54 protein-coding genes (2 of these 54 cut by a window edge) are annotated in these 57,129 nt (G+C 68.3%); 27 read left to right on the forward strand and 27 right to left on the reverse strand.

Going from position 1 to position 57,129, the window contains the following annotated elements; translation table 11 throughout:
• Positions 1-283, reverse strand: the 5' portion of a protein-coding gene (locus FND50_RS12295; protein WP_144285952.1) for an O-methyltransferase. It extends 356 nt beyond the left edge of the window; 283 of the gene's 639 nt are visible here — the first part of the coding sequence; its start codon is at positions 281-283; its stop codon lies beyond the left edge, outside the window.
• A gap of 283 nt (positions 284-566) precedes the next feature.
• Between FND50_RS12295 and sigE the strand changes: the two genes are divergently transcribed.
• From sigE to tatB, 4 genes are all read left to right on the forward strand, one after another.
• Positions 567-1,199, forward strand: a complete 633-nt coding sequence (sigE, locus tag FND50_RS12300) for an RNA polymerase sigma factor SigE (RefSeq protein ID WP_005239257.1) — start codon at positions 567-569, stop codon at positions 1,197-1,199.
• A gap of 16 nt (positions 1,200-1,215) precedes the next feature.
• A complete protein-coding gene (locus tag FND50_RS12305) occupies positions 1,216-1,578 on the forward strand; it encodes a DNA-directed RNA polymerase sigma-70 factor (protein WP_005264635.1) in 363 nt (120 codons plus the stop codon).
• Between the two features lie 94 nt (positions 1,579-1,672).
• Positions 1,673-3,196: a trypsin-like peptidase domain-containing protein gene (locus tag FND50_RS12310; protein ID WP_144285953.1), complete on the forward strand. Its 1,524-nt coding sequence runs from the start codon at positions 1,673-1,675 to the stop codon at positions 3,194-3,196.
• Positions 3,197-3,265: 69 nt separating this feature from the next.
• Positions 3,266-3,691, forward strand: coding sequence for a Sec-independent protein translocase protein TatB (gene tatB / locus FND50_RS12315; RefSeq protein WP_005264637.1), 426 nt, complete (start codon positions 3,266-3,268; stop codon positions 3,689-3,691).
• 66 nt (positions 3,692-3,757) lie between these two features.
• Here tatB and FND50_RS12320 read toward each other — a convergent pair whose 3' ends face one another.
• The 5 genes from FND50_RS12320 to FND50_RS12340 form a co-directional block, all read right to left on the reverse strand.
• Positions 3,758-4,894, reverse strand: coding sequence for an Mrp/NBP35 family ATP-binding protein (locus FND50_RS12320; RefSeq protein ID WP_005239264.1), 1,137 nt, complete (start codon positions 4,892-4,894; stop codon positions 3,758-3,760).
• Positions 4,895-4,917: 23 nt separating this feature from the next.
• Positions 4,918-5,796, reverse strand: a complete 879-nt coding sequence (locus tag FND50_RS12325) for a lytic transglycosylase domain-containing protein (RefSeq protein WP_144285954.1) — start codon at positions 5,794-5,796, stop codon at positions 4,918-4,920.
• Positions 5,797-6,091: 295 nt separating this feature from the next.
• Entirely contained in the window at positions 6,092-7,261 is a 1,170-nt protein-coding gene (locus tag FND50_RS12330; protein WP_144285955.1) for a lytic transglycosylase domain-containing protein, read from the reverse strand.
• A 116-nt stretch (positions 7,262-7,377) separates the two neighbouring features.
• Positions 7,378-7,899 carry a DUF1003 domain-containing protein gene (locus tag FND50_RS12335; protein ID WP_005264640.1) on the reverse strand — a complete coding sequence of 174 codons (522 nt, stop codon included), beginning with the start codon at positions 7,897-7,899 and terminating at the stop codon, positions 7,378-7,380.
• Complete coding sequence (locus FND50_RS12340) at positions 7,896-9,167, reverse strand: magnesium transporter MgtE N-terminal domain-containing protein (protein WP_005264648.1); 1,272 nt, start codon at positions 9,165-9,167, stop codon at positions 7,896-7,898. Before FND50_RS12340 ends, FND50_RS12335 begins: the two co-directional genes overlap by 4 nt.
• 71 nt (positions 9,168-9,238) lie before the next feature.
• On the opposite strand from FND50_RS12340, the gene FND50_RS12345 reads away from it, so the two are divergent.
• The 6 genes from FND50_RS12345 (at position 9,239) to FND50_RS12370 (ending at position 15,365) form a co-directional block, all read left to right on the forward strand.
• Positions 9,239-10,201: a CoA ester lyase gene (locus FND50_RS12345; RefSeq protein ID WP_144285956.1), complete on the forward strand. Its 963-nt coding sequence runs from the start codon at positions 9,239-9,241 to the stop codon at positions 10,199-10,201.
• Between the two features lie 67 nt (positions 10,202-10,268).
• Complete coding sequence (locus FND50_RS12350) at positions 10,269-10,760, forward strand: general stress protein (RefSeq protein WP_005239275.1); 492 nt, start codon at positions 10,269-10,271, stop codon at positions 10,758-10,760.
• 250 nt (positions 10,761-11,010) lie between these two features.
• Positions 11,011-12,375 (forward strand): ABC transporter substrate-binding protein, encoded by a 1,365-nt coding sequence (locus FND50_RS12355; protein WP_186301275.1) that lies wholly within the window; start codon positions 11,011-11,013, stop codon positions 12,373-12,375.
• Positions 12,372-13,319 carry a carbohydrate ABC transporter permease gene (locus FND50_RS12360; RefSeq protein ID WP_144285957.1) on the forward strand — a complete coding sequence of 316 codons (948 nt, stop codon included), beginning with the start codon at positions 12,372-12,374 and terminating at the stop codon, positions 13,317-13,319. Before FND50_RS12355 ends, FND50_RS12360 begins: the two co-directional genes overlap by 4 nt.
• A gap of 2 nt (positions 13,320-13,321) precedes the next feature.
• A complete protein-coding gene (locus FND50_RS12365) occupies positions 13,322-14,158 on the forward strand; it encodes a carbohydrate ABC transporter permease (RefSeq protein ID WP_005239292.1) in 837 nt (278 codons plus the stop codon).
• A 37-nt stretch (positions 14,159-14,195) separates the two neighbouring features.
• A complete protein-coding gene (locus FND50_RS12370) occupies positions 14,196-15,365 on the forward strand; it encodes an ABC transporter ATP-binding protein (RefSeq protein WP_005573474.1) in 1,170 nt (389 codons plus the stop codon).
• Here the strand turns inward: FND50_RS12370 and FND50_RS12375 are convergent.
• A complete protein-coding gene (locus FND50_RS12375; RefSeq protein ID WP_144285958.1) occupies positions 15,335-16,870 on the reverse strand; it encodes an MFS transporter in 1,536 nt (511 codons plus the stop codon). The two genes, FND50_RS12370 and FND50_RS12375, sit on opposite strands and share 31 nt — an antisense overlap.
• Before the next feature lie 90 nt (positions 16,871-16,960).
• Here FND50_RS12375 and FND50_RS12380 point away from each other — a divergent pair, with 90 nt between their 5' ends.
• On the forward strand, positions 16,961-18,052 hold the full coding sequence (locus FND50_RS12380; RefSeq protein WP_186301276.1) for a winged helix DNA-binding domain-containing protein: 1,092 nt from the start codon (positions 16,961-16,963) through the stop codon (positions 18,050-18,052).
• Here the strand turns inward: FND50_RS12380 and FND50_RS12385 are convergent.
• On the reverse strand, positions 18,042-18,908 hold the full coding sequence (locus tag FND50_RS12385; RefSeq protein ID WP_005264657.1) for a hypothetical protein: 867 nt from the start codon (positions 18,906-18,908) through the stop codon (positions 18,042-18,044). The genes FND50_RS12380 and FND50_RS12385 overlap by 11 nt on opposite strands.
• Positions 18,898-19,593 carry a metallophosphoesterase gene (locus FND50_RS12390; RefSeq protein WP_144285960.1) on the reverse strand — a complete coding sequence of 232 codons (696 nt, stop codon included), beginning with the start codon at positions 19,591-19,593 and terminating at the stop codon, positions 18,898-18,900. The genes FND50_RS12385 and FND50_RS12390 overlap by 11 nt, the downstream gene beginning before the upstream one ends.
• A 65-nt stretch (positions 19,594-19,658) precedes the next feature.
• Here FND50_RS12390 and FND50_RS12395 point away from each other — a divergent pair, with 65 nt between their 5' ends.
• Positions 19,659-20,246 carry a suppressor of fused domain protein gene (locus FND50_RS12395; protein WP_186301277.1) on the forward strand — a complete coding sequence of 196 codons (588 nt, stop codon included), beginning with the start codon at positions 19,659-19,661 and terminating at the stop codon, positions 20,244-20,246.
• Here FND50_RS12395 and corA read toward each other — a convergent pair.
• Positions 20,243-21,334, reverse strand: a complete 1,092-nt coding sequence (gene corA / locus FND50_RS12400; RefSeq protein ID WP_144285961.1) for a magnesium/cobalt transporter CorA — start codon at positions 21,332-21,334, stop codon at positions 20,243-20,245. The two genes, FND50_RS12395 and corA, sit on opposite strands and share 4 nt — an antisense overlap.
• A 146-nt stretch (positions 21,335-21,480) precedes the next feature.
• On the opposite strand from corA, the gene FND50_RS12405 reads away from it, so the two are divergent.
• From FND50_RS12405 to FND50_RS12415, 3 genes are all read left to right on the forward strand, one after another.
• Positions 21,481-22,335 carry a PHP domain-containing protein gene (locus tag FND50_RS12405; RefSeq protein WP_144285962.1) on the forward strand — a complete coding sequence of 285 codons (855 nt, stop codon included), beginning with the start codon at positions 21,481-21,483 and terminating at the stop codon, positions 22,333-22,335.
• Positions 22,332-22,691, forward strand: a complete 360-nt coding sequence (locus tag FND50_RS12410) for a hypothetical protein (protein WP_144285963.1) — start codon at positions 22,332-22,334, stop codon at positions 22,689-22,691. Before FND50_RS12405 ends, FND50_RS12410 begins: the two co-directional genes overlap by 4 nt.
• A 376-nt stretch (positions 22,692-23,067) precedes the next feature.
• On the forward strand, positions 23,068-24,261 hold the full coding sequence (locus tag FND50_RS12415) for an NADP-dependent malic enzyme (protein WP_144285964.1): 1,194 nt from the start codon (positions 23,068-23,070) through the stop codon (positions 24,259-24,261).
• An 82-nt stretch (positions 24,262-24,343) separates the two neighbouring features.
• Here the strand turns inward: FND50_RS12415 and FND50_RS12420 are convergent, their stop codons facing one another.
• From FND50_RS12420 to FND50_RS12435, 4 genes are read right to left on the reverse strand one after another with little or no spacing between them, the layout of a single operon-like run.
• Entirely contained in the window at positions 24,344-25,048 is a 705-nt protein-coding gene (locus FND50_RS12420) for an ABC transporter permease (protein ID WP_144285965.1), read from the reverse strand.
• Complete coding sequence (locus tag FND50_RS12425; protein ID WP_005560756.1) at positions 25,045-25,743, reverse strand: ABC transporter permease; 699 nt, start codon at positions 25,741-25,743, stop codon at positions 25,045-25,047. The genes FND50_RS12420 and FND50_RS12425 overlap by 4 nt, the downstream gene beginning before the upstream one ends.
• Before the next feature lie 4 nt (positions 25,744-25,747).
• Positions 25,748-26,905, reverse strand: coding sequence for an ABC transporter ATP-binding protein (locus FND50_RS12430; protein WP_144285966.1), 1,158 nt, complete (start codon positions 26,903-26,905; stop codon positions 25,748-25,750).
• Positions 26,906-26,915: 10 nt separating this feature from the next.
• The gene (locus FND50_RS12435) at positions 26,916-27,887 is read right to left on the reverse strand and encodes an ABC transporter substrate-binding protein (protein WP_005253730.1); all 972 of its coding nucleotides are present in this window, start codon (positions 27,885-27,887) and stop codon (positions 26,916-26,918) included.
• Between the two features lie 143 nt (positions 27,888-28,030).
• Here FND50_RS12435 and FND50_RS12440 point away from each other — a divergent pair, with 143 nt between their 5' ends.
• The gene (locus tag FND50_RS12440) at positions 28,031-28,972 is read left to right on the forward strand and encodes an ABC transporter substrate-binding protein (RefSeq protein WP_144285967.1); all 942 of its coding nucleotides are present in this window, start codon (positions 28,031-28,033) and stop codon (positions 28,970-28,972) included.
• Here the strand turns inward: FND50_RS12440 and FND50_RS12445 are convergent.
• The 3 genes from FND50_RS12445 to FND50_RS12455 are packed head-to-tail and all read right to left on the reverse strand — an operon-like array spanning position 28,931 to position 32,287.
• Positions 28,931-29,851 carry an alpha/beta hydrolase gene (locus FND50_RS12445; RefSeq protein WP_144285968.1) on the reverse strand — a complete coding sequence of 307 codons (921 nt, stop codon included), beginning with the start codon at positions 29,849-29,851 and terminating at the stop codon, positions 28,931-28,933. The genes FND50_RS12440 and FND50_RS12445 overlap by 42 nt on opposite strands.
• Positions 29,852-29,858: 7 nt before the next feature.
• On the reverse strand, positions 29,859-30,689 hold the full coding sequence (locus FND50_RS12450) for an SDR family oxidoreductase (RefSeq protein ID WP_007295720.1): 831 nt from the start codon (positions 30,687-30,689) through the stop codon (positions 29,859-29,861).
• Positions 30,686-32,287: an NAD(P)/FAD-dependent oxidoreductase gene (locus tag FND50_RS12455; protein ID WP_144285969.1), complete on the reverse strand. Its 1,602-nt coding sequence runs from the start codon at positions 32,285-32,287 to the stop codon at positions 30,686-30,688. Before FND50_RS12455 ends, FND50_RS12450 begins: the two co-directional genes overlap by 4 nt.
• A gap of 70 nt (positions 32,288-32,357) precedes the next feature.
• Between FND50_RS12455 and FND50_RS12460 the strand changes: the two genes are divergently transcribed.
• The 3 genes from FND50_RS12460 (at position 32,358) to FND50_RS36740 (ending at position 33,793) form a co-directional block, all read left to right on the forward strand.
• Positions 32,358-33,005, forward strand: a complete 648-nt coding sequence (locus FND50_RS12460) for a TetR/AcrR family transcriptional regulator (protein WP_144285970.1) — start codon at positions 32,358-32,360, stop codon at positions 33,003-33,005.
• A gap of 195 nt (positions 33,006-33,200) precedes the next feature.
• Positions 33,201-33,521 carry a hypothetical protein gene (locus tag FND50_RS36735; RefSeq protein WP_260850972.1) on the forward strand — a complete coding sequence of 107 codons (321 nt, stop codon included), beginning with the start codon at positions 33,201-33,203 and terminating at the stop codon, positions 33,519-33,521.
• Complete coding sequence (locus tag FND50_RS36740) at positions 33,521-33,793, forward strand: hypothetical protein (RefSeq protein ID WP_260850973.1); 273 nt, start codon at positions 33,521-33,523, stop codon at positions 33,791-33,793. Before FND50_RS36735 ends, FND50_RS36740 begins: the two co-directional genes overlap by 1 nt.
• Here the strand turns inward: FND50_RS36740 and FND50_RS12470 are convergent.
• From FND50_RS12470 to FND50_RS12490, 5 genes are all read right to left on the reverse strand, one after another.
• Entirely contained in the window at positions 33,790-34,506 is a 717-nt protein-coding gene (locus tag FND50_RS12470) for an AAA family ATPase (protein WP_039950361.1), read from the reverse strand. The genes FND50_RS36740 and FND50_RS12470 overlap by 4 nt on opposite strands.
• Before the next feature lie 8 nt (positions 34,507-34,514).
• Positions 34,515-38,291, reverse strand: coding sequence for a multifunctional oxoglutarate decarboxylase/oxoglutarate dehydrogenase thiamine pyrophosphate-binding subunit/dihydrolipoyllysine-residue succinyltransferase subunit (locus FND50_RS12475; RefSeq protein ID WP_043786942.1), 3,777 nt, complete (start codon positions 38,289-38,291; stop codon positions 34,515-34,517).
• Positions 38,292-38,402: 111 nt separating this feature from the next.
• Positions 38,403-42,275 carry an ABC transporter ATP-binding protein gene (locus tag FND50_RS12480; RefSeq protein ID WP_144285971.1) on the reverse strand — a complete coding sequence of 1,291 codons (3,873 nt, stop codon included), beginning with the start codon at positions 42,273-42,275 and terminating at the stop codon, positions 38,403-38,405.
• A gap of 50 nt (positions 42,276-42,325) precedes the next feature.
• Complete coding sequence (locus tag FND50_RS12485; protein WP_144285972.1) at positions 42,326-43,105, reverse strand: ABC transporter permease; 780 nt, start codon at positions 43,103-43,105, stop codon at positions 42,326-42,328.
• Positions 43,102-44,214 carry an ABC transporter ATP-binding protein gene (locus FND50_RS12490; RefSeq protein WP_144285973.1) on the reverse strand — a complete coding sequence of 371 codons (1,113 nt, stop codon included), beginning with the start codon at positions 44,212-44,214 and terminating at the stop codon, positions 43,102-43,104. Before FND50_RS12490 ends, FND50_RS12485 begins: the two co-directional genes overlap by 4 nt.
• Before the next feature lie 128 nt (positions 44,215-44,342).
• Here FND50_RS12490 and FND50_RS12495 point away from each other — a divergent pair, with 128 nt between their 5' ends.
• Positions 44,343-45,725: a glutamate decarboxylase gene (locus FND50_RS12495; protein ID WP_144285974.1), complete on the forward strand. Its 1,383-nt coding sequence runs from the start codon at positions 44,343-44,345 to the stop codon at positions 45,723-45,725.
• Between the two features lies 1 nt (position 45,726).
• On the opposite strand, the gene FND50_RS12500 is transcribed toward FND50_RS12495, so the two are convergent.
• A complete protein-coding gene (locus tag FND50_RS12500; protein ID WP_144285975.1) occupies positions 45,727-46,413 on the reverse strand; it encodes a hypothetical protein in 687 nt (228 codons plus the stop codon).
• Positions 46,414-46,512: 99 nt separating this feature from the next.
• Here FND50_RS12500 and FND50_RS12505 point away from each other — a divergent pair, with 99 nt between their 5' ends.
• Complete coding sequence (locus FND50_RS12505; RefSeq protein ID WP_144285976.1) at positions 46,513-47,367, forward strand: helix-turn-helix domain-containing protein; 855 nt, start codon at positions 46,513-46,515, stop codon at positions 47,365-47,367.
• 4 nt (positions 47,368-47,371) lie between these two features.
• A complete protein-coding gene (locus FND50_RS12510; protein WP_144285977.1) occupies positions 47,372-47,767 on the forward strand; it encodes a VOC family protein in 396 nt (131 codons plus the stop codon).
• A 10-nt stretch (positions 47,768-47,777) separates the two neighbouring features.
• Here FND50_RS12510 and FND50_RS12515 read toward each other — a convergent pair whose 3' ends face one another.
• Together FND50_RS12515 and FND50_RS12520 are read right to left on the reverse strand one after the other, a co-directional pair.
• Positions 47,778-48,815, reverse strand: a complete 1,038-nt coding sequence (locus FND50_RS12515; RefSeq protein WP_144285978.1) for a glutathione S-transferase family protein — start codon at positions 48,813-48,815, stop codon at positions 47,778-47,780.
• 30 nt (positions 48,816-48,845) lie between these two features.
• Positions 48,846-49,568: a GNAT family N-acetyltransferase gene (locus FND50_RS12520; RefSeq protein ID WP_144289040.1), complete on the reverse strand. Its 723-nt coding sequence runs from the start codon at positions 49,566-49,568 to the stop codon at positions 48,846-48,848.
• A 71-nt stretch (positions 49,569-49,639) separates the two neighbouring features.
• Between FND50_RS12520 and FND50_RS12525 the strand changes: the two genes are divergently transcribed.
• Both FND50_RS12525 and FND50_RS12530 read left to right on the forward strand, forming a co-directional pair.
• On the forward strand, positions 49,640-50,263 hold the full coding sequence (locus FND50_RS12525; RefSeq protein ID WP_260850974.1) for a PadR family transcriptional regulator: 624 nt from the start codon (positions 49,640-49,642) through the stop codon (positions 50,261-50,263).
• Between the two features lie 2 nt (positions 50,264-50,265).
• Positions 50,266-51,777, forward strand: coding sequence for an MFS transporter (locus tag FND50_RS12530; protein WP_005574839.1), 1,512 nt, complete (start codon positions 50,266-50,268; stop codon positions 51,775-51,777).
• Here the strand turns inward: FND50_RS12530 and FND50_RS12535 are convergent.
• Positions 51,731-53,095 (reverse strand): FAD-binding oxidoreductase, encoded by a 1,365-nt coding sequence (locus tag FND50_RS12535; RefSeq protein ID WP_144285979.1) that lies wholly within the window; start codon positions 53,093-53,095, stop codon positions 51,731-51,733. The two genes, FND50_RS12530 and FND50_RS12535, sit on opposite strands and share 47 nt — an antisense overlap.
• Before the next feature lie 40 nt (positions 53,096-53,135).
• Between FND50_RS12535 and FND50_RS12540 the strand changes: the two genes are divergently transcribed.
• The 3 genes from FND50_RS12540 to FND50_RS12550 all read left to right on the forward strand — a co-directional run bounded on the left by FND50_RS12540 (position 53,136) and on the right by FND50_RS12550 (position 56,220).
• On the forward strand, positions 53,136-53,939 hold the full coding sequence (locus tag FND50_RS12540; RefSeq protein WP_005253751.1) for an enoyl-CoA hydratase/isomerase family protein: 804 nt from the start codon (positions 53,136-53,138) through the stop codon (positions 53,937-53,939).
• A 92-nt stretch (positions 53,940-54,031) separates the two neighbouring features.
• Positions 54,032-55,228, forward strand: a complete 1,197-nt coding sequence (locus FND50_RS12545) for a class I adenylate-forming enzyme family protein (protein ID WP_144285980.1) — start codon at positions 54,032-54,034, stop codon at positions 55,226-55,228.
• A gap of 26 nt (positions 55,229-55,254) precedes the next feature.
• Positions 55,255-56,220 (forward strand): adenosine deaminase, encoded by a 966-nt coding sequence (locus tag FND50_RS12550; protein ID WP_005253753.1) that lies wholly within the window; start codon positions 55,255-55,257, stop codon positions 56,218-56,220.
• A 12-nt stretch (positions 56,221-56,232) separates the two neighbouring features.
• On the opposite strand, the gene FND50_RS12555 is transcribed toward FND50_RS12550, so the two are convergent.
• Positions 56,233-57,129, reverse strand: partial view of an amidase family protein gene (locus tag FND50_RS12555; RefSeq protein WP_144285981.1) — the 3' portion only. Its footprint extends 468 nt past the window's final position; 897 of the gene's 1,365 nt are visible here — the last part of the coding sequence; its start codon lies off the right edge, out of view — the gene reads right to left on this strand; the stop codon is at positions 56,233-56,235.

Here is a 57,129-nt window from a genome sequence, read left to right on the forward strand (position 1 = left end):
CCCGCTGGTGCTCGGGTTCACTGTCGATGGTGGTGAGGACGCCGTCCTCGCGCATGCCCCGGAGCAGCCACAAACTGCTCACACCCGCGCCGGTTCCGACCTCGACGACCGTCTTGGCGTCCAGCATGCGGGCAAACAGGGCTAGAGCAGCACCGACCGCGGGAGGAACCGGTCCGGCACCGAGGTCGTCCGCCCGCTCCCTGGCCGCACCGAGGGCCTCGTCTTCACGGACAGCCCCTTCTGCGTGGGTGAGTATCCGTTCGGCGTTTGTCTGCACGCACATGAGGCTATCGGGGTCTCGTCATCGCCGCCGCGAGGCGCGCTCGACAACGATGCCGCGACCTGCCCGGCTGCGATTCTCAGGAATACCTCAGCTTGCTCACACCGCGCACATATCGCGGTGGGAAAGAGTATGTCCAACGCCAGATCCGAAGACCGCCCGGCGGGGAGATCACGACGACGGAGGAAAGTCCGAGAATCCGGGAACAAATCCCGGCCCTCGGGAGTTGACGCCTATACCACGTTCAGTGATCTGCGGTCCTGAGTAGGAGGATCCACTTAACTCGATGAGCAACCACACGATGGCTCCAGACGAGAGAAACACCGACGAGCAGCTGTCGGACGCCGAGCTGACGGGCACGGCTGTGTTCGATGCCACAGGCGAGAAGTCCGCCATGCCGTCCTGGGACGAACTCGTCCGCGAGCACGGCGACCGAGTCTACCGACTGGCCTACCGGCTGTCGGGCGACGCGCAGGACGCCGAGGACCTCACTCAGGACACGTTCATCCGCGTGTTCCGGTCCCTGTCCGACTACCAGCCCGGCACGTTCGAGGGCTGGCTGCACCGCATCACCACCAACCTCTTCCTCGACATGGTCCGCCGTCGTAACCGCATCCGCATGGAAGCGCTCCCGGAGGACTACGATCGTGTCCCGGCCGACGGGCCGAACCCCGAGGAGATCTACCACGACGCCCGCCTGGACGCGGATCTGCAGGCAGCGCTCGATTCGTTGGCCCCAGAGTTTCGCGCCGCGGTCGTGCTGTGTGACATCGAAGGACTGTCCTACGAGGAGATCGGTGCCACACTGGGTGTCAAGCTCGGAACCGTGCGTAGCCGCATCCACCGCGGCAGGCAGGCTCTGCGTGAGCATCTGGCTGTGAACGGAAAGGTTGACTCCGATCAGATCGGCGTCGGGTAGTTACCAGGAGGGACGAATGACGCAGGGGCGTGTACCTCGCCAGTTTGGCTCCACCGAACACCTGGCGAGTGAGGCGATCGCCGCCTACGTCGACGGTGAACTCCGCATGTCCGCTTATCTGCGCGCCGCCCACCACCTGTCGATCTGCCCCGAGTGCGCGTTCGAGGTGGACTCCCAGCAGCAGGCACGGCGTGCCCTGCGCCGCAGCGGCGACGTCGCCATGCCCTCCGGTCTCCTGGGTCTGCTGAGCCAGATCCCCAGTTGCAACCAGGGCGATCCCGCCGACAAGTCCCCGTTCGACTCCCACTCCCCGGATTCGCCGGTCACGAGCGCGTACTCGATCACGAGCCGGATCTGGTCCCGGCGCCGGCGCCGTTGAGCGCATCCGGACCGACGACGGCGGTGTCCGCGCTCAGCGAGGCATCGGTGATACTGGGGCGCGTGACTGACGCACACGAGGGGGACACGACAGCGTGACGGCGGATTACAAGACTCCGGGTTCCGATACGACGGCACCCGACGGTCCCGTGGCGGACGAGGCGGGCACGCTCCGCCCGGCGGACGCCCCACGTCTCGATCCGAGGCCCGTCTACCGCCCGCAGATCGACGCAGCGTCCAGCCGCGCGTTCGGCCGACCGGGTGGCGTCACCGGTTCCTTCGCCCCGTCGGATGCCCGGCGTGAGAGCGAACCCTCGGTGAAGGTCGGTGCCCCCGACCCCGTGCTGGCGGAGGCGTTCGGCCGGCCGGACGGCGAGGTCGACACCATTCAGCGTGATCCCCACCGGAAGCCCGCGACCCCGGCGGGCGAGGCACCGCCCGCCGACCCCTGGCGAGATCCCGATGCGGGCGTCGAGCTCGGCTCCCCGGCGCTGCACGCCGAAGAACATTCGCGCCCGCCCGCTCCCGCGCTCAGCGCCCGCGAGGTCCTGTTCGGCGGCAAGGTGGCGCCGAAGGCCCTCGTCGCGCTCGGCGGAATCGCGCTCGCGATCGGTCTGGTCGGTGGCCTCCTCGCCGCCGTGATCACCGCCGATCGCAGCTCGCTCACCAGCCAGAGCGTCACCCTCGTCCAGGGTGGCGGCGAGGAAGACCTCGGCCAGTCGCCCGTCGCGCAAGTCGCGGACGCCGTGCTGCCTGCCGTCGTCTCCATCCAGGTGGCGGTCGGCGACCAGGGCAGCACCGGTTCCGGCGTCGTCATCGACGGCGCCGGCTACATCGTCACCAACAATCACGTCATCTCCGCCGCGGCCACCGCCCCCGACGGCGGCAAGATCCAGGTGATCTTCTCGGACGGGACCAAGGCCGAGGCCCAGATCGTCGGTCGCGACATCAAGACCGACCTGGCCGTACTCAAGGTTTCCGCCGACAATCTGACGGTCGCGGAACTCGGCAAGTCCGGCGACGTGCAGGTCGGTGAGGACGTCGTCGCCGTCGGATCGCCCCTCGGGCTCAGCAAGACCGTCACCCGCGGAATCGTCAGCGCCCTGCACCGTCCGATGCGACTGTCCGGCGAGGGCTCCGACACGAACGCCGTCATCGACGCCGTCCAGACCGACGCCGCCATCAACCACGGCAACTCGGGCGGCGCGCTCGTCGACGACACCGGCCGGGTGATCGGCATCAACACCGCCATGCTCAGTGAGTCCGGCGGCTCGGTGGGTCTCGGTTTCGCGATTCCCATCGACGACGTCACGACGGTCGCTCAGACCCTCATCCGGGACGGTCGGATGCACCACCCGGACATCGGCGTCAACGCCCGCACCGTCGTCAACGACAACACCAGCGGCGCCCAGGTGGCCAATGTCCGCTCGGACAGCCCGGCCGCGCGGGCCGGGATCGTCGAGAACGATGTGATCGTCAAGGTCGGCGACCGCACGGTCACGAGCGCCGACGAACTGGTCGTCGCCGTCAACCTGCAGAAGATCGGCGAACCGGTCCGGGTTCAGCTGATCCGCGAGGGCCGACTCGTCGATGTCGACGTGACCCCGGCCTCCGACTGACTCGAGAGGTTGCTGTGAGATCGCTCCGTCACCTGGGCACACACCCTCACCGCACAGTAGGCTGACCACGTGTTCGGCAACATTGGTTGGGGCGAGTTCATGGTCCTCCTCGTCGCGGCTCTGGTCATCTTGGGACCCGAGCGGCTTCCGGGTGCGGTCAGCTGGGTAACGAAATCACTGAGGCAGGTCCGTGAGTATGCGAGCGGCGCCAGCCAGCAGCTCAAGGACGAGCTCGGTCCGGAGTTCGAGGATCTGCGCAAGCCGCTGTCGGACCTCAATCAGCTGCGCGGCATGACACCGCGCGCGGTCATCACCAAACACCTGCTCGACGGTGACGATTCGATTCTCACCGGCAACTTCGACAAGCCGAGTTCGGTGTCGTTCGACAAGCCGGGAACGAAGGCTGTCAGCGCCGATCCGTCGGCGCCCACTCCACCGCAGAGCAAGCCGCTCGCGGCAGGCGAGCGCCCCCCGATCGACCTCGACGCAACATAGGCCCTCCGGGCTCGTGCGCCTTTCCGGTTGTTCCAGCAACCAGAACGGCGCACGGGCGCGCAGCGCCTAGAGGTGGCGGGTGGTGTCGATCCCCAGCGACATTCCGGCGAGTCCACGCTTGCGGACGGCCAGCTTGTCGGCGATGTCGCGGAGTGCCGTCGCGGCCGGCGAATCCGGGTGGCCGAGGACGATGGGAACACCGCCGTCGCCGCCTTCACGGACCGCCTGCTCGAGCGGGATCTGCCCCAGCAGCGGCACCTTCGCGCCCACGGCCTTCGTCAGTCGGTCGGCGACGGCCTGCCCGCCGCCGGACCCGAAGATGTCCATCCGGCTGCCGTCGGGCATGTCCATCCAGGACATGTTCTCGACGACTCCGACGATCCGCTGACGGGTCTGCAGTGCGATGGCGCCAGCGCGCTCGGCCACCTCGGCGGCGGCCTGCTGCGGGGTCGTGACGACGAGGATTTCCGCACCGGGGATCAGCTGTGCGACGGAGATGGCGACGTCGCCGGTGCCGGGCGGCAGATCGAGCAGCAGAACGTCCAGGTCGCCCCAGAAGACGTCGGCGAGGAACTGCTGCAGCGCGCGGTGCAGCATCGGCCCACGCCACACGACCGGGGTGTTGCCCTGGGTGAACTGGGCGATCGAGATCATCTTCACGTCGTGCGCGACGGGCGGCATGATCATGCGTTCCACCTGCGTGGGCTTGGCGTCGGTGCCGAGCATGCGGGGAACGGAGTGTCCGTAGATGTCGGCGTCGAGCACGCCCACCGACAGTCCGCGGGCCGCGAGTGCGGCGGCCAGGTTGACGGTGACGCTGGACTTGCCGACACCGCCCTTGCCGGACGCGACCGCGTAGACGCGGGTCAGCGAGCCGGGCTGGGCGAACGGGATGACGGGCTCGGCGGAGTCTCCGCGCAGCGACTTGCGGAGTTCGGTGCGCTGCTCGTCGCTCATCACGTCGAGTTCGACGCGGATCGCACCGACACCGGGGACGTCCGCCACGGCCTTGGTGACCCGGTCGCTGATCTCGGTCCGCATCGGACAGCCCGCGGTGGTCAGGTAGATCGCGATGTCGACGCTGTCGTCGGCCGCGATGTCGACGCTCTTGACCATCCCGAGTTCGGTGATCGGTTTCCGGATCTCGGGATCCTGGACGCGCGCCAGGGCGCTACGTACAGCGGACTCGCTCAGGACTGGCATGACTCAATGGTAAGGATGTGCGCTCAGTGGATGCGCGGCAGGTCCGCGGCCGCCGGGATGATTCCGCTGGAGTAGCCGGCGGACCATGCGAGCACGTTGGCCACATAGGCGGCGGAGTTGTTGTATCGGTGCACGGCCTTGGCGGCCTGAATCGGATCCTTGACGTTCAATCCGCCGTCGCACAGGTACTTTCCGGTGGTCAGCGCGGAGTCGAAGAGGTTCTGCGGATCGGCGACGCCGTCGCCGTTGCCGTCGCCCGCATAACGATTCCACGTCTCGGGGAGGAACTGGGTGGGTCCGACGGCGCGGTCGTAGTTGGCGTCGCCGTCCAACTTGCCCCCGTCGGTGTCGCGGATCACGGCGTTGCCGCCGAGGGTGCCGTCGAGGACGGGGCCGAGGACGGGCTTGAGCATGTTGCCCTTGTCGTCCGCCTTGCCGTCGTAGGCGTGGGTGGACTCGACGCGGCCGATTCCGGCGATGAGCGTCCAGTACATGCCGCAACCCGGCTGTTCGACCGCGAGGATGCGTTCGGCGTTCTGGTACGCCGAGACGCTGATGGCCGGGATGCCGAGCGCGCCCTGGGCGATGCTCGCCGGAAGGGGAGGGGTGGCCTGGACGGGTGCGAGCGCCGGCGCAGCGGGCTCTGCTTCGGCTGCCGGTGCGGCCTCGGTGGCCGTCTCGGCCACGGGGGTGACGGCTTCCGCGGCCTCGGGTGCGGTGTCGGTCGCCTCCTGGGCGACGTCGGCGACCTCCGACGAGGAGCTCGTGGAAAGGAAAGGGACCTTGGGTGCGGCGCCGGCCGTGTTGGCTGCGGTGATCAGTCCGATGGGGACGAGTCCGGTAAGCGCGATGACCGAATTGCGGCGGATATGGGAGTCCGTCTTCTTGTTGTGCCGACCCACTCGATTGCCTCCTGCAACCCCCGTCTCGGGGTGTTCCGTTCAACTGACCGGATCGAGGCTACCTGATTCGATACGCTTCCGTTATCCAACCGTGATCAAACGGGCTTGTATCGCACGGTTCCGGTACTCCGAATGCACGTGAGCAAGCGTAACGAACACGGCAAGGTCACGCCAGGACGTCGAGGGGCCTCAAATGTTGTCGGACGGAGCGGGCGGTCGTGCCGTCAGGAACCCGGACACCCGAACACTCCGCCGCGCGCCCTGCAAGCAGAGCGCGCGGCGGAGGCGGGGGTGACTATCGGGGAACGGCGTCGGCCGGAGGGGCGCCCGGGGCGGGCTCGACCGGGCCGGGCGTGACGGATGCCGGGGCGCCGGGGTCGGCGGGCGGGCAGAAGATCAGGCAGGGCAGTTGCGGCAGCGGCGGGAGTCCAGGAATCGGCGGGGCCGGAGCGGGCGCCGCGGGAGTGGCCGCGCCGTCCGTGGACGGCTGCGGGGTGGTCGCGAGATCGCGTGGAAGGTCCGATTCGGCCGCGGCGGCGTCGGCGAGACGCCCGGGCGACGGCGAGGCCGATTCCGACAGCTGGCTCGGCGTCGGAGTTCCACCGTTCCTGTAGGCGTTCGACCAGGTGATGACGTTGGCGGCGTACGCGGCAGAGTTGTTGTACCGCAGGACCGCGCGAGTTTCCTGGAGCGGATCGCGGAGGTCGAGACCACCCGAGCAGAGGTAGCGGGCGGCCGCCAGTGTCGCGTCGAACACGTTGTTGGGATCGGCCACACCGTCCGCGTTGCCGTCGGACGCGTACTTGGCCCACGTGGACGGAATGAACTGCATCGGTCCGACGGCGCGATCGTGCCCGGGGTCGCCGTCCGTGGCGCCGCGGTCGGTGTCTCGGATGACCTCGTTGCCGGCCAGTCGGCCGTCGAGAACGGGGCCCAGGATCGGGGTGAGCGTGGTGCCGACCGAGTCGGTCCGGCCGCCGCCGGCATGCCCTGATTCGATGCGGCCGATACCGGCCAGCAGATGCCACGGCAGACCGCACTTCGGGGCCTCCGCCATCATCTCGAGTTCCGCGGACCGGTACGCGTTGAGCACGATCTCCGGGATGCCCAGTGCGCTCAGGATCACCGGTGCGGCGATGAGCCCGGTGCCGGACGGCGACGTCGGAGATGTGGGATTTGTCACCGCGGGCAGCGGCGCGGGCGCGGGCGGCGGGGGAGCTGCCCTCTGGGACCGCGCGATCCGGGGTGTCGGCGCCACGATTCCCGACGGCGGGAAGTACGCGGCCTGGGGCGTGGTTCCCGCCGTGACCGAAGCTGCTCCGAGCGTCGTCACCCCGCCAGTGGAAGAGACGGCACTGGTGCCGACGGATGCGCCGCTGACAGCAGAACCGCCGGTCGAGGACCCGAGGGTGGCAACTGCGCCCACTGTCAGGGCAGTCACCGTCAGCAGTCCACGTATCCGCACTCGATCACCCCCTGCGGTGCTCTTCCTTTTCGCACACCGCATACATCCGAGAAGATGTGACCGACGTTACATATACGTGACCGACCCTGCCGGAGTTTGCGGGGATTCGCCGAGCCTCATTTGCGCCGGGTACGCGTGTCTTCCTCGTCGCCCAGCAGCGACTTGATCTCGTCGAGTTCGCGCCGCAGGTAGTCGCGGGTGGCGACCTCACCGATCGCGATGCGCAGAGCCGCCAGTTCCCGTGCGAGGAACTCGGTGTCCGCCTTCGTCTGCTCGGCGCGCGAGCGGTCCTCCTCGAGGGAGACGCGGTCGCGGTTCTCCTGGCGGTTCTGCGCCAAGAGGATCAGCGGCGCCGCGTAGGCGGCCTGAGTGGAGAACGCCAGATTGAGCAGGATGAACGGGTACGGGTCCCACTGCAATCGGACGGCGAAGACGTTGATGATGATCCAGACGATCACGACCACCGTCTGAATCATCAGGTAGCGGCCCGTGCCGAGGAACCGGGCGAAGTTCTCGCTGGCCCGGCCGACGGCCTCCACGTCGTACGTGACCCGGAAGCGGCGGGTACCCCGCGGGGTGTCGAGGCGCTGTCGGTCGGACAGGCTCCGGGCGGCTGCGCTGGCTGATTTCTCGCTCATCCGTCGATCTCCTCTTCGCGCCAGTCCTCGGGGAGGAGGTGGTCCAGGACATCGTCGACGGTGACCGCACCGATCAGGTGGTCCTCGTCGTCGACCACCGGCCCGCACACCAGGTTGTAGGTGGCGAAGTAGCGGGTCACCGACGTCAGGGAATCCTCGGGTGCCAGCCGTGGCATATCGGTGTCGAGCAGTCCGCCGACCAGGCTCGCGGGCGGCTCGCGCAGCAGTTTCTGCAGGTGCACGCAGCCGAGGTAGCGGCCGGTCGGGGTCGCGGTCGGTGGGCGGACGACGAACACCATGCTCGCGAGGGCGGGGGTGACGTCCGAGATCCGGGCGCGGGCCAGGGCCTCGGCGACCGTCGTCGACGCGGTGAGGACCACCGGCTCCGGAGTCATCAGACCACCCGCGGTGTCGGGGGAGTGCTCGAGCAGCCGGCGGACCGGCTCGGAGTCCTGCGGGTCCATCAGCTGCAGCAGCGATTCGGCCTCGGTCTCGGGAAGCTCACCGAGGAGGTCGGCGGCGTCATCGGGGTCCATGGCCTCGAGGACATCCGCGGCGCGCTCGACCTCGAGGTGCATGAGCAGGTCCGTCTGGTCGTCGGAGGGCAGTTCCTGGACGACGTCGGCGAGGCGTTCGTCGTCGAGTGCGAGAGCGAGTTCGTGGCGGCGTTTCTCCGGGAGGAGCCGCATCGCGTTCGCGACGTCGGCCGCGCGCATGCCCTCGAACTGCGTGAGCAGCGCCGAGACGCCCTGGCCGGGCATCGCCAGGTCGGTCTGCGTGAGGCCCTGGACGTGCTGCCATTCGACGACGTGCATGGCGGCGCGGCGACCGAGTCGGCCACGGTGCCCGCGCACCGCGACCTTCGACACCACCCAGTCCCGGGTGCGGGTCTGCTCGATGCCCAGATCGACGACGATGATGTCGGCGTCCCGCAGCTCCTCGAGTTCCGGGTCGTCCACGCGCACGTGGGAATCCGCCACCTGGGCGAGGGCGAGCACCTCGCCGGGCCGCTGCTGGAATCGGCGAAGACTGACGTTGCCGGTGGTGAGTGTCACCGAGCTCGGTTCGATGGCGGTGACGCGGAGCATCGGGACGAAGATGCGTTTGCGCGTGAACAATTCGATGACCAGTCCGAGGACGCGCGGCTGCTGCCGGCCGACGCGCGCGGTGATCACCACGTCCCGGACGCGGCCGATCGACTCCCCATCGGGGCCGAGCACCACCAGGCCGGCCAGCCTGGCTGCAAAAACCTTGTTCGCAGCTGCCATGATTGCCAGGCTAGATCCTTGTACAGAAATACAGGGAATCGAACACCTGCGAAAGTGGAGGATCGTCCGTCATGAGTTCCGTCTACAGGCCACGGCGATCGGTGCTCGCCGTTCCGGGCAGCAGCCGCAAGATGATCGACAAGGCGAAGGGGCTGCCCGCGGACGAGATCTTCCTCGACCTCGAGGACGCGGTGGCACCGCTCGCCAAGCAGGAAGCACGCGGCACCATCGCCGAGGCGCTCGCCGAGGACGGGTGGGGCAACCAGATCAAGGTGGTGCGGGTCAACGACTGGACCACCGAGTGGACGTACGCCGACGTCGTCGAGGTCGTGGGACGCGCAGGCGCCCACCTCGACGCGATCCTGCTGCCGAAAGTGCCGGACGCCAGCCATGTTCAGGCCCTCGACCTGCTGCTGACCCAGATAGAGAAGGCCAACGGGCTCGAGGTCGGCCGGATCGGAATCGAGCCGCAGATCGAGAATGCGATCGGGCTCACCAACATCGACGCCATCGCGACGGCCAGCCCCCGCGTGCAGACCCTGGTGTTCGGTCCCGCCGACTTCATGGCGAGCATCAACATGCGCACGCTGGTCGTCGGGGAGCAGCCGGACGGCTACGACCGCGGCGACGCCTACCACCACATCCTGATGACCATCCTGATGGCCGCCCGCGCGCACGGGGTGCAGGCCATCGACGGTCCCTACCTGCAGATCCGCGACGTGGAGGCGTTCCGTCGGTCGGCGCAGCGCACGGCCGCGCTCGGCTTCGACGGCAAGTGGGTGCTGCATCCCACCCAGATCGAGGCAGCGAACGACGTGTTCAGCCCCCGTCAGGACGATTACGACCGGGCCGAACTGATCCTGGACGCCTACGAGTTCCACACCTCCGCGGCCGGCGGCGGTCGCGGTGCCGTGATGCTCGGCGACGAAATGATCGACGAGGCGAGTCGCAAGATGGCGCTCGTGATCTCGGCCAAGGGGCGCGCCGCGGGTATGAAACGGACCACCGAGTTCGTGCGACCCGACGAGAAATAGCCTCAGCAGGCAGAATGGTTGTCACAGGACCGATCCTGAGAGAACCACACGAGGAGACCAGCTGACGATGACGAATCCACTCGGACAGTCCAATGGGGCGCGGCGTGGGGCTCTGCCGGAACCCCCCACGGGCTGGCCCATCGGTTCGTATCCCACCTACGCCGAGGCGCAGCGCGCCGTCGACTACCTCTCCGATCAGGAATTCTCGGTGGAGGACGTCACCATCGTGGGTGTCAACCTCATGCAGGTCGAGCGGGTGCTGGGCCGCCTCACCTGGGCGAAAGTGATTGGCGGGGGCATCGTTTCGGGCGCCTGGCTCGGCGTGTTCTTCGGTTTGCTGCTGGGCATCGTCACGGGCGGTTTCCTGGCGCCGCTCGTCGTCGGCATCGTCGGCGGGATCATCTTCGGGCTGATCTCCACGACGATCCCGTATGCGGCGACGCGGGGAACCCGGGACTTCGCGTCGACGATGCAACTGGTCGCCGGCCGGTACGACGTGCTGTGCGAGCCGAAGTCGGCGGAGAAGGCCAGGGACATGCTGGCCAAGCTGGCGCTCTGATCGGCGCTCTCGCCTCGACCTGCGGGTTGCGGCCGGGTCACGGATTACCTCCTATTCGCGACGTTCGCGGCGATTTCACCCAGTTCGCCGACGATGTCGGATAGGTTTACGGCGCAATGCGTGGGCCCAGGCCCGCGCCGAAACCGTGACCTGCCGGTGGAGTGCGCGTTCCGGCAGGAACAAATGTGCGGGCCCGCGTGCCCAGCCGTACCGCGACTGGATCCGTGAGGGGCCGCTCGAGGAGGCGGCTGTGCTACATCGCACCAAGCCCGGACGCTCGCTGAAGTGGGGACTGATCGGTGCGGCCGCCGTCCTCACCGTTCCCCTGCTGGCTGCGTGCGGGTCGTCCGAAGAGGGCATCGTCCTCAGCTTCTACACGGCTGCCGACGGCGCCGAACAATATGCGGAGGCCGCGGCCAACTGCACGGCCGCGGCCGGCGGCCGGTACACCGTGGAGCAACGCACGCTGCCGAAGGGTGCGGACGATCAGCGGCTCCAGCTGGCTCGCCGGCTCACCGGAAACGACACGTCGCTCGACATCATGACGCTCGACGTGGTGTGGACCGCCGAGTTCGCCGAGGCCGGCTGGGCGGTGCCGCTCCCACCCGGCATCGCGGCGGAGGTCAGCGAGGGCACGCTCGAAGGCCCCCTCGAATCCGCGAAGTGGCAGGACCAGCTGTACGCCGCGCCGCTGAACACCAACACCCAGTTGCTCTGGTACCGCAAGGACCTCATGCCGGACGGGCAGCCGCCGCAGACGTGGGATCAGATGATCGACATCGCGGAGGGCCTCGCGGCGGAGGGCCGGCCCAGTTGGATCGGGGTGCAGGGCAAGCAGTACGAGGGTCTGATGGTGTGGTTCAACACCCTGCTCGCGAGCGCGGGCGGGTCCGTCGTCGCCGAGGACGGGACCACCGTGACGGTTGCCGACGGCGACGCCGCGCTGAAGGCGCTCGAGGTCATGAAGCGGGTGGCCACCGCGGAGGGTGCCGACCCGTCGGTTTCCCAGGGCGACGAGGCGTCGTCCCGGCTGGGGATGGAGAGCGGAAAGGCTGCGTTCGAGGTCAATTGGCCGTTCGTGCTGCCGGGCATGATCGAGAACGCCGAGAAGGGGGACCTGCCGTTCATCGACGAGAAGGGCAACCCGACGTCCGTGGACACGGGCAACACGGTGCTCACCGTCGACGGTCAGCAGAACTTCCTCCCGGCGCCGTACCCGTCGGTGATCCCCGGGCGACCGGCCGAGGTGACGATCGGCGGGTTCAACATCGCGGTCGCGAAGACGAGCCAGCATCCGGACCTGGCGTTCGAGGCGGTGTCGTGCCTGCGGAACGAGGAGAACCAGCGCAACAACGCCGTCAACGGTGGTGTGCCGCCGACGTTGGCGAGCCTGTACGACGACCCGGCGTTCCAGGAGGCGTACCCCGCGTGGCGTGAGGTGCGGGAGAGCCTCGAGACGGCATCCGTCCGCCCGGTGTCACCGGCGTACCAGAGCATTTCGACCCTGATCACCGACACGCTGAATCCGGTCGGTGACATCGACCCGCCGCGCACCGTCGACGAACTCGCCGAACAGGTACGCAAGGCTGTCAACTCGGAAGGGCTGATCCCGTGACGACCGAAACCGTGCAGGCGGACCGGGCCGAAGAGCCGAAAGTCGCGTCGAAGAAGCAGATCTCGGAAGGGAAGAAGGCCGAACGCCGACTGGGTTTGTGGTTGGTGGCTCCCGCCGCGATCCTCATGATCGCGGTCACGGCCTACCCCGTCGTCTACGCGGTGTGGCTGAGCCTGCAGCGTTACGACCTCCGCTTCCCCGACGACCGCAAATTCGTGGGCCTCGCGAACTACGTGTCGGTGCTGTCGGACGCGTACTGGTGGCAGGCCTTCGCGGTGACGGTGGGCATCACGGTCGTGTCGGTGGTCATCGAGTTCGTCCTGGGCCTCGTCCTGGCGCTCGTGATGCATCGGACGCTGGTCGGGAAGGGCATCGTGCGGACGGTGGTGCTGATCCCGTACGGCATCGTCACCGTCGCCGCCGCGTACAGCTGGTACTACGCGTGGACCCCGGGCACCGGGTATCTCGCCAACCTGCTGCCCGACGGTAGCGCCCCGCTGACGCAGCAGATTCCGTCGCTGGCGATCATCGTGCTCGCCGAGGTGTGGAAGACGACGCCGTTCATGGCTCTGCTGCTGCTCGCCGGACTGGCCCTCGTACCCGATGACCTCCTCAAGGCCGCGCAGGTCGACGGCGCCGGGGCGTGGACGCGGCTGGTGCGGATCATCCTGCCGTTGATGAAACCCGCGATCCTCGTGGCGCTGTTATTCCGCACCCTCGACGCGTTCCGGATCTTCGACAACATCTACGTCCTCACCAAGGGCGCCAACGACACCGGATCGTTGTCGATCCTCGGCTACGACAACCTGTTCAAGGCGTTCAACCTCGGTATCGGCTCGGCGATCAGCGTCCTCATCTTCCTCTGCGTCGCACTGCTCGCGTTCGTGTTCATCAAGCTGTTCGGCGCCTCGGCTCCCGGGTCCGACACGGAAGGAAACCGATAGCCATGGCCGTCGTCGACACACCTCGCCGCAAGATCAGCTGGTCCGTGGTCAACCTGCTCGTCCTGCTCTACGCACTGGTCCCGGTGCTGTGGATCGCCAGCCTGTCGTTCAAACCCGCGGGAACGATCAAGGACGGTAAGTTCATTCCGCAGAAGTGGACACTCGACAATTACCGCGGGATCTTCCAGACCAACGCGTTCACCAGTGCGCTGATCAACTCCATCGGCATCGGCCTCATCTCCACCGTGATCGCCGTCGTCATCGGCACCATGGCCGCCTACGCCATTGCCCGGTTGGACTTCCCGGGCAAGAAGCTGCTGGTCGGTGTGGCCCTGCTGATCGCGATGTTCCCCCAGATCTCCCTCGTGAGCCCGCTGTTCGACATCGAGCGCAGACTGGGGCTGTTCGACACCTGGGCGGGTCTGATCCTCCCGTACATCACGTTCGCGCTCCCGCTGGCCATCTACACGTTGTCGGCCTTCTTCAAGGAGATTCCCTGGGAGCTCGAGAAGGCGGCCAAGATGGACGGCGCCACTCCGGCGCAGGCGTTCCGGAAGGTCGTGGCACCGCTGGCGGCACCGGGCATCGTCACCGCCGCGATCCTGGTCTTCATCTTCTGCTGGAACGACCTGCTGTTCGCGATCTCGCTGACCTCGACGGAACGGTCCATCACCGCGCCGGCCGCGATCGCGAACTTCACCGGCGCCTCCCAGTTCGAGGAGCCGACGGGCTCGATCGCCGCGGCCGCCATGGTCATCACGATCCCGATCATCATCTTCGTGCTGTTCTTCCAACGACGCATCGTGGCCGGTCTGACCTCCGGCGCAGTGAAGGGCTGAGACCTGCTTGCAGGGTCGAAACTATGAAGGAGTTTCTGTGGCCGAAATCGTGCTCGACAAGGTGACGAAGCTGTACCCGGACGGCGCCAAGGCGGTGAGCGACGTCGACATCACGATCGCCGACGGCGAATTCATCATTCTGGTCGGACCGTCCGGTTGCGGAAAGTCGACCACTCTCAACATGATCGCCGGGCTGGAGGACATCTCGTCGGGTGAACTGCGGATCGCGGGGGAGCGGGTCAACGAGAAGGCGCCGAAGGACCGCGACATCGCGATGGTGTTCCAGTCGTACGCGCTGTACCCGCACATGACGGTGCGGCAGAACATCGCGTTCCCGCTCACCCTGGCGAAGATGTCGAAGTCGGACATCGCGGCGAAGGTGGACGACGCCGCCAAGATCCTCGACCTCACCCAGCACCTCGATCGCAAACCGGCCAATCTGTCGGGCGGACAGCGGCAGCGGGTCGCGATGGGCCGGGCGATCGTCCGCAGCCCCAAGGCGTTCCTGATGGACGAGCCGCTGTCGAACCTCGACGCCAAACTCCGCGTCCAGATGCGCACCGAGATCGCCCGGCTGCAACAGCGACTCGGCACCACCACGGTGTACGTCACGCACGACCAGACCGAGGCGATGACCCTCGGCGATCGGGTGGTGGTGCTGCGGGGCGGCGTGGTCCAGCAGATCGGGGCGCCGCAGGATCTGTACGACCACCCGAACAACCTGTTCGTCGCCGGGTTCATCGGCTCGCCGTCGATGAACTTCTTCCCGGGGCAGCTCACCGCCGACGGGGTGTCGACGCCGCTCGGCGAGTTCACACTGCCTCCGGAGACACGCGACACGATCGGGTCGTCGAACACGGCGAAGGACGTCGTCGTCGGGATCCGGCCCGAGCACTTCGAGGACGTGGGGCTCGTGGACGAGGGGCAGAGGGCTGCCGGTGCCACGTTCACGGCCAACGTCGAGGTGCTCGAGTCGATGGGTTCGGACAAGTACGCCTATTTCACGGCCGAGGGACCGCAGGTGACCTCCCGGGAACTCGAGGAGCTCGCCGCCGACTCGGGGACCGCGGTCGCAGGCGGCGGGCAGCTGGTCGCCCGGTTGTCGACCGAATCGTCCGCGGCACACGGCAGGCCGGTGGAACTGTGGTTCGACCGGGCGAAGATCGCCCTGTTCGATCAGGACTCGGGAGCCAACCTCACGCTCTGACCGGAGCGCTTACCCGAACCTCTGGTGTTCGCTCCGCCGAGGCCACCGACCGTGCCCCACTCGGCCGCGAGGGCGGTCGCGTGGACCTCGTCCTCCTCCTCGTCGGACGGGGTGCGGGTGGTGCGCGTGATCCCGAAGAACGGCAGCAGCCCGGCGAGGGCGGCCGCGGTCGCGCCGACGACGAACGCGATCACGTACGCCGATTCGGTCGGGACGTCCGTTCCGTCGATGGTGATGCCGGCGAGCAGGGTCGCGAGCAGCGCACTGGCGAATGAACTGCCCACGGACCGGGCGATGGAGTTGATGCTGTTCGCGACGCCGGTCTCGTCCTGCCGGACCTCGGCCACGAGCAGCGACGGCAGCGACGCGTAGGCGAGGCTGATGTACGTGTTGACCAGCAGGATGGCCGCGATGACTTCCCACGTGCGGTCGTGGGCGAAGACGAACACGACGAAACCGCTGACGCCGACGACGCTCGCGGCGATGAGGACGGCACGGGAACCGAAGCGGTGGATCAGTTTCCCGCTGAGGATCGAGGCGAGGACGCCGCTGATCGCGCCCGGCAGCAGGTACACGGTGCTGGCCTCGAGGACGGTGGCCCCGAAGCCGTATCCGGCCACCGCGCGCGGGGTCTGGACGAAGTACGAGCTGCCCAGGAACATCACGAACATCGACATGCCGACCACGAGCGCGGACAGGTGGGTGACGAGGACGGGTGGGTTGGTCAGCAGCCGGGGCGCGACGAGTGGGTCGGTGATCCTGCGTTCGTAGAGGAACCAGCCGATCAGGACCAGGATTCCGGCGATTCCGCTGACGATGGTGACGGGCGACGTCCAGCCCCAGGTTCCGCCCTCGGCGAGCGGCAGCAGGACGAGGACCAGGCCGGCGGCGAGACCGGCCGCGCCGATCCAGTCGATGGAACCCGTGCCGACGCGCGGGCGGCGGGGGATGGCGATCCAGGCGAGGACGAGTCCGGCGGCGGTGATGGCCGACGACAGCCAGAAGATGCGGTGGAAGTCGGCGCCGTCGGAGACCAGCACACCGGTGAGGACGATGCCGAAGCATCCGCCGAATCCGAGGGTGCCGGAGAAGATCCCCATCGCCCCGGTCAGCTTCTCGGCGGGAAGTTCGTCACGCAGGACCGCGATGCCGATGGGAAACAGCGCGAACGACACGCCCTGGAGCACGCGGGCGAAGATCAGCACTCCCACGGACGTCGACAGCGCACCGATCAGGGAGCCGAGCAGGACGACCACGAGCACACCGAGCAGGACGGGTCGTTTGCCGCGAAGATCGGCGAGGCGGCCGAGGACGGGTGTCGCGGTGGCGGCCGCGAGGAGGTTCGCGGTGAGGAGCCAGCCGACGGCGGTGGGGCCGACGTCGAGTTGCGCACCGATGGTCCCGACGATCGGCACCACCAACGTCTGCAGAACGGCGACAATCATCACGACGAAGCACATGACGGGCAGGAGAGCCCTGGCTGCGGTGGTCGATCCGGCGGCCATGGGGTCCTCCTGTAGGGGTCGGTGAACGGGCGTAATCAAATACGGTACTGGGGCTAACTAACGAGGGGGTTCACGGTGGGGTCCGACCGCATGTCGAATCGAGCGCTGGGCCGGGCGACACTGGCCCGGCAATCGCTGCTGAGCCGGTCGGACGCGTCCGCCCTCGACATGATCGAGCACCTGTGCGGACTGCAGGCCCAGGCACCGGCCCCGCCGTACTTCGCACTGTGGGCGCGGTTGACACGATTCCGCGCCGAGTCGCTGTCGGACCTCATCGACAATCGCGCGGTGGTGCGGATGGTCGCGATGCGCGGGACGGTGTTCGCCCTGTCGGCCTCGGACGCGCTCTCGTTCCGTCCGCTCACGCAACCGCTGCTCGACCGCGACCTCCACACCAACACGCAGTACCGGTCGAGTCTCGACGGGATCGACCTCGGCGCCCTCGCCGCCGCGGGACGCGAACTGGTGCGCGACGAACCCCGCACGCAATCGCAGATGCGGCCCCTGCTCGAGGAACGGTTCCCCGGCCGCGACGGCGCCGCGCTCGCCCACGGCGTGCGGGGACTGGTCCCGATGGTCCAGGTTCCGCCGCGCGGGCTCTGGGGCAGGTCGGGGCAACCGGCGCTGTCGACACTGGAGTCGTGGGTGGGTCGTCCAGTGTCCGCCGCGCCGTCCATCGACACGATGCTGTTGCGCTACCTCGCCGCGTTCGGCCCCGCGAGCGCGCGGGACGCCCAGGCCTGGTCGGGACTGACCCGGCTCGGTGAGGTCCTGGACCGGCTGCGGCCGGAACTCCGGGTGTTCGCGGGGGAATCGGGACCGGAACTCTTCGACCTTCCCGACGCGCCCCGGCCGGACCCGGGCACCCCCGCCCCCGTCCGCATCCTCGCACCGTTCGACAACGTGCTGCTCTCGCACGCGGACCGCGGACGCCTCCTCGACGACGACGTGCGGAAGAAGGTCTTCACCCAGAACGGCATCGTCAAACCTGCCGTCCTGGTGAACGGCAGGGTCGCGGCGTTCACCACGACGGTGGTCGAGAAGTCCCGGGCGGTACTCGACGTGGAGCCGTTGGCGAAGATCGCGAAGACGCACCGCACCGCGATCGAGGCGGAGGGCAGGCGACTGTTGAAGTTCGCGCACCCCGACGCGCCCGAGCGCGTCGTGCGGTTCACGGGCTAGCCGGTTTGTGCCTGCGCGGTGCGAGGTGACTGAGCTCGGCGATGATCTCGTCGTTCCAGACATGCTGGCGCACAAGGCGGTACCGCTCGCGCGCCACCCACAGGTAGGCCTCGGCGTCGGTGTGGTCGGGCAGCATCTCGGCGGCCCGCAGCATCCGGACCACCGGCAGGAACTCCTCACCGAACCAGCGCCGGGCCACGGTCTCACGGCTGAGGAATTCGCCCACCTCCTGCATGAGCCGGAAGCCCCACGCCTCGACGCTCTGGCTGATCTCGGCGTACTCCCAGGGATCGGTGACGACCACGGCCGCCCGCTGTGGCCCGCTCAACGGCACCCGCGTGAGGAACAAGCGGCGGTGATCCTTGATGACCAGGTCGCCGCGCTGCGCGATCCCGTCGGGGGAGATCTTGGTCTGGATCTCGGTGACGTAGGCGTCGATCGTGCTCCAGTGCATCGCGTACGCGATGGAGACGCGGTGGTGGCCGTCGCTGACGAAGTGCATGGACCCGATCCGATACACCTGGATCGGCGGCACCGACTCGCCCCGGCGCTGCGCGGCCGCCAGCCGTTGCCAGCGCTCGCGCACGCGGGTGGACGTGGGCCGGAAGAACCGGTCGAAGTCGCGGGTCCGGTCGACGCTCCCGACGATGGAGTTGACCGGGATCACCTGCAGTCCGAGCGATCGTTCCCCGACCCGTCCGACTGCCGCGACCACCTCGTCGAACGGCAGGATCTCGTTGACGTCGTCCGGTTCGCGGCGAAGCCAGCTGACCAGCCGCGACAACTCGGCGCGACGACGCTGGCGGGTGAAATCGTTCTCCGCGTCGGCGGCGGGGAACCCGGTGTCACGTGCCATGCCTGCGCCTGACGATGGTGGGGTCGGCACCCGGGGCCAACTCCATCAGGGTGAATCCCACGGTGTTGATCACCGTCGTCGCGCCGAGCGTGCGGTCCTCGGCCGCCCGGCCGTACGGGTGGACGTGCCCGTGAATCATGACGCGGGCCTGCAACCTGCCCGCCAGGGTCTCGAAGCATTCGAAACCCCGGTGCGGTGGATCCTCCTGGTCGCCCACTCCGCGGGGTGGGCTGTGCGTGAGCAGCACGTCGACGCCGGACACACCCGAGCGGCGTGCGTGCCACGCACTCGTCAGCGCCAGGCTGCGCGCCCGCCGCCGCTGCTGCCGCTCGGTCCACTGATTGGGGCCGTCGTTGTAGCGGATCGACCCACCCAGGCCCGCGATGCGCAGGCCCGCGATCCGCACGATCCGGCCGTCCGCGTTGACCGCGCCGCAGGGCCCCGGCCACGCCGAGGGCAGACCCGCCCGCATCCATCCGACACGTCCCGCGGAGTAGCCGGACAGATCGGCGTCGTGGTTGCCCGGCACGAAGACGCACGGCGCGTCGAGCGCGTCGATCAGGTACTCCAGGTAGTCGAACGGGAGATCGCCCGCACCGAGGATCAAGTCGACGTCCATGGCACGCACCTGCGAACTCCACAGCGACTCGATCGTCTCGTCGGACACTGCGAGTACCGAGACCATGCTCCGACGCTACCGGCTCGCGAGGCCGGAGGACGGGTGAGCGGCTTCGGTGGTTTGATTGCGGGGTGACTGACAGCGTTGTGGCCTCTGTTCGCGCGCACCTGCTGAGGCAGATCGGGGGACCGGAGCCGACTGCGGCATCGGTGACGTTCCTGGGCGTCGAGCCGCTGGACGTGCTGCGGTTCGCACCCGACGACGAGGATCTGGTTCGCTACGTGACCCTGGGGTGCTCCCGGCACCCGATGGGCGACCCCGGTGAGCTGGTCGCCGACCCTCTCCGGGGCCCCCGCGCCGAACTGATCCTCACCCTGCGCGGCGGGGCCGGGGTGGCGTCGGGAGTTGCGCGCACACTCGCGGTCCTGGCGGCGGCGCCGTCGGTGGAAGGCGTGGTTCTCGTCGAGGACGCATTGCTCGACGTGGGGGAGCCGCTGTGGAAGGACACACCGTTCACAGCCGTGCTGCTCGGTGAGTCGTCCGTTCCCGACCTCCCGCTGCCCGAACCCGCGGAGGCCGTGCGGTTCCTCGCGGTCGTGCCGATCACCGGCACCGAGGCGGCGTGGGTCCGACTGCGCGGCGCCGGCGCACTGCGCGACGCCTGGGCGGAGGCGGGCATCGACGTCCGCGATCCGCACCGCGGTGCCGCGTCCCTCTAGAGCCAGTGGTTCCGGCGGAACGTGACGAACAGGCCCACCGTCACCGACGCGATCATGAACACCACGCCGTGATAGCCGTACTGCCAATGTAGTTCGGGCATGTTGTCGAAGTTCATGCCGTAGATGCCCGCGATCATCGTCGGCACTGCCGCGATGGCCACCCACGCCGATATCTTGCGCATGTCGGTGTTCTGCTGCACGGCGATCTTGGCGAGGGCGGCATCGACGAGTGAGCTGAGAACCTCGTCGTATTCGGCGATCCGCTCGGCGACGGTGGTGTGGTGGTCGAGGACGTCACGGAAGTAGCGGCGGATCTCCTTCGGCACCGGATTGCCCGGGGATCGCGTCAGCCGGAGCAGCGGATTGGACAGCGGGTTCACCGACTTGCGGAGTTCGACGATCTCGCGCTTGAGAAGGTAGATGTGTTCGACCGCGACGCTGCTGCGCGGACTGAACACCGCCTCCTCCATGCCGTCGACGTCCTCCTCGATGGCCTGGGTGACCTCGAGGTACGTGTCCACCACGTGGTCCGCGACGGCGTGCAGCACCGCGTACGGGCCCAGTGCGAGCCGCTCCTGGTTCGCCTCCAGCGCGTGGCGGACGTTCGCGAGCGGGGAGTGGTCACCGTGCCGCACGGTGATGACGAAGTCGGCGCCCACGAACACCATGATCTCGCCGGTCTCGACGATCTCGCTGGCGGTGGCCACCGACTCGTGCGGCACGTAGTTGACGGTCCGCAGCACCAGGAACAGCACGTCGTCGTAGCGTTCCAGCTTCGGCCGCTGGTGGGCGTGGACGGCGTCCTCGACCATCAATTCGTGCAGCCCGAACGTCTCGGCCACGCTCTCCATCTGCCCCTCGTCGGGGGCGAGCAGCCCGACCCACACGAATCCTTCCCCCCGCGTGCGGACCTCGGCCATCGCGGCCTGGTGCGTGTACTTGCCGGGAAGCCTCGTGCCGTCGACGTACACACCACAGTCGACGATGGCGCGCGCGGTCGGGATGCGGATCCTGGGGCCCGGGTCCTTGTCACCGCTGCGCTGATCCTTGTCGCTGCCGCGCTTGGGGAGCGAGGGCACAGACGGCACGGGCCCCTCCCTTCACCGTCGAGTCGGAAACGCTGCTGGTGAATCGTACGTCAGCACCCGCTCCGGGCCGGCGGCGTCGCACGACACGCCAGGCCTCCGGGCCGCACGCTCGGACCCCGCGCCGCGGCACCTGACAGACTGGTCTGGTGCTCATCGATCTCCACACTCATTCGACGGCCTCCGACGGAACCGACAGCCCTGCCGACCTGGTGCGCGCCGCGGGGGCGGCGGGACTCGACATCGTGGCGATCACCGATCACGACACGACCGCGGGGTGGGCCGAAGCGGTCGCGGCGTTGCCTGCGGGGCTCGCGCTGGTGCGCGGCATGGAGATGTCCTGCGAGGGGCGCGGTGAGGACGGACGCCCGGTCGCGGTGCATCTCCTCGCCTACCTGTTCGATCCCGCGCACGCGGCGTTCGCACGCGAGCGGGAACGGTTGCGGAACGAGCGGATCGTGCGAATCCGCGCGATGGCCGAGTTGATGATGGAGGACGGTCTTCCCATCGACGCCGACGAGGTGCTCGCGGAGGCGGGACCCGCAGCGGGGCGCCCGCACCTGGCCAGGGCTCTGATGCGCGCCGGTGTGGTGGGCAGCGTCGGTGAGGCGTTCGTGGATCTGCTGGCCCCACGCGGCAGGTACTTCGTCGACAAGTCGGACACCCCACTCGACGACGCCGTGCAACTGGTGGCGGAGGCCGGGGGCGTGAGCGTCCTCGCCCACGGACGGGCCCGCACGAGGGGACGACTACTGTCACTCGATCACGTCCGTGACCTGGCGGAAGCCGGTCTCCACGGGCTAGAGGCACATCACCCCGACCACTCGTCGGACGACGCGCGGGTACTGCAGGAACTGGCCGACGAGTGCGGTCTGGTCGTTACCGGCTCCTCCGACTACCACGGCACGAACAAGGCCATCCGGCTCGGCGAGTTCTCGACGGACACCGACGAATTCGACACCCTCGTATCGAAAGCATCCGGGGTGCAGGTGGTCTCGGCATGAACACGCACGAGTCCGAGCGGTACGACCCTTATGCTCCCATCCTCCCACGGACGGTGACGGCCACCGGACCGCGACGCAGCCCTCTCGTGGTCCGCGCACTGCGCGCCCTCAGCGGGGCCGTCGCCGCCGGCGTGGTGATCCTTTGCCTCGTCGTGATCGGCTCCGCCTACGTGGGCGGCGGCCGGGGCTTCCCCGGCCCGGGGACGATCTCCATCACCGCACACCTGGTCGCGTCCGTGTTCGTGATCGTGGCGCAAAGGTGTGCGGACCGCCGCGACGGTCTCGTCGCCGTGGTCGCATCCGTCGCCGTCCTCGCGGCGGCGGCGCTTCTGCTGGCTACCCAGTGGTGGGGTTGACGGACGCCCGGCGCGTTATGTGAAACCGGCTCTCACAGTGACCCACGGGTAACTTGTTCTCACAGGTAGAGGCCAGAAAACGTGAGACATCTGACTCTCGTGGCAATTTGATTGTGCATCGATATTCGTGCCAGACTTAGCACCACTCCGACGTCGGCGCCACCGCCCTTCGGCGGGGGTTTATGGCAGTGTTGCCAGGGCTCACCCGCCCGTGCCATGACGCTTCGGAAGTTCTGCGGCCATCGTGATCGCGCACCCCGGAAGCTTCACCCTCAGTTGTCGTTCGTGGAGTAACTGTGAAGATCAGCGCCGATCCTCACGGTTACTTCTCAGTAACCCGGCCCCGAGTGAGCCTGGACTTAGCAGGAGTGTCATCGTGTCCATCGTGTCCGAACCCACCACACCGCAGAAGGTCGAGCTGACCGACGAGGAGATCTTCGCCGGCCACATCGGGGGGAAGCTCTCGGTTGAGACCACGACCGCCCTCGATACGCAGCGCGCCCTGTCCATCGCCTACACGCCCGGTGTCGCGCAGGTCTCCCGCGCCATCGCCGCCGACGAAACCCTCGCCGACCGGTACACCTGGACCAGCCGCCTGGTGGTCGTCGTCTCCGACGGCTCCGCGGTCCTCGGCCTCGGCGACATCGGCCCCCGCGCCTCCCTGCCCGTGATGGAGGGCAAGTCCGCCCTGTTCAAGAACTTCGCGGGCCTGAACTCGATCCCGCTGGTCCTGGACACCAAGGACCCCGACGAGATCGTCGAGACCCTGATCCGGCTGCGCCCGAGCTTCGGTGCGGTCAATTTGGAGGACATCTCCGCACCGCGCTGCTTCGAGATCGAAAAGCGCGTCATCGAGGCCCTGGACTGCCCGGTCATGCACGACGACCAGCACGGCACCGCCATCGTCGTCCTGGCCGCCCTCAAGGGTGCGGTCAAGGTCCAGGACCGCGACCTCCACCAGTTGCGGGTGGTCATCTCCGGTGCCGGCGCCGCCGGTGTCGCCTGCGCGAACATCCTGCTCGCCGCCGGGATCGCCGACGTGACGGTCCTCGACTCGAAGGGCATCGTCTCCGCCGACCGCAAGGACCTGAACGAGGTCAAGGTCGACCTGGCCGCGCGCACCAACCCGGCCGGCCGCCGCGGCGGCACCGCCGAAGCCCTCAACGGAGCGGACGTGTTCCTCGGGGTGTCCGCGGGCACCGTGCCGGAGGAACTGATCGCGACGATGGCCAAGGATTCCATCGTGTTCGCGTTGTCGAACCCGGACCCGGAGATCCACCCCGACATCGCCCGCAAGCATGCGGCGATCGTGGCCACCGGACGCTCGGATTTCCCGAACCAGATCAACAATGTGCTTGCCTTCCCCGGGGTGTTCCGTGGTGCGCTCGATGCCGGTGCCCGCCGGATCACCGAAGGTATGAAGCTCGCCGCCGCCGAGGCAATCCTCTCGGTCGTCGGTGACGAGCTGGCTGTAGACAAGATCGTTCCCAGCCCGCTCGATCCTCGCGTCGCCCCCGCTGTCGCGGAGGCAGTCGCCGCCGCTGCCCGTGCAGAAGGCGTCACCGACTAGCGAGAATCCGTCGAGCACCCCGATCCGGAACCCGCACCCACGGTTCCGGTGTCGGGGTGTTTGCCGTTGGGCGACTTCTTCGCTACGACGCGCGCTCGGCGATCTGCTCGGCGCTCGGGTTGCGGCGCAGGCGGCCGGTCCCCGGAACGGACGCCCACACCGCCAGGGCGAGCAGGCCGTCCACGACGAGGGCGAGGATCGTCACGAGCAGTGCACCGACGAGCACCCGGTCGTACTGGCGCAGCGCCAGTCCGTCGAAGATGTAGCGTCCCAGGCCGCCGAGGTTGACGTACGCGGCGACCGTTGCGGTCGCGATGATCTGCAGGGTGGCGTTGCGTAGCCCGCCGAGCATGAGCGGCAGCGCATTCGGGGCCTCGACACGTGTGAGGACCTGCCACTCGGTCATTCCCATCGCGCGGGCGGCGTCCACCACCGTCCGGTCGACGTTCGCGACACCCGCGTACGTGCCCGCGAGCACCGGCGGGATTCCGAGGATCACCAGGGCCAGGATCGGCGGGATCAGACCCAGCCCGAGCAGCAGCACCAGGAACGTCAGCAGACCCAGCGTCGGCAGCGAGCGGAGCGCGTTGACGAGGCCGACCACAACCACGTCGCCCCTGCGCAGATGTCCGATGATCAGACCGATCGGCACCGCGACCACCGCGGACAGGGTGACCGCCAGGAAGCTGTACCAGAGATGTTCGAGGATGCGGGCCCCGATTCCGGTGCTTCCCGACCAGTTACCCGGATCGACGATGTACTCCCATGCGCCACCGAAGATGTTCACGAAGCCTCCCCTGCGGCCGGGGCCGCCGACTGTCCCGCGACCAGCGGCGTGCGCCGGACCCTCTGCTGCCGGGTCCACGGTGTCAGTGCCCGGCCGACCAGGAACAGCAGCAGGTCGAACGCGAGGGCCAGAACGACGATCGCGATGATCCCGGCGAGGATCTGGTCCGGGTAGTCACGCTGGTAGCCCTGGGTGAACAGGGTGCCGAGACCGCCGATCCCGATCAGCGAACCCACCGACACCAGCGAAATGTTGGTCACGGCCACCACTCGCACATTCGCGACGAGAACGGGTAGCGCGAGGGGCAATTCGACGGTCAGGGCCCGGCGGAGCCGGGTGAAGCCCATCGCGGTGGCCGAGTCGACGACGTCGGCGGGAACGGAGTCGAGGGCCTCGGGCACGGCGCGGATGAGCAGGGCGGTGGAGTAGATCGTCAGCGCGATCACCACATTGAGCGGATCCAGGATCTGCAGTCCGACGACGGAGGGGATTGTCACGAACAATGCCAGCGACGGAATTGTGAACGCGATGCCCGCGACGATCAGCGTGATCTTCCGCAGCCAGGACGCACCCCGGATCGCGGTCCCGACCGGGACCGCGATGAGCAACCCGATCAGGAGCGGAACCAGCGCGAGGTAGAGATGGGTCTTCGTCAGGTCGACGACGACCGAGAAGTTGTCGATGAGCCACCGCATCAGATCACGGCCCGTCCGGGGTCGCCGGTTGGGCAGTGAAGAAGTGCTCACCCCTCGCGCGATCCTCGGCCGCCCGCTGCTCGGCCAGCTTCGCGATCACCTCGGAGCCGAGGATGCCGCCGGTGACCGCGCCGTCCGCGTCGACGGCCACTCCGATGCCCGACGGAGACGAGATGGCCGCGTCCAAGGCCTGCCGCAGGTCGGAGCCGGGGGAGAAGAGGGATCCGCCCGCCGCAGTACATTCGGAGACTGGCCGTCCGGCCCGCGCCCCCTCGACGCCGGTGACGTCGATCCACCCCCGCGGTACGCCCGCGTCCGTGACGACCAGGACCCATTCACCCCGCTCGAGCCGGAGCGCCGGCAACTCCTTCTCGGTCGCCGTCCGGATGGTGTGCAGCGGAACCTGATCTGCCGTCCGGAACGACAGTCCGCGGTACCCGCGGTCGCGTCCCACGAACGAGGCGACGAAATCGGTGGCCGGCGCGGACAGCACCGTGTCGGGCGCGTCGTACTGCTGCAACCGGCCACCCGGCCCGAAGACCGCCACCCGGTCGCCGAGTTTGACGGCCTCGTCGATGTCGTGGGTGACAAACACGATCGTCTTGCGCATCTCGGCCTGCAGGCGCTGCATCTCGGCCTGCAGATCTTCGCGGACAACGGGATCGACGGCGCTGAACGGCTCGTCCATCAGCAGGATCGGCGGGTCGGCGGCCAGCGCCCGCGCGACCCCGACACGTTGTTGCTGCCCGCCGGACAGCTGCCCGGGATAGCGGGACGCCAGCGCCGGGTCGAGTCCGACCCGTTCGAGCACCGCCAACGCGGCCTTGCGGGCGTTGCGTCGTGAGTCGCCGCGCAGCACCGGCACGGTCGCGACGTTGTCGACCACCGTGCGGTGCGGCAGCAGTCCGGCGCTCTGGATGACGTAGCCGATGCCGAGCCGAAGCTTCACCGCGTCGGTTTGGGCGATGTCGCGGCCGTCGACCGTGATCGTTCCCGCGGTCGGGGTGATCATCCGGTTGATCATCCGCATCGACGTGGTCTTGCCGCACCCGGACGGCCCGACGAAGACCGTGAACGATTCGGCGTCGATCTCCAGGTCGAGGTTGTCGACCGCCGTCGTGCCGTCCGGGTACTGCTTCGTGACTCCCGAGAATGTGATCACGGCAGGCTCCTCACGAGACCGGCTTGTCGAGCCCCTGGTCCGTCACCCACTGCTTCGCAGCCGCCGCCGGCTCGGTTTTCGCGTCACCCGACACGGAATCGTTAAGCGCGACAAGCTCTTCGGTGGTCAGCTTCGCCGATAGCGCGTCGAGCGCCCGGGTCAGCTTGTCGGAGGACTTGGTGGCGCGCACCACCGGCACGACGTTCTGCGCCGCGAAGTTGTTCTGCGGATCCGCGAGCACCACGAAACCGTTCTGCGCGATCGCCGGGGACGTCGTGAAGATGTCGGCGGCCGTGATCTGTCCCGACGCGAGGGCGTCCACCGTGGCCGGACCGCCGCCGTCGGCGATCGGGACGAAGTTGTCGGCCGTGATGTCCAGGCCGTACTTGGCCTTCAGGCCGGGCAGGCCACCGGGACGTTCCTGGAATTCGGCGGGTGCACCGAACTTGACCTCGTTCGAGTGCGCCGCGAGATCCGCGATGGAGGTGAGGTTCCAGCGCTGCGCCGTCTCCTTCGTGACGACGACGGCGTCCTTGTCCTCGGCCGGGGCCGGCGTGGTGATCGTCAGTTCCGAACCCAGTGCGGCCGGCAGCGCGGCGTCCACGTCGGCGGCGCTCGTGGCCGTCGAATCCGGGTCGAGATACTGCAGCAGGTTGCCCGTGTAGTCGGGGATGACGTCGATCGACCCGTCCTTCAGCGCAGGAATGTAGGCCTCACGGCTGCCGATGTTGAACTTCGTCGTCACGTCGAACCCGTTGGCGCGGAGGACCTCGGTGTAGATGTTGGCGACCGTCTCCGATTCGGGGAAGTTCGCGGATCCCACGATGATCGTGTTCGGGTCGTCACCCGATCCCTCGCCGCCGGCGGACAGGGGGTCGGATCCGCCACCGCACGCTGCGAGCGATACGACGGCCACCGTCGCGAGAGCGATAGTGCCAACGGAGCGGCGGGTGAAGCCCGACAGAATTCGTGAGGTGCGCATGAGCGTCCTTCCCGTTGTCACCGGCGCCGGACCTGCCGACGGAAACCGGTGGACGCGTGTCCGCGCCATCGGTTGGCCAGTGTAACGATAGGGGCGGACAGAGCACGGTTTTCGACCAGCTCGAGGTAAACGAAAGGCGCGACGTGGCACACACACGGACAGACGGATCGGCCGAGCGCCCGGCGGCATGGTCCCGGGCCCTGATCGCCGGGTCCGCGCTGCTACTGGTCGCGGGGGTGGCGTCGGGATGCGCCGGTGGTGACACGACCCTCGACGGTTCCGCGGGGCAGGGGCAGGGCGAGATCGTGGTGGGTGCGGGTGACGGCGCGGAGAGCCGGATCCTGGCCGAAATCTATGCCGGTGCCCTGCGTTCGACCGGGGCGCCGGTCGTCACCGACGGGGGACTCGGCGACCGGACCGCGTACCTCGGGCAGCTCGATGCCGGAAACGTCACGCTGGTGCCGGAGTTCACGGGCGGGTTGCTGCGCTACTACGACCCCGAATCGGCGGCGACGGAACAGGACGATGTGTTCGAGGCGTTGAGCAAGGCTCTGCCGCAGGGGCTTTCGATCTCCGACTTCGCGGCCGCCGAGGACAGGTCGGCGCTGGCCGTGACCTCGCAGACGTCCGGTCAGCTGGATCTCACCACCCTGGACGAACTCGTTCCCTCGTGCAGCAGGAGCACTGCCGTGCTCGCCCCGGCGTTCGAGGCCGACGCGCTTCCCGACCTCACCGGCTGCACGTTCGCGCAGACCCGGACAGTGGCCGACGACGCCGCGGCCGTCGGCGAACTCGCCGCCCCGGTATCGGCGGACGGAGCCGTGCGGGTGGCCGGGGTGACCACCGCGTCACCGGACGTCTCGGACGCCGATCTGGTGCTACTGGCGGACGACGATCACGTGTTCACCGCACAGAACGTGGTGCCGCTGTTCCGGATCGGAACTCTCACCGAAGCCCAGCTGAAGGCGTTGAACGTCGTTGCGGGTGAGCTGACCACCGCGGACCTGGCCGACATGATCGGCCAGGTCCGCGGTGGTGCAGATTCAGCCGACGTGGCGCGGGTGTGGCTCGACGCTCATCTGTGAACCCAGGAACGCCCCGAGTTCCGCGACCGCATCCGCGGCCTCGCGGACCAGGGACGCCTGCAGGTGGGCGACGTGCCACAGCCGGGCGTACTCGGTGAGCGTGACGTCCACGTCCGACTCGTTCAGTTTGTCGACGAATTCCATGATCTGCGGGTAGAGCACCTCGTCGACCCCGACGTGGATCAGCGTCGGCGGTAGTCCCGCCAGATTTCCGTGCAGCGGTGCGTAACCCGGATCGTGTGCGTCCCCGTTGCCCAGGTACTTCTCGGCGGCGTCGAACGACCACTCCGTGTTGACCACGAGATCCCGGTCCCGGGACGTGTCCTGCCTGCCGGGATCGACCCACGGGGCGATCAGCGCCAACGCGGCCGGAGCGACACCGTGCCGGTCGATCAGGCGGCGCGCGGTGGCGACCGTCAGGCCACCGCCCGCCGAATCACCCGCGATCGCGAGTTGCTCTGTCTCGTAACCGTGTTCGGTGTTCAGTTCCAGGTACGCCGCGACCGCGTCCTCGAGCCCCGCCGGGAACGGATGCTCCGGGGCCAGCCGGTAGTCGAGGGTGTAGACGACACTGCCGGATTCCCTGGCGATGTGAGCGGCCAGCGAACGGTGCGTGGCGAGCGAACCGATGGTGTACGCCCCACCGTGCAGGTAGAGCACGGCGGTCCGGCGTTCGGTGGCTCCCACCGTGATTCGCTCCGCCGGTCGCCCGGCCAGCGAGGTCGGGCGGACGACGGCACCTGCAGGGACCTGCTGCAGCGGGGCGCCGAGGTCGAGGATCGCCCTCTGGACGGTGTGCGGAAGCCGGGCGTTGAGGCTGAGGCGGTAGAACGGCCGGAGTGCCGTCGCGACGACCGGCAGCGGCAGGTGGAAGCTCATCGGTACCTCAGTTCGACTTGGGGAGGACTCGTCCGGCGACGAGGGCAACCACACGCTGGTAGCTCGGTCCGACGAGCCGCACCCAGGCGTCGAGGAACTTGGCGTCGGCGCCGATCAGGACGCGCGGCTTGCCCTTGCGGACACCGTTCACGATGGTCGCCGCCGCCGCTTCCGGAGTGGTGCGTGCGAGTTTCTGGTCGAAGAACTTCGCGAACGTGTCGAGGTCCTCGCCCGGTCCCGCGGTGGCGTTGCGGGCGATGGCCGTCTTGATGCCACCGGGGTGCACACACGTCACCTTGACGGGGTGTTTGGCGATCAGCATCTCCTGGCGCAGCGACTCGGTGAAACCGCGCACCGCGAACTTCGCCGAGTTGTACGCGCTCTGACCCGGCATGGACAGCAGCCCGAAGAGGCTCGAGACGTTCACGACGTGGCCGTCGCCCGACGCGATGAGATGCGGCAGGAAAGCCTTGGTGCCGTTGACGACTCCCCAGAAATCCACGTCCATGATCTTCTCGATGTCCTTGAACTCGGACTTCTCGAACTCGCCGTGGTAGGCGATGCCGGCGTTGTTGTACACCTGGTTGATCTTGCCGAAGTGCGCCCGTACCTCGTCGGCGTACGCGAGCACGGCCTCGCGCTGGGTGACGTCCAGGTGATCGGCCTTCACCTCGGCGCCCAACGCCTCGGCCTGGCGTGCCGTCTCGGCGAGCCCGACCGTGTCCATGTCCGAGATCGCCAACCTGGCACCCCGGCCCGCCAGGTTGAGGGCGAGCGCCCTGCCGATACCGGAACCGGCTCCGGTGATCACGACTACCTTGCCTGCGAACTCGCTCACTGTGCTGTCACCTTGTCGTCGTCGAGGTCGATTTGTGCCGGGATGGCGGCGGGGCCGGGGGTCTTGCCGTTCACGTGCACGGGTGCTGGCAGATCGGCGGTGGCCACGCTGTCGTATGCGGTGAGGTCGAAGCGCTTCGTCTCGTTCCGGAACTGGAACGTGAAGCCCGGCCACAGCGTGGTGTTGTTGCCGTGCTTGTCGAGGTACCAGCTCGCGCACCCACCGTTGTTCCAGACGCTGTGCGACAGCTTCTCCTGGAGTTCGGCGTTGTACCGGTCCTGGGCGTCCTGACGGACCTCGATCTTGCCGATGCCGTACTTGTCGAGCGTTCGAAGGGCGTCGACGAGGTAATTGAGCTGCGACTCGATCATGTAGACCATCGAGGTGTGGCCCAGGCCCGTGTTCGGGCCCACCAGGAAGAACATGTTGGGGAAGTTCGCGATCGCCGCGCCCTTGTAGCCCTGCTGGCCGCCCTCGTCGAAGACGTCGGCGAGCGAGCGCCCGTCCTTGCCGAAGATGCCCTCGAACGTGGGGGAGTCGGTGACGTGGAAGCCGGTGGCGACGACGATGGCATCGACTTCGCGGACGGTGCCGTCCTTCGAGATCACCGAGTTGGCCGTGACCTCGGCGATGCCGTCGGTCACCAGGTCGACGTTGTCCTGCGCGAGGGTGGGGTAGTAGTTGTTCGAGATCAGCATGCGCTTGCAGCCGATCTGGAAGTTCGGCGTGACTTTCTTGCGCAGATCCCTGTCCTTGATCTGGCGGCGCAGGTGGCGCTCGGCCGCGAGCTGCAGCGGCTTCATGAAGACCGGGGCCTTCGCGAGTCCGACGACCTGGCTCTCGCGCATCCAGTAGATGCCGGTGCGGCACAGCTTCTGGAAGCCGGGGAGGTATTTGAACGCGGCGTGCTCGAGCTTCGTGTACTCGCGGTCCGCACGGGGCAGGATCCACGGCGCCGTGCGCTGGTACACGTCGAGGTGCGACACCTTCTTGCCGATGGCGGGCACGATCTGGATGGCCGAGGCGCCGGTGCCGATGACGGCGACGCGCTTCCCCGTCAGGTCGGCGTCGTGGTTCCAGCGGGCGGAGTGGAAGATCTCGCCCTGGAAGCCTTCGATGCCTTTGATGTCCGGGAGGGACGGCTCGCACAGCGCGCCGACCGCGGAGACGAGGACCTTCGCGACGAAGTTCCCCTTCGTGGTGGTGACCTCCCAGCGGGTGGTCGAATCGTTCCAGTGGGCGGACTGCACGTCACAGCCGAACAGGTGCTTGTCGCGCACCTTGTACTTGTCGGCCACCGACTGGATGTACTTCTGGATCTCCGGCTGCGTCGAGAACGACCGGGTCCACTCCGGGTTCAGTGCGAACGAGTAGGAGTACAGATGTGAGGGAACATCGCACGCCGCGCCCGGGTACGTGTTGTCTCGCCAGGTACCACCGACGTCGGTGCCGCGTTCGAGCACGAGGAAGTCGGTCTTGCCTGCCTGGGTCAGCTTGATCGCCGCGCCGAGGCCGGCGAACCCGCTGCCGATGATCAGCGTGTCGATGTGCCGGACACCTGCGGTGGTGGCGGAAGTATCTGTGACGGGGAGACTCATGTAAGAAACAATAGGGCGCTATTGAGGGGCAGTCAATAGCCTATTGACCTTCATTCAGTAGTCTTGTCTCATGGACGTCGTGAAGCGGACCCGTCTCAGCCCCGAACAACGGCGCGCGCAACTGATCGATCTCGGTGCCAAGATGCTGGCGCAGCGCCCGTTGGAGCAGATTTCCGTCGAGGACATTGCCGATCAGGCGGGTGTCTCCCGCGGCCTCCTGTTCCACTACTTCGCGTCCAAGCACGACTTCCACCTCGAGATCGTCCGGCACACCAGCAGCGAGATGCTCGCCCGCACCGCCCCCGACCCGTACGTCGGGGAAGCGCGGGATCCGATGCAGATCCTGCGCTCGGTGCTCGCGTCGTACGTCGACTACGTCAGCGAGAACCGGGGCACGTACGTGTCGCTCCTGCGGGGAACGGCGAGTGGCGACCCGGATATGCGCGCCGTCTTCGAGGAGACCCGAGCCGTGATGTCCGAACGGACCCTCGAGCAACTGCCTGCGATCGGCATCGAGCCCACCCGGGCGGTCGAACTCGCGGTCCGGGGCTGGATCGCCTATGTCGAGGAAGTCACGATCACCTGGCTGCGCGACCCGCACCTGACCCGCGACGAACTAATCGAACTCAACGTTCAGGCCCTTCCCGCGCTCGCCGTCGCCGCCGCACCCGAGATCGCCGCCGCGCTGGTGTCGGCCACCGCGACCCGACACCCCTAGTACTCGGGGCACGCCCGTAGTACCCGCGGGTGACACCGGTTCGTTCCCCGGCGTGACGTGGTGACGCATGCGACGTTTCTAGCGTTCTCGTCATGACCACCCTCGATCTCCGCTCCCGCGTCGTCGCGTCGCGCCAGGTGCTGGCGGTGATGGTCGCCGCGATGTCCGCCCTCGCGCTTCGGCCAGTCCATGTTCATGACCGGTGTCCCCGGACTGTTCGTCGCGAACCTCGTGATCGCCCTGATTCTGCTCTTCCAGCGCGTGGGGGATCGTCCCCTCACCCGAGCCATCCATGCAGGCCTGTTCCTGGCGGTGGCCGGGATGGCACTCGGCTACCTCATGGGCTTCCAGGGTCGCCAGACGACTACCGACGCGAACGGCCGCGTCGCCGAACTCGCCGCGCGGCACAGCGTCGGCGTCACCGACGATAATCCGGGACTGCCGGTCACCACTGGAGCACGTCCGGCGGCGATCTCCGCATCCCGCACTTCGTCGGACTGCACGGCCTGCAGGTGATGCTGATCGGCGCACTCGTGCTGAGCGTCCTCGCGTCGCGGATTCCGTGGCTCCGCAGCGAGGGAACCCGAGCCTCCCTGATGGCCGTGCTGGCGCTCGCCTACGCCGGGCTGCTCGCCGTGCTCACGTGGCAGGCGTTCCGCGGCCAGCCGCTGATCCACCCCGACGCGCTCACCCTCGCCGCCCTCGGCGGACTCCTCGCCGCCACCGCCCTCGCCGTCCGGGCCGTGAGGTCGCGGGCGGAGGCTGGGCAGCAGGCGGGGCCGCCCTAGAGATGCCGCAGGAAGCGGTCGGGTCCGTCGAGGAACGACCGCCAGTTGCGGACGAGGTCGAGCTGATTCCACTCGGGGTAGTCGATGCCCTCGTCGGTGAGTTCCCAGATCGCGGCGCCGGGCGCGGCAGCGAGGAGGGGAGAATGCGTCGCCATGATCACCTGCGAGCCCTCCTCGGCGAGATCCGCGATCACGCCGAGCAGCGCCAGGCAGGACTGGAACGACAGCGCGGCCTCCGGTTCGTCCAGAATCCACAGGCCCACGCCGATAGGACGGTCGGCGACGTACCGCAGGAACGACTGACCGTGCGAGAGCTGGTTGAACGACGGATCGTCCGCGCGGGGACGTGACTCGTCGGCCGCACCGAACAGCGAATGCATCGACTCGGCACGCAGGAAACACCCGCCGTACGGCTGCGGTCGGGCGCCGACACACGTGAGGTGAGTGCCGAGGTCCGCGTCCTCGGGGCTGGATCCCGCCGACCACAACCGGTCCTGCGCCCCGCGGAACCCGCCCTGCCAGGCCGCGGCGATCGACTCGACCAGCGTCGACTTCCCGACACCGTTCTCACCCACGATCACCGTGAGCGGCCGCTCGAATGCCAGCCCGTTGTCGCACAGTTCCGCCACCGAGGGCAGGTCCAGATACCACGAAGCCGGGTCGAATCCGCTCCGTGGAGTGAACTCGACCCGGCTCAATGGCAGATCAGTCAATCAAACGCTCAGCTGAACGCTTCGTCGATGATCTCCTGCTGTTCCACAGCGTGCACCTTGCTCGAACCCGAGGACGGTGCCGACATCGAACGACGCGAGATGCGCTTGATTCCGGACAGCTTGTCGGGCAGCAACTCGGGCAGAGCGAGACCGAAGAACGGCCACGCACCCTGGTTCGCCGGCTCCTCCTGAACCCACCGGAACTCGGTGGCGTTCGGGTAGCGGTCCAGCGTCTCGCGGAGACGACGGCTCGGAACCGGGTACAGCTGCTCGATACGGACGATCGCGATGTCCTCGCGGTTGTCCTTCTGCTTCTTCGCCAGCAGCTCCCAGTACAGCTTGCCGCTGACGAGGAGGACACGACGAACCTTGTCGCGTTCGGCGTCGCCCGTCTCGTACGTGGGCTCCTCGAACACCGAGCGGAACTTGCCGGTGGTGAAGTCCTCGACGTCGGAGACCGCGGCCTTGTTCCGCAGCATCGACTTCGGTGTGAAGACGACCAGCGGGCGGCGGATTCCGTCGAGCGAGTGACGACGCAGCAGGTGGAAGTAGCTGGCCGGGGTGGACGGCACGGCCACGGTCATCGAACCCTCGGCGCACAACTGCAGGAAGCGCTCGATCCGACCGGACGTGTGGTCGGGACCCTGACCCTCGTGGCCGTGCGGCAGCAGCAGCACGACGTCGGACAGCTGGCCCCACTTGGCCTCACCGGACGAGATGAACTCGTCGATGATCGACTGCGCGCCGTTGACGAAGTCACCGAACTGCGCCTCCCACAGCACGAGCGCGTCCGGGTTGCCCACGGAGTAGCCGTACTCGAAGCCGACGGCGGCGAACTCGCTGAGTGCGGAGTCGTAGACCAGGAACTTTCCGGGGTTCTCGCTGCCCAGGTTCTGCAGCGGGGTGTACTCGGCGCCCGTCTTGCGGTCGATGAGGACCGAGTGACGCTGCGTGAACGTGCCGCGCTTGGAATCCTGGCCGGACAGGCGAACCATCTTGCCCTGGTCGACCAGCGAACCGAATGCGAGCAGCTCGGCGAACGCCCAGTCGATCTTGCCCTCGCGGGACATTTCGCGGCGCTTCTCGATGACCGGCTTGACGCGCGGGTGCACGGTGAAGCCCTCGGGCACGTTGACGAACGCGTCGCCGATCCGCTCGAGCACCGACTCGTCGACGGACGTCTTCAACTTCGTGGGCAGCACCTGGTCGAGCTCGACCGACTCACTGGGCTCCGGCGTGTACTTCTCGAGTTCGCGAACCTCGTTGAACACCCGTTCCAGCTGGCCCTGGTAGTCGCGGAGTGCGTCTTCGGCTTCCTTCAGCGAGATGTCGCCGCGGCCGATCAGGGATTCGGTGTAGCTCTTACGCACGCTGCGCTTGGTGTCGATCACGTCGTACATCGCCGGCTGCGTCATCGACGGGTCGTCGCCCTCGTTGTGACCGCGACGGCGGTAGCAGATCATGTCGATGACGACGTCCTTCTGGAACTTCTCCCGGAAGTCGACGGCGAGCTGGGCGACCCAGACGCAGGCCTCGGGGTCGTCGCCGTTCACGTGGAAGATCGGCGCGCCGATCATCTTCGCGACATCGGTGCAGTACTCGGACGAACGCGAGTACTCCGGGGCGGTGGTGAAACCGACCTGGTTGTTGACCACGATGTGCACGGTGCCGCCGGTGCGGTACCCGCGCAGCAGTGCCAGGTTCAACGTCTCGGCCACGACACCCTGACCGGCGAACGCGGCATCGCCGTGCAGCATGAGTGGCAGGACGGTGAAGCCGTCCTCACCCTTGTCGAGGATGTCCTGCTTCGCGCGGACCAGGCCCTCGAGGACCGGGTCGACCGCCTCGAGGTGCGACGGGTTGGCCGTCAGCGACACGGTGATGTCGTTGTCGCCGAACATCTGGATGTACGTGCCCTCGGCGCCGAGGTGGTACTTCACGTCGCCGGAGCCGTGCGCGGCCGCCGGGTTCATGTTGCCCTCGAACTCGGTGAAGATCTTCGAGTACGGCTTGCCGACGATGTTCGCGAGAACGTTGAGGCGACCGCGGTGCGGCATGCCGATGACGACCTCGTCGAGCTGGTGCTCGGCGGCCTGATCGATGACGGCGTCCATCATCGGGATGACGGACTCGGCGCCCTCCAGGGAGAACCGCTTCTGGCCGACGTACTTGGTCTGCAGGAACGTCTCGAACGCCTCGGCGGCGTTGAGCTTGCTCAGGATGTACTTCTGCTGAGCGACCGTGGGCTTGACGTGGTGCGCCTCGACCCGGTCCTGCAGCCACTGCTGCTGCTCCGGCTCCAGGATGTGCGTGTACTCCACACCGACGTGGCGGCAGTACGCGTCGCGCAGCACGCTGAGCACGTCGCGCAGCTTCATCTTCTCCTGGCCGTGGAAGCCGCCGACCTTGAACTCGCGGTCGAGGTCCCACAGGGTCAGATCGTGCGTGCGGACGTCCAGGTCCGGGTGGCTGCGGAACTTGTCCTTGACGAACTGCAGCGGATCCGTGTCGGCCATCAGGTGACCGCGGTTGCGGTACGCGGCGATCAGTTCGAGAACACGGGTGTTCTTGTCGACGGCGCCTTCGGGCACGTCCTTGCGCCAGCGGACCGGCTCGTACGGGATGTGCAGCGCGTGGAAGATCTCGTCGTAGAACTCGTCGCTGATCAGCAGGTTGTGGATGGTCCGGAGGAAGTCGCCGGACTCGGCACCCTGGATGATGCGGTGGTCGTACGTCGAGGTGAGCGTCATGAGCTTGCCGACGCCGATCTCGGCGAGGCGCTCGTCGCTCGCGCCCTGGAACTCGGCGGGGTACTCCATCGCGCCGGCGCCGATGATGGCGCCCTGGCCGTTCATCAGTCGCGGCACGGAGTGCACGGTGCCGATGCCGCCGGGGTTGGTGAGCGAGATCGTGACACCCGAGAAGTCCTCGGCGGTGAGCTTGCCGTCACGCGCGCGCCGGACGATGTCCTCGTAGGCGCTGTAGAACTGCGTGAAGTTGTGGGTGTCGGTGTTCTTGATCGCGGCGACGACGAGGGACCGACTGCCGTCCTTGCCCGGCAGGTCGATGGCCAGACCGAGGTTGGTGTGTGCGGGGGTGACCGCGTTGGGCTTGCCGTCGATCTCGGCGAAGTGCCGGTTCATGTTCGGGAACGCCTTGACCGCCTGCACGATCGCGTAACCCAGCAGGTGCGTGAACGAGATCTTGCCGCCGCGGGTACGGGCGAGGTGGTTGTTGATGACGATCCGGTTGTCGAACATCAGCTTCGCAGGGATGGCGCGAACGCTGGTGGCGGTCGGAATGGCCAGCGAGGCCGACATGTTCTTGGCGACGGCAGCAGCTGCGCCGCGGAGAACCTTCGACTCGTCTACGGCAGGAGCGGGAGCGGACGCCTTCGCGTCCTTCGCCGCGGTCTCCTTCGCGGGTGCGGCTTTCGTGGAGGCCTCGGTCTTCGGGGCAGCAGCCTTCGGAGCTGCACCGTTGGGTGCAGTCTTCGGCGCGGCACCGTTGGCCGTCTTGGTCTGAGGCTTGGGTGCGGTCTCGGACTCGGGAACCGGGGGAGTCGACGCCTTGGCGGAGGGAGCGGCAGCAGGTGCGGCGGTGGTGGTGCCGTTCGTGCCGTGTCCGTTGGCTGCGCCTGCCTTGGCGGCGGCGTCGGGAGAGTAATCCGTCAGGAATTCGTGCCAACTCGCGTCCACGGACGACGGATCGTCCTGGAAACGCTGGTACATTTCGTCAACCAGCCACTGGTTCTGTCCGAACTGGGATGTAGAGCTGCTGCTCACGGCAGGTGTTCGCCTCGTTTCTATTTCGGTACCCGATCAGAGCGCCTATATACATGAGACTAGCCCTCGCGTGTGACGTGTAGATCGCCAGGCCTGCACGTGTGAGCTGTCTCACGGCCAACCGATGGGGTCACCATCGATGACGGTTCTCGCCCCGCGATTATTCCCCGCCCCGGTCTCCGCCGCATCCCACAGTCCCGAATAGTGGCCACCGGCATAGCGCAGGGTGGCGTGCGATCCGGTTTCGACCACCCGCCCCTCGTCGATGACGAGGATCACATCTGCCCGGGCCGCGGTGGCCAGTCGGTGCGCCACCACCACCGACGTCCGGGTGCGGGTCACCCGGCTGCTCGCCTCGAGAACTACCTGCTCGGTGGCCGGATCGAGCGTCGCGGTCGCTTCGTCGAGCAGCAGCAGGTCGGGGTCGACCAGCTCGGCCCGGGCGAGCGCGATCAGCTGGCGTTGGCCGGCCGACAGGCCCTGCCCGCGCTCGCCGATGGGGTGACGCATCCCACCCCGCAATCCGGCGATCGTGCCCAGTGCGCCGACCGCGCGTGCAGCGTCCTCGATCTCTTCGCGGCTCGCATCCGGGCGGCCGTACGCGATGTTGGTGGCGACGGTCCCGGTGAACAGGTGGGCTTCCTGGGGGACGACGCCGAGGCGTCCGCGGTACGCGCCGAGCGGGTACCGGCGGAGGTCCACGTCGTCGACGAGCACCGCGCCGGACGTCGGGTCGTAGAAGCGGGCGAGCAGTTTCACGATGGTCGACTTGCCCGCGCCGGTCCGGCCGACCAAGGCGACGGTGGTGCCGGCGGGGATGTGCAGGTCGATGTGGGTCAGGGCGTCGCTGTCCGCCCCCTGATAGCGGAACCCGACGTCGCGCAGGCACAGCTCGCCGCGCAGGTGCCCGTCGATCGGCTGGAGGTCCTCGCCCGAGGTCGCCCGCTCGATGGAACTGGGTGTGCGGAGCAGGTCCCCGATCCGGAGCAGGCCGACACTGGCCTGCTGGTATCCGTCGAACACCTGCGACAGTTGCTGAATGGGGCCGAACAGGAGCCCGAGGTACAGCACGAAGGCGACGAGCGTCCCGGTCGTCGTGTCGCCGCCCGCGACCTGGCGCGCACCGACGAACACCACGGCGGCCAGGGCGAGGTCCGAGAGGAACGCGATGAACGGGAAGTACAGCGAGATCGCCCGCTGCGACCGCATCCGGCTGCGCCGGTAACTGTCGGCCCGCTCGGCGAACCGGCGGGCGGCGAACCCTTCGCGGCGGTATGCCTGGGCCGCACGGAGCCCGGCGATGTTCTCCTGGAAGTCGGCGTTGACGAGTGAGATCCGCTCACGCGAGACCGTGTACGCCACCGAGGAGATCCGGCGGAAGATCAGCGTCGCGACGACGAGCGGCGGGATGACGGCAAGCGCCACCAGCGCGAGCGTGACGTCGGTGGCGACGAGCGCGACGGTGATACCGAGGACGGTCAGGACGCTCACCACGGCGGTGGACATTCCTGTCTGGATGAACGATGACAACGCGTCGACGTCGGTGGTCATCCGGGTCATGATGCGACCGGACAGCTCGCGCTCGTAGTAGTCGAGTCCGAGCCGCTGCAGGTGGGCGTAGCTGCGCACCCGCAACCCGAACAGCACACGTTCCCCCGCTCGGGCGGTGAGGACCGTCATCAGCGCGACGACGAGCCAGCCGGCGAACACGAGAGCGACGCCCACCCCTGTCGCGGTCCACAGCGTCGTGGTGTCCTGCGGGACGACACCGCGGTCGATCGCGAACCGGACGATCGACGGGAACGCGATCCCCGCGAGCGAGTCGAGCGCGAGGCAGACGGCGACGGCGACGAGGAGGGCACGGACCGGCCGCAGGATCCGCGACAGCCGGAAGTCGGGCTCGGGCAGGCGCAGGTTCCGGGTGTCGATTCCCGGGCTCTCGACGGCGGGCGGAAGCGCCTCCACGGCCTGCCGAAGTTCCGGGGTCGCGGCTACGTTGCCCAGCGCTCCCGCCATCGGTCCGCCGGCGGCGCGGCCGCCGCCGGGTCCCGCGCCGGGAGCCGGGGTGCGGCCGGACGCGGCAGGCACGTCCCACTCCTCGGCGTCCTCCGGCCACAATTCGGACTCGGACGGCATGCGCTGATACGGCATCGGCTCGCTCGGTGCGGGAACGCTGACGTCGATGGGGCCCGCGTTGTCGGGGGAGGCGAACAGTGCGCGGAAGAGCGGGCACCGTTCGTCGAGTTCGGCCACCGTGCCGGAATCGATGATCCGTCCGCGGTCGAGCACGGCGACTCGGTCGGCGAGCGACAGGGTCGAGCGGCGATGCGCCAAGATCAGAGCAGTTCGGCCACGATTCGCGCGCAGCGCCGCGAAGATCGACGCCTCGGTGGTGGCGTCGACGGCGGAGGTCGCGTCGTCGAGGATCAGCACTCTCGGGTCGGTGAGGAGTGCGCGTGCCAGCGCGATCCGCTGCCGCTGCCCGCCGGAGAGGGTGAGACCGCGTTCGCCGACCACGGTGTCGTAGCCGTCCGGCAATGCAGAGACGAACTCGTCGGCGGCCGCCATGTCGGCGGCGGCGCGGATCTCCTCGGCGCTGGCGTCGGGCCTGCCGAGGGCGATGTTGGCCGCGATGGTGTCGGAGAAGAGGAACGGCTCGTCGAACACGAGGCCGACGGCTTCGCGCAACTGCTCGGCGCTCAGCTGCGCGACATCGAACGACTCGCCCGCCGACGTGAGGGACACGCAGCCCGAGGACGGGGCGTAGAAGCGGGGGAGCAGCAGCGACAGGGCGGTCTTGCCGGAACCGGCCATCCCCACCACCGCGACCGTCTCGCCGGGTGCGATAAGCAGGTCGAGTCCACGGAGGATGTGCCGGTCCGATTCGAAGCCGAACGTGACCGCGCGCAGGTCCACACCCAGCGGTCCGCCGGGCAGGGCGGTGGGGTGCGGCGGGTCCGCGACCTCCGGTTCGGCGTCGATCACCTCGTACACACGCTCGACGGCGGCCCGGGACAGCTGGGCCATGATCACGACCGACGACAGCGTGCGGGTGACGCCGGTCATCGTGGCGACGTACGTCGCGAAGGCGAGGAACGTGCCGATCGTGATGGAGCCGTGCAGGGCGAGGTAGCCGCCGACCGCGATGACCCCGACGAGACCCAGTTGGGGCAGTGCCGCCATGGTCGGCGCGAAGCGCGCATTGATCCGGGCGGCTCGCAGGCGTTCCGCGTACAGCATCCGGCTGTGGTCCTCGAGCTGGTCGACGGCCCGGCGTTCCTGGCCGAAGCCCTTGACCACGCGGACGCCGGTGACGGTCTCCTCGACGTGCTGGGCGAGGTCGGCCGCGCGTTGCTGCGCCGACCAGGTGGCCGCGAACAGTTTCGGTCGCATCGCGTAGACGACGAGGCACACGGCGGGGACGATCACCAGCGCGACCACGGTCAGCAGCGGCGACAGCCAGGCCATGATGGCGAGCGCGAGGACGAATTGGAGCAACGCGCCCGCCGACAACGGGACCATCGCGAGCAGGCCCTGCACCAGCTGGAGGTCGGTGATGGACCGGGAGACCACCTGACCGGTGCGGATCTGATCCTGCCCCCGCCCGTCGAGCCGTTGCAGCGCACCCAGCAGTCCCAGCCGCAGATCGTGCTGGACGTCGAGCGACAGCTTCCCGGCGAGCATCCGGCGGCCGTACTGACAGCCGAAGCGGACGCACGCGAGCAATGCGATGAGCAGCGCGGCGATGCCGATCACCTGGGTGTCGTGACCCGAGCCGGCGGCGTCGACCGCGTACTTGGTGAGGAGGGGGAACGAGATGTCGATACCCGCGGCGACGATTGTCACGGACAGGGCACCGAGTGCGACGCGGCGGTGCGCCCAGCACTCACCGCTCAGCCGTCGAATCCAGCCCGGCCGTGCCTGATCCTGCTCCAGCGTCTGCTCCCGTTCGATCACCGAACCGGATGCACTCTCACCTGCCACTGGATCCACGTTAGCGCCGGGTACCGACAGGGACGGCACCCGGCGCCGTGTCAGGTGATGTCGCGCTGCCGGGTGAGCGCCCAGCCGCCGCCGACGACGACCGCGGTCCACACGAGCAGGGCGAGGGGTGCCGTGGGCCAGAACGTCAGCCAGTCGATCTCGTTGCCGGCGGCCGCGTTCGCGACCGTCCCGAGGGTGGCCGACACGGGGAGGACACTGCCGACGGCGCCGATGCCGATCCCGCTGAGGATCGAGCGGAGGATCATCTCGCCGAGGGTGTACCAGACCACCAGGGCGATGCAGCTTCCGACGGACGAGCCGGTGAGCATCGACACCCCGCCGCCGATGAGCGCCCACAGCGCCCCGCAGATCAGGGCAGCCCCGAGCATGGCGAACAGGGATCCGCGCAGTTCGAAGGTGTCACCGCCGAACGTCAGCAGCAGGGCGACGCTGACCACCTCCACCACGAGGCAGTAGAAGAAGCCGAAGGCCGCGGTGACGGCGAGCTTGGTGCCGATCACCCCGTCCCGGCCGCGAGCGGTGAGGAACGTGGTGGTGAGCGTCTTGTACCGGAATTCGGTGCCCACGTTCACCGCCCCGAAGAGCGCGGCGAACAGGACGACGAGGGCGACCGCGACCGCCAGCCCGAACAAGGTGGCGGCGAGGTTGGCCTCGCTCGGATCGGCCTCGAAAGCGTCGGTGAACGCACGCATCACCGGCAGGGTGATCGCGCTCGAGAACATCCCGACGATCAGCGGTGCGAGACCGAGCATCCACCAGAACCGCAGGGTGGTGACCTTGCGGAATTCTGCGGTGAGCAGCGCTGTCATCGCGGACCTCCGGAGATCGGACCGTGCTGAGGGTGTGCGGGTGGTGGACCGTAGCCCGGTGGTGGGGCGTACCCGGGAGGCGGACCGTAACCCGGCTGTGGGGCGTACCCGGGAGGTTCGTACCCGGGCTGGGGTGAGTACGTCGGCGGTGGGCCGTACCCCGAGGGCGCCGCGGCGCTCGCTCCGGCCACGTACTGGCCCGCGGTCATCGACAGGAAGAGTTGCTCGAGGTCGATGTGATCGCCGACGGCGCCGAAGATCGTGACCCCTGCTTCGGCGGCGACGGACTCGACGAGTTCGAGGGACGCGCCGACGACGGCGAGGCGTCCGTCCGCGAGCGACCGGGCATCGACGATGCCCTTGGCGGCCAGGGCGGTCGCCAGCGCGGGCGGGCTCGAGGACGCGACGAGCAACCGGCTCTGCTGCGACTTGCGCAGTTCCTCCATCCGTCCCTGATAGACGAGGGAGCCGCGGCTGACGATCACGAGATTGTCGACGGTCTGCTCCACTTCGCGGAGGATGTGACTCGAGATCAGCACGGTCCGGCCGGATGCGGCGAAGCCCTTCAAGAACTCACGCAGCCAGGCGATGCCCTCGGGGTCGAGTCCGTTGGCCGGTTCGTCGAGGATCAGGATGCGCGGATCACCCAGCAGCGCCGTCGCCAGCGACAGCCGCTGACGCATGCCGAGGGAGAAGCCGCCCGCCTTGCGCCCGGCGACGTCCTCGAGCCCGACGAGCGCGAGCACCTGCAGGGCGCGGGCGTCCGGTACCCCGATCGCGGACGCGTACACCTTCAGGTGGTCGAGTGCCGTCCGGTTGGGGTGCAGGCTCTGCGAATCCAGGACGGCGCCGACTGTGCGCGCGGGGTCGACAAGGAGGCGAATCGGAACACCGGCGACCGTGGAGGCGCCCGACGTCGGCTTCACGAGACCGAGGATCATCCGCAGGGTCGTGGTCTTGCCCGACCCGTTGGGCCCGAGGAATCCGGTGATCGATCCCTGCGGCACGGTGAAGCTGAGGTCCGTGACCGCGTCGACGTTCTTGAAGCGTTTCGACAGCCCCCGCACCTCGATCGGTGCTGTGAAACTTCCCGGGATTGCTGTGGTCAACCCGTCCTCCCCTGCCACAATCGAATGGAACTGTTTCGACCCTACTGGGCTGCCGTGCCGAGATTCACCAACTGACGTACAGGGCGTCTGCGACGGCGCATGCTGAAACCAATCGATTGGGGACGCACATGAGCAAGCACCACCACCACCATCGCGACGTCATTTCTCCCGCCTACACGGGGCGCCTCTCGATCGATCCGTTTCCGGCGCTGCGGCTGCCGGACGAGGAAACCGATCCCGAGGCCGCGTACCGGTTCATCCACGACGAGTTGATGCTCGACGGCAGTTCGCGCCTGAACCTGGCCACGTTCGTCACCACGTGGATGGATCCCGAGGCCGACAAATTGATGGCCGAGACGTTCGACAAGAACATGATCGACAAGGACGAGTATCCCGCGACCGCGGCGATCGAGTCCCGGTGCGTGTCGATGGTGGCCGATCTGTTCCACGCTCCCGACCTGTCGACCACCGACCCGGCCAGCGCCACCGGCGTCTCGACGATCGGCTCGAGCGAGGCGGTCATGCTCGGTGGTCTCGCGCTCAAGTGGCTGTGGCGGGCGAAGCAGGAGGCGGCCGGGAAGGACACTGCGCGACCGAATCTGGTGCTCGGCAGCAACGTCCAGGTGGTGTGGGAGAAGTTCTGCCGGTACTTCGACGTCGAGCCGAAGTACCTGCCGATGGAGAAGGGCCGCTACGTCATCACGCCGGAGCAGGTTCGGGACGCGGTCGACGAGAACACGATCGGAGCGGTCGTGATCGTGGGCACCACCTATACGGGGGAGCTCGAGCCGGTGGCCGCGATCGCAGACGCTCTCGACGAACTTGCCGCGTCCGGCGGCCCGGACGTGCCGATCCACGTGGACGCGGCGAGCGGTGGCTTCGTCGTCCCCTTCCTGCAACCGGAGTTGCTGTGGGACTTCCGGGTTCCGCGCGTGGCCTCGATCAACGTGAGTGGTCACAAGTACGGATTGACGTATCCGGGGATCGGGTTCGTGGTGTGGCGCGACAAGGAACACCTTCCCGAGGGGCTGGTGTTCCGGGTCAACTACCTGGGCGGCGACATGCCGACGTTCACCCTGAACTTCTCGCGGCCCGGCAATCAGGTGGTGGGGCAGTACTACAACTTCCTGCGACTGGGCCGGGCCGGCTACCGGTCGATCATGCAGACGTTGCGCGACACCGCAGTTCGCGTGGGCAAACGCATCGCCGAGATCGACGGCTTCGCCCTGATCACGGACGGCACCGACATTCCGGTCGTGGCGTTCGAACTCGTCGGTGACCCCGGGTTCACGGTCTTCGACGTGTCACACGAGCTGCGGGCGCGGGGGTGGCAGGTGCCCGCCTACACGATGCCCGCCGACGCGGAGGACGTGGCGGTCCTGCGCATCGTCGTGCGCGAGGGCTTCAGCGCCGATCTCGGATCCCTCGTCGCCGAGGCGATCGAGGAAGTGTGCGCCGAACTCCGTGAGAAGGGCGGCGGGCGTTCGACGGAACAGCACTTCGCCCACTAGGTCAGGCCTCGATCGCGCGGAGTTCGTCCGGCCAGCGGGCCGGGGCGGGCCCGAACGCTTCGCGCGCGTTTTTGACGACACCCTTGCCGATGGTTCGGTTGCCTGCGCCGCCGATGGCCGCGCCGATGCCGGCGGGCACGAGTTTGCCGAGGACCAGCGCGCTGCGGCGGGCGGCATACTTGGTGATGAACTTGCGCACCAGGGTGTTGTTCATGCCCTTCATCGTGGGGCCGGGTATGCGGCTGGTGATGGCGCTGGCCCAGTTCTTCGCGGTCACGCCCGTCGCCTTCTGGACAATTTCCATGCCCGATTCACCGAGCGCCACAGACAGGACGAGTGCGCGCCGCTGCTGGTGGTCGACGGCGGAGACGCCGTGCACCGATGCGGCAGCGAGAGTGAGCAGCGCCGCCGCTTCCAGGAAGAACGCCGATTCGGCGCCCACCGCCGCGATGGACGCGATGGTGCCGACCCCGGGAACGGCGGCGGTGGCCCCGACCGCGCTGCCGCTGCCCGTCACGGCCAGCAGGAACATCTTCTCCATGCGCTCGATGATCTGCGCGGGCGACTCACCGGGGTGCGAGCGCCGGACCCATTCGACGTACCTGGCCACCGCGGGCGCCTGGAGACGGCTTCCGTTGTCGAGGACCGAGACCAGTACCTTCTCCACCGGTCCACCATTGCCAGCCATCGGGACTCCCGTCTCGCCGTGTGCTTCGAGTGTGCTGGCACCGACTGTAGGTGAGTGAACGGTGTGGCCGGTGTCTGCACCGTTGCCTAGGCTGGTTTCGTGAGCGTCGCCGACAGCGATACCGCGGTGTCGTCCGGGGCCTTCCGGCGCCCGGCGGCACCGTTACGCGCGCTGGTCACGGGATACGACGGCTATCGGCTGGCCGGATTCGAGCCCGGCATCCACCTCGGTCTGCCGTCGCCCTCCCTCACGGTGGTCGTGACGATCGACGAGCCGCTCGACATCGCCGCCCAGGCGACGCCCGAGCAGGCGCCCGGTCGTTTCGCCACTCTGGCCAGCGGCATCGCCACGGCACCGGTGACGATCCGGCACGACGGCAACCAGCACGGCGTCCAACTGGCGCTCAGCCCTCTCGGCGCCCGAGCGCTACTGGGGGTGCCCACCGCCGCCCTCGGCTCCTGGGTCGTCGGGCTCGAGGAACTGCTCGGTCCCGACGCGCGGGAACTGACCGAACGGCTGTCCCTCGAACCGGGCTGGGACGAGCGGTTCGCGATCCTCGACGACGTCCTGACTCGCCGCGCGGCGCCGGCCGAGATCGACCCGCACCTCACCCGCGCCTGGCATCTGCTCGTCGCCGGTGAGGGCACCCGGGTCGGTGACGTCGCGCACGAGGTCGGCTGGAGCCGAAGGCATCTGGTGAACAAATTCGTCGCAGAATATGGCGTGACGCCCAAGGACGTGGTGCGGTTGTCGCGTTTCCACCGTTCGCACCGGATGCTCGAGAGTGCTGCCGGGGTGACGCTCGCCGACGTGTCCGCGGTGTGCGGCTACTACGACCAGGCCCACATGGCGCGGGACTGGCGCGACCTCGCGGGCGTCGCACCGTCGCGGTGGCGCGAGATCGACCCGTTCTCATTCGTCCAAGACCCCTACCACGACGACGGCGCAGAGTGATGGCATGACTACTTCGACGCACACCACATGTGTGTGGCCCACCTTCGTCTACCGCGATGCGCGGGCCGCGATCCGCTTCCTCGTCGACGCCTTCGGATTCGCCGAGAACGCGGTGTACGGCGAGGGCGACCGGGTCGATCACGCCGAACTCGGCTGGCCGAAGGGCGGCGGGATCATGCTCGGCTCGCCCAGGGAGGACTCGGTCATCAGCGACCTGCCGCCGGGGACCGGCTCGGTGTACCTCGTGGTCGACGACCCCGACGCCCTCCACGAGCGCGCGGTGGCCGCCGGTGCCACGATCGTCCGCGGACTCCGGGACGAGGACTACGGATCGCGCGGATTCACCTGCCGCGACCCCGAGGGCGTGTTCTGGAGTTTCGGCACCTACACCGGCTCGTAGACCGGCCCCATCACGCCCCGTGCCCGGCCGGGACGTCCTCGCCGGGCTTCGGCGGAGGTGGCGGTGCGCCGTCCCCGAACGGCCTGCCGCCCAGCTGTTCACGCCCGTGTGGTTCGAGCCAGCCGGACAGGTCGGGACCCTTCGGCACGATCCCGGTGGGATTGATATCGGTGTGCACGATGTAGTAGTGCTGCTTGATCTGGGTGAAGTCGATGGTGTCGCCGAACCCGGGTGTCTGGAAGAGGTCACGGGCATACCCCCACAGCGCGGGCATCTCGTCGAGTTTGTTCCGATTGCACTTGAAATGTCCGTGGTATACCGCGTCGAACCGGGCCAGGGTGGTGAACAGGCGCACGTCCGCCTCGGTGATCGTGTCCCCGACGAGGAACCTGCGGTCGGTCAGTCGGTCCTCGAGCCAGTCGAGACGGGCGAACAGGCGGTCGTACGCGGAGTCGTACGCCTCCTGCGATCCGGCGAAACCACACCGGTACACCCCGTTGTTGACGTCGCGGAACACGAGATCGGCGACCTCGTCGATCTCGTCGCGCAGCGGCTCGGGGTAGAGGTCGGGCGCGCCCTCACGCTGGTACCGCGTCCATTCCGAGGACAGATCCAGGGTGATTTGGGGGTAGTCGTTGGTGACCACCTGCCCGGTGGGGACGTCGGCGATCGCGGGCACGGTGATGCCCCGCGAGTAGTCGGGGAAACGCGCGAAGTACGCGTCCTGCAGGCGCGGGATCTTCAGCACGGGGTCGAGCCCGCCCGGATCGAGATCGAAAGTCCAGCTGCGCTTGTCGTGGGTGGGGCCGCACAGTCCCATCGACAACACGTCCTCGAGTCCGAGCAGTCGCCGCACGATGATCGCGCGGTTGGCCCACGGGCACGCCCGGGCGGCGACGAGACGGTAGCGGCCGGGTTCGACGGGATAGCCGTCGCGGCCGTCGGCCGTGATGCGGGTGGGGATGTAGTGGGTGTCGCGCGTGAACTCGGCGCCGGATTCGACGTAGGCGCCTTCCGTGCTGTGCGGTTCTGCCGTTCGGTCTGTCATGGTCGACTCGTCCCCGTCTTTCGGTGTGTCTCAGAGCGTACTTCGGGAGATCGTGACCGCGGCGTACGTTCCCAGTTCCCGGTACCCGGCGCGAGCGGCGAGCGCGCGCGAGGCCAGATTGTCGCGGGGTGAACGGCATTGGGCGATCAGGCCGCTGTCGAGCGCGTCGTCGGTGGCGATCCCGGCGACCGTGGCGCCCAGTCCCCGGCGCCGGAACTCCGGCGCCGTCAGCACGCCGACATCGGCGAGGAAGCCCTGGAACTCGGCGTACCCGGCGGAACTGACCGGTTGCTGCGCGTCGTCGAGAATCGTGAACCATCGGTCGCGGTCACCCAGATGGGCCTCGGTCACGTCGTCCGGGGGACACGCCTCCTCGACCTGCCGGACGTGGTCGTGTTCGTGGGAGACGAGCGGTGGCTGCCCGGTCGCGGGATCCTGGTAGTCGGTGCCGAACGCGAGCACCAGGGGACCGGCGCACCGTCCGGACCGATCCTGGGTGAGGGCGAGCAGGGTTGCGGATTCGGTCAGTTCCGCCGACGTGTGCCCGTCTGCACGCTCGATCGCCCACCGCGGTCCGACGAGCGCGGACGTCTCGCCCAGGCGCAGGAATCGGATCGTGTCCGTGTCGTCGTCCACCCGGACGGCGCGGTCGTCGGCGCCCGGCCGGGTGGACAGTGCGTCGTCGGGCAATCCCAGTTCGCGTGACCAGGCGAGTCGAATGATGTCGAGGTGATGGGAGTCCACGAGACCCACGGTAACCGCTTGTTCCGCATCGGCCCGGACGGTATATTCCACGTGGAGTATTCGACTTGGAGGAGTGGAAGGTGGTGACCGTGGCACTCACCCCGCTCGGTGTCACCATCCTCGGTCTGCTGTGTGAGCGCACGATGCATCCGTACGAGATGTACCAACTCGCCGCCGCCCGGCGTGGGCGCGTCGTGAAGATCCGGCCGGGGTCGCTGTATCACACCGTGAGCAGGCTCGAAGGTGAAGGGCTGGTGCGCACCACCGGTACCGACCGGGCGGGAAACCGGCCCGAACGCACCATGTACGAGGTCACGGAGGCGGGCCGGGAGGCCCTCGTCCAACGGGTGAGCGACATGCTCGCCACCCCGGTGCACGAGTACCCGCAGTTTCCCCTCGCCCTGGCGGAGGCGCACAACGTCGACGCCCCCGCCGTGGTGGAACTGCTCCGGGAACGGCTCGATCACCTCACCCGCGAGATCGACGAGCTCGAGACCGCCGCCGCTCTCGCCTGTTCCACCGAGACTCCCAGAATCTTCCTCCTCGGCAACGAATTTCTCGTCACCGTCGCCCGCGCGGAGCACGAATGGCTCAGCGCCCTGGTGGCCGACATCGACTCCGGAGCCCTCCCCTGGCTTTCGCCGGAACTTCTCGAACGACTGACACACTCACGCCGGATCCCATCCGGTTCAGCAAAGGATTGACGATGGACACCGAGCGCACCGCACCACCCACGTCGCCACCCGAGCATCGAAATCCGTGGCCGGCCCTGTGGGCCCTCGTCATCGGCTTCTTCATGATCCTCGTCGACAGCACCATCGTCGCGGTGGCCAACCCGGCGATCATGAACGACCTGCACACCGACATCAACAAGGTCGTCTGGGTCACCAGCGCGTACCTGCTGGCCTATGCGGTGCCGCTGCTGGTCACCGGTCGACTCGGTGATCGGTTCGGTCCCAAGAACATCTACCTGATCGGGCTCGTCCTGTTCACCGGGGCGTCGCTGTGGTGCGGCCTGTCCGGCACCATCACCATGCTCATCGTCGCCCGGGTCTTCCAGGGACTTGGCGCCGCACTGATGACGCCGCAGACGATGGCCGTCATCACCCGCACGTTCCCGCCGGACCGCCGCGGCACCGCGATGGGTCTGTGGGGCGCCGTCGCCGGTGTCGCCACCCTGGTGGGACCGCTCGCGGGTGGCGTGCTCGTGGACAATCTCGGCTGGGAGTGGATCTTCATCGTCAACGTGCCGGTCGGCGTGATCGCGTTCGTGCTGGCCTGGCGGCTGGTGCCCGCGCTCGAGACCCACGAGCACAAGTTCGACATCCCCGGTGTCGTACTCAGTGCGCTCGGCATGTTCTTCCTCGTGTTCGGAATCCAGGAAGGCAGCTCCTACGACTGGTCGGCGACCGTGCTGGCGTCGATCGGCGCCGGCCTCGTCCTACTCGGCATCTTCGTCTGGTACCAGTCCTGGAACAAGAACGAGCCGCTCCTGCCGCTGGGCCTGTTCACGGACCGCAACTTCTCGCTCGCCAACGTGGCGATCACCGCGATGGGGTTCGCGATCACCGCGATGGTCCTGCCGCTGATGTTCTACACGCAGGCGGTGCGGGGTCTGTCGCCGACGAAATCGGCCCTGCTCCTCGTGCCCATGGCCGTTCTCACCGGTGTGTTCGCCCCGTTCATCGGCAAGCTCGTCGACCGCACCCACCCGCGGTACATCGCGGGCGCCGGATTCCTGCTGTTCTCGATCGCACTCGGCTGGCTGGCCATGGTCATGTCGCCCGACGTGGCGATCTGGGAACTGCTGCTGCCGATCGGTCTGATCGGTCTCGCCAACGCGTGTATCTGGTCGCCGCTCGCGGCCACCGCCACGCACAACCTTCCGCCCCATCAGGCGGGCGCCGGAGCCGGCGTCTACAACACGACCCGCCAGGTCGGCGCCGTCCTCGGCAGCGCCGCGATCGGCGCGCTCATCACGGCCCGCCTGTCCGCGCAGGGGCTGAACAGCGACAGCCAGGAGGCCGGCGTCGGCGAGATGCCCGAATTCGTGAAGGAGCCGTTCGCGACGGCGATGTCGCAGTCGATCTGGCTGCCCGCCGCCGTCCTGCTGATCGGGTTCATCGCCTCGGTGTGTTTCGCGCGACCGTTGCGCGAGAAGAGGCCTGGAGTCAGTGCGGGCGACGCAGCCAGTCGGGAAACATCACTGCAGGGTTGAGGTAGTCGGCGGGATCGAACGCCCGCTTGATCGTCCACATCGCGGTGATGTCCTCGCGGCTGAGGGCGAGGTCGAGGTAGTTGCGCTTGTGTGCGCCGACACCGTGTTCGGAGGCGATGTTGCCGCCGTGATCGCGGATCAGTTCCGTGACCGTCCGGTACAGCACGGACTCGTCGGGGCAGCGCAGCACGTTGAGGTGGACGTTGCCGTCGGCGACGTGCCCGAACAGCACCGGGATCGCGTCGGGGGCCCGGCTCGTCACCAGCGCGACCGCGTCGGCGACGAACGCGGCCAGGGTGTCCAGCGGGAGGGCGGCGTCGAACTTCAGCGGGGGCCCGAACAATCCGACCACCTCCGCGAACGCATCCCGCGCCGCCCAAACCCGGGCGCGGCCTGCGGGATCGATCCCGACGGCGGGTTCCTCGTCGGGAGCGCACTGCGCCAGGGCCTCGGCCAGTTCGGCGGTGAGATCGCGATGGCCGGCCAGTTCCACGAGGAGGTACCACGGCAGACCCGTGGGGACCGCGAAACTCAGCCGCGAGGAGGCCAATTCGAGCCCGCGGCCGTCGAGCATCTCCACGGCGTCGACCCCCTCGAGCCGCCGGACGACGCGAGCGGCGTCGATCAATCCGGGCAGTTGCGCGAAGCCGGCGAGGGCGGTCACTCGGAACTCGGGCACGGGGCGGAGCGTGAGGTCGACAGTGGTGACCACACCGAGAGTCCCCTCGCTGCCGACCCACAGCGCGGGCAGGTCGTATCCGCAGTTCTCGGCGCCCACCCGCATGCTGCGCCGCACGATCGCCCCGTCGGGGAGCACGACCTCCAGGCCCAGCACCTGCGCCGACATGTGTCCGTACCGCACGGTGTGCAGCCCACCGGCATTGGTCGACACCATGCCGCCGATCGTCGCGGAATCGCGGGACGCGATGTCGACGCCGAACAGCAGTCCGGCGTCGGCGGCGGCGTTCCGGAGCGTCGAGAGGGTGACCCCGGCGCCGACGGTGACGCGCAGGTTCTCGCGGTCGACGGCGCCGACCGCGGTCAGTCGTTCCGTCGACAGCAACACGTCGTCGTGCTCGGGCACCGTCCCTGCTTCGAGTCCGGTGCGGCCGCCCTGCACAGTGACCTTCACCCCGGCTCGGCGGCAGATGCCCAGCACGGCCGAGACTTCCGCGGCATCCGCGGGCCGGACGAGTGCACTCGCCCGCCCGCTGTAGCGCCCCGTGTGGTCGATGGCCCGGGCGGCGAGCACGTCCGCGTCCACGGTCACGAACCGTTCTCCGACGACGTCGGCCAGCGCCGCGCGCAGCGAGTCCACACCCCGATCGTAGGCGGAACACGTGTGGCAGTCTGGCGGCATGACTGAGCCTGCAGCCGCGCATCCCACCCGACTCGAGCGTGTCCGTACGGACGCCGGCGCCGAGATCGCGATCCTGACGTTCGCCCACGGCGCACTGAACCTCTTCGATCAGGCGATGTTCGACGCCGTGCAGGCCGACGTCGCGGCGCTCGCCGAGGATCCGCCGCGCGCGGTGCTGCTGCGCGCAGAGGGCAAGGTGGTCTCCGCAGGAGTGGACGTCCACGTGTTCGACGGGCTCACGGCGGAACAGGGCGCGGACCTGTGGCAGGAGTTGTTCGCCGAGATCTGCCATCCGCTCGAGGCGCTGCCGTGCCCCGTCGTGTACTCGGCGCACGGACTGACGCTGACCGCGGCCTTCGAGATCGCGCTCGCCTGCGACATCATCCTCGCCGCACCGAAGGCGAAGTTCGGACTGGTCGAGACGGTGGTGGGGCTGACCCCGTCGATGGGCGGACCGCAGCGGCTGGCCGAGCGGGCGGGGTCGGGCCGCGCCCGGGAACTGGTGATGACCGGCGACCTGTACGACGCCGCGACGCTGCGCGACTGGGGCGTGGTCAACGCCGTCCACGAGGACGTCGACGCGGAGGCCCGCGCCCTCGTCGCACGCCTGGCGGACGGGCCGACGCGCGCACACGACGCCACGAAGCAGATCATCTCCGCGTGGCGGTCGGGTGGGGTCGCGCACGCCGACTCGATCACGCCCGACGTGTCGGGTGCGCTGTTCGAGACCGACGACCTCCGGGGTGCGGTACGCAGCTTCCTCGACGTCGGACCGGGCAAGGCGACGTACCGCGGGCGGTAGGCGTCGGCGAACTGCTCCCCGTAACTGTGACGGGCGTCATATAGTCGTGGCAACGTCCCGGTCGCGCAGCAGTGTCGTCAGCGGAGGTGCAGATGCCGTCGTCCCTCGTCGAGTACCCGAGTAGTGGTCCCTTCTTCCACGACGACCGGGTGGTCCGTGGTCGCGACGGCCTGCTCCGGTACGGCGGGCTCAACCCGTCGCTCACCGAGCTGCTCGACATCTCCGTGCACCGCTACGCGGGCCGGGTCGCCGTCGAGGAGGACGGTGGCCGGTCGCTCACGTTCTCGCAACTGTGGACGTCCGCGGCGCGGGTGGCCGGCGGGCTGAAGTCGAAGGGCGTCGAGATCGGCGACCGCGTCGCCGTCCGGCAGCCCATGGGGATTCGTTGGGTCGAGGCCTTCCTCGGGGTGTTGCTGGCCGGCGGCGTGCCGGTCGGGGTGAGCCCGGCGCTCGACGACGCGCGGACCGGTGAGGTGCTCGCCGACAGCGAATCGGTACTGATCCTCGACGGCGAACTGCCGGAGGGGATCTCGTTCATCGACGACGGCGCGAGCCCCGACGAGCTGGTGCTGCTGTCGTACACGCCCGGGCCGTCGGAGTCCCCGAAGGGGGTGGAGCTGAGTAACGAGAACGTCCTCTCGACCATCGAATCCGTGCTCCATGTGCGCGGGTTCAGCTCCGAGGGACTGCGGAATCTTCTCGTCGAACCCGAACTGCACACCGTCGGATCCCTCGTCGAACTGCTCTCGACGCTGGTGGTGGGCGGAACGGTCCTGCTGACCGGGAGCACCGACGCGGCGTCGTGGCGCGGCACCGGTGCCGACGTGCTCACCGCGGCACCCGCCGTCCTCCTGCGGGCCGTGGAGAACTCGCGGGTGACGAGTTTCGGCCGGCGCGCGGTGCGCTGGATCGACTACAGCGGCTCCGGGCTGTCCCTGGAGCAGTCGCAACTGCTCCGGCGGACGTTCCCTGCGGCCAGGCACTTCCTCGGGTGGGGAATGACCGAAACGTGCGGGGCGGGCCTGGCGCTGCCCGACGAGTGCGCTCTGACACACGCGGGCAGCGTGGGCGTCGCGTTCGGCGGGATGGAGGTGGCCCTCCTCGGTCCCGACGCCGGCCGCGGTATCGGCGAATTGCTGTGCCGCGGTCCGGGAGTCAGCCGCGGCTACTGGAACCGTCCCGAGGTCACCGCGAAGACCTTCACGGGTGGCTGGTTTCACACCGGCGACACCGCGAATATCGACGGCGACGGCTTCGTCCGTATCGTCGACCGCGACACCGCTGCTTAGGTGGTGCGAAAGGCAGGTATCCACCCGTGAGCTCTCCCGTCGCCGAGCTGCACATGCACATCGAGGGTTCCCTCGAACCCGAGCTGATCTTCGCGCTGGCCGAACGGAATTCCGTGCAGCTGCCGTACACCGACCTCGACGATCTCCGCTCGCGGTACGAGTTCACCGATCTGCAGTCGTTCCTCGACCTGTACTTCGCCAACATGCAGGTGCTGCGGACGGCGCAGGACTTCGCGGACCTCACTCGCGCCTATTTCGCCCGGGCGTCGGCGGGCGGCGTCGCGCACGTGGAGTTCTTCTTCAACCCGCAGGCTCACGTCAATCGTGGTGTGCCGCTGCACGAGGTGCTCGACGGGATCATGGACGCGGTGGGAACAAGCGAGCGGGAGTTCGGCCTCAGCAGCGCCGCGATCGCCGCGATCCTGCGGGACCGTCCCGTGCACGAGGCGGAGGAAGTGTTCTCGGAGATCATCCGGCTGCAGACGCCGATCGTCGGGCTCGGCCTGGACTCGGCCGAGGTGGGCAACCCGCCGTCGCTGTTCGAGGACGTGTTCGCACGCGCCCGGTCGGAGGGGCTGCACGTGGTCGCCCATGCAGGCGAGGAAGGCCCGCCGGAGTACATATGGCAGGCGCTCGATCTCCTCGGCGCCGAGCGCATCGACCACGGGGTGCGGGCGCTCGAGGACCCGGCGCTCGTGGCGCGTCTGGTGGACGAGGAAGTGCCGTTGACCGTGTGCCCACTGTCGAACGTGCGACTGTGTGTCGTCGATTCGCTGTCCGAGCATCCGCTGCGGACCATGCTGGAGGCGGGTCTGCTCGTCACCGTGAACTCCGACGACCCCGCGTACTTCGGCGGGTACGTCGACGACAACTTCGCCCAGTTGCGGGATCAGCTCGGCCTCACGGATGCCGAGCGGGAAACCCTCGCGCGCAACTCGATCACGGCGTCGTTCGCGAGCGACGCGCGCAAGGCGCAACTGCTCCGCGGCTGACGGTTCCGGCCGTCAGTCGATCAGCCCCGTGTCGCCGAGACTCGCGACGACCGCCAGGACGTCGCGGTCACGGCCGTGTGGGCCGACCAGGCAGAGACCGACGGGAACTCCGTCGTCGGTGCGCAACGGCACGGTCGCGTTGGGCAGTCCGGAGATGCTCGCGAGGCAGGTCAGCATGCCGGTGGCGCGCATCGTGTTCCGGAACCGGTCACCGCTGGGGTAGCTCGTCCGCTCGGGGGCCGTGGAGGAGGTCGCGGGCAGCAGGAGCAGCCTGTCGCCCACGTACGCGGTGATCGTCTGCGACGCCTCGGCGAGCTTGATCAGTTTCCGGCCGTACGTGGATTCCCAGATGCGGCTCGCGGCGGCGAAATTGCGGCCGGGTTCGTCGCCGAGCGACGTCATCGCCCCGCTCACCCAGTCGCCGTGCAGCCGCCACGCCTCGTAGCCCTGCACGGCGACGAGGGCGTCGTACCAGTCGGGAAGCCGGCCGATGTCCGTGTCGGTCCACGTCAGCCGGGGGAGGGAACTCTTCTCCCACGCGGTGAGGGCGCGCCGCACCGCGCCGAGCGCCCCCGCCTCGGCGACGGCGTTGATGCCGTCGGAGGTGAGCGCGCTGCGGAACGGGGTCTCCGCCGTGAGCGGGAGAAGCGCGCCGGAGACCGCGACGAGGGTGTCGAGGTCGCCGCAGACCCATGCGGGGGTGTCGAACGTGGGGGACAGCGGAAACAGCCCGTCGGTGGAGACGGCGCCCCGGGACGGCGCGAAGCCGTACAGGCCCTGATACGAGGCGGGGATGCGGACGGAACCGGTGGTGTCGACACCCAATCCGATGTCGGCGGCACCCTGCGCGACTGCACTCGCGGCACCCGAGGTCGCACCGCCGGGCAGGCAGTCCTCGGCGCGGGGGTT

Origin of the sequence: Rhodococcus sp. WB9 (genome assembly GCF_007558985.1) — a bacterium.
Lineage (GTDB): Bacteria > Actinomycetota > Actinomycetes > Mycobacteriales > Mycobacteriaceae > Rhodococcus_F > Rhodococcus_F opacus.

Excerpts from the sequence above, each read along its gene's own strand:
- FND50_RS12515 (WP_144285978.1), bottom strand. The coding sequence starts at position 48,815 with ATGACAGACCGAACGGCAGAACCGCACAGCACGGAAGGCGCCTACGTC.
- FND50_RS12320 (WP_005239264.1), bottom strand. The coding sequence starts at position 4,894 with ATGCCAGTCCTGAGCGAGTCCGCTGTACGTAGCGCCCTGGCGCGCGTC.
- FND50_RS12425 (WP_005560756.1), bottom strand. The coding sequence starts at position 25,743 with ATGCGGTGGCTCATCGACAACTTCTCGGTCGTCGTCGACCTGACGAAG.
- FND50_RS12380 (WP_186301276.1), top strand. The coding sequence starts at position 16,961 with ATGTCGAATCGAGCGCTGGGCCGGGCGACACTGGCCCGGCAATCGCTG.
- FND50_RS12410 (WP_144285963.1), top strand. The coding sequence starts at position 22,332 with ATGAACACGCACGAGTCCGAGCGGTACGACCCTTATGCTCCCATCCTC.
- FND50_RS12305 (WP_005264635.1), top strand. The coding sequence starts at position 1,216 with ATGACGCAGGGGCGTGTACCTCGCCAGTTTGGCTCCACCGAACACCTG.
- FND50_RS12390 (WP_144285960.1), bottom strand. The coding sequence starts at position 19,593 with ATGGTCTCGGTACTCGCAGTGTCCGACGAGACGATCGAGTCGCTGTGG.
- FND50_RS12385 (WP_005264657.1), bottom strand. The coding sequence starts at position 18,908 with ATGGCACGTGACACCGGGTTCCCCGCCGCCGACGCGGAGAACGATTTC.
- FND50_RS12445 (WP_144285968.1), bottom strand. The coding sequence starts at position 29,851 with ATGAGCTTCCACCTGCCGCTGCCGGTCGTCGCGACGGCACTCCGGCCG.
- FND50_RS12500 (WP_144285975.1), bottom strand. The coding sequence starts at position 46,413 with ATGGCTGGCAATGGTGGACCGGTGGAGAAGGTACTGGTCTCGGTCCTC.
- FND50_RS12350 (WP_005239275.1), top strand. The coding sequence starts at position 10,269 with ATGACGAATCCACTCGGACAGTCCAATGGGGCGCGGCGTGGGGCTCTG.
- FND50_RS12530 (WP_005574839.1), top strand. The coding sequence starts at position 50,266 with ATGGACACCGAGCGCACCGCACCACCCACGTCGCCACCCGAGCATCGA.
- FND50_RS12340 (WP_005264648.1), bottom strand. The coding sequence starts at position 9,167 with ATGGCAGCTGCGAACAAGGTTTTTGCAGCCAGGCTGGCCGGCCTGGTG.
- FND50_RS12455 (WP_144285969.1), bottom strand. The coding sequence starts at position 32,287 with ATGAGTCTCCCCGTCACAGATACTTCCGCCACCACCGCAGGTGTCCGG.
- FND50_RS12375 (WP_144285958.1), bottom strand. The coding sequence starts at position 16,870 with ATGGCCGCCGGATCGACCACCGCAGCCAGGGCTCTCCTGCCCGTCATG.
- FND50_RS12485 (WP_144285972.1), bottom strand. The coding sequence starts at position 43,105 with ATGACAGCGCTGCTCACCGCAGAATTCCGCAAGGTCACCACCCTGCGG.
- FND50_RS12495 (WP_144285974.1), top strand. The coding sequence starts at position 44,343 with ATGAGCAAGCACCACCACCACCATCGCGACGTCATTTCTCCCGCCTAC.
- FND50_RS36740 (WP_260850973.1), top strand. The coding sequence starts at position 33,521 with ATGCTGATCGGCGCACTCGTGCTGAGCGTCCTCGCGTCGCGGATTCCG.
- FND50_RS12540 (WP_005253751.1), top strand. The coding sequence starts at position 53,136 with ATGACTGAGCCTGCAGCCGCGCATCCCACCCGACTCGAGCGTGTCCGT.
- FND50_RS12435 (WP_005253730.1), bottom strand. The coding sequence starts at position 27,887 with ATGCGCACCTCACGAATTCTGTCGGGCTTCACCCGCCGCTCCGTTGGC.
- FND50_RS12460 (WP_144285970.1), top strand. The coding sequence starts at position 32,358 with ATGGACGTCGTGAAGCGGACCCGTCTCAGCCCCGAACAACGGCGCGCG.
- FND50_RS12545 (WP_144285980.1), top strand. The coding sequence starts at position 54,032 with ATGCCGTCGTCCCTCGTCGAGTACCCGAGTAGTGGTCCCTTCTTCCAC.
- FND50_RS12335 (WP_005264640.1), bottom strand. The coding sequence starts at position 7,899 with ATGAGCGAGAAATCAGCCAGCGCAGCCGCCCGGAGCCTGTCCGACCGA.
- FND50_RS12345 (WP_144285956.1), top strand. The coding sequence starts at position 9,239 with ATGAGTTCCGTCTACAGGCCACGGCGATCGGTGCTCGCCGTTCCGGGC.
- FND50_RS36735 (WP_260850972.1), top strand. The coding sequence starts at position 33,201 with ATGACCGGTGTCCCCGGACTGTTCGTCGCGAACCTCGTGATCGCCCTG.
- FND50_RS12365 (WP_005239292.1), top strand. The coding sequence starts at position 13,322 with ATGGCCGTCGTCGACACACCTCGCCGCAAGATCAGCTGGTCCGTGGTC.
- sigE (WP_005239257.1), top strand. The coding sequence starts at position 567 with ATGAGCAACCACACGATGGCTCCAGACGAGAGAAACACCGACGAGCAG.
- FND50_RS12510 (WP_144285977.1), top strand. The coding sequence starts at position 47,372 with ATGACTACTTCGACGCACACCACATGTGTGTGGCCCACCTTCGTCTAC.